This window comes from Flavobacterium sp. GW821-FHT11G01 (genome assembly GCF_058808175.1).
In genome coordinates this window covers 799,727-857,397 of the sequence record NZ_JBXARK010000001.1, presented here as the reverse complement: position 1 = coordinate 857,397, position 57,671 = coordinate 799,727, and the positions used below count along the sequence as shown (strand labels likewise).

General features: G+C 34.3%; 51 protein-coding genes and 1 pseudogene (2 of these 52 running past the window's edge). 33 read left to right on the top strand and 19 right to left on the bottom strand.

The genetic code is table 11. From position 1 onward, the window contains the following. The 5 genes from AC1RRN_RS03710 to AC1RRN_RS03690 form a co-directional block, all read right to left on the bottom strand. Positions 1-808: the 5' portion of an HlyD family secretion protein gene (locus AC1RRN_RS03710; protein WP_492966014.1), read on the bottom strand. 86 nt of this gene lie to the left of the window's left edge; the window shows 808 of its 894 coding nt (coding positions 1-808); its start codon is at positions 806-808; the stop codon falls past the left edge of the window. Between the two features lie 7 nt (positions 809-815). Continuing rightward, the gene (locus AC1RRN_RS03705; protein WP_492966013.1) at positions 816-2,081 is read right to left on the bottom strand and encodes a TolC family protein; all 1,266 of its coding nucleotides are present in this window, start codon (positions 2,079-2,081) and stop codon (positions 816-818) included. Positions 2,082-2,146: 65 nt separating this feature from the next. Continuing rightward, positions 2,147-2,749: a TetR/AcrR family transcriptional regulator gene (locus AC1RRN_RS03700; protein ID WP_492966012.1), complete on the bottom strand. Its 603-nt coding sequence runs from the start codon at positions 2,747-2,749 to the stop codon at positions 2,147-2,149. A gap of 82 nt (positions 2,750-2,831) precedes the next feature. After that, the gene (locus AC1RRN_RS03695) at positions 2,832-3,515 is read right to left on the bottom strand and encodes a hypothetical protein (protein WP_492966011.1); all 684 of its coding nucleotides are present in this window, start codon (positions 3,513-3,515) and stop codon (positions 2,832-2,834) included. 59 nt (positions 3,516-3,574) lie between these two features. After that, the gene (locus AC1RRN_RS03690; protein ID WP_492966010.1) at positions 3,575-3,814 is read right to left on the bottom strand and encodes a hypothetical protein; all 240 of its coding nucleotides are present in this window, start codon (positions 3,812-3,814) and stop codon (positions 3,575-3,577) included. 503 nt (positions 3,815-4,317) lie between these two features. On the opposite strand from AC1RRN_RS03690, the gene AC1RRN_RS03685 reads away from it, so the two are divergent. Both AC1RRN_RS03685 and AC1RRN_RS03680 read left to right on the top strand, forming a co-directional pair. Beyond that, positions 4,318-4,533, top strand: a complete 216-nt coding sequence (locus tag AC1RRN_RS03685) for a hypothetical protein (RefSeq protein WP_492966009.1) — start codon at positions 4,318-4,320, stop codon at positions 4,531-4,533. Between the two features lie 44 nt (positions 4,534-4,577). Next, a pseudogene (locus AC1RRN_RS03680) lies at positions 4,578-4,828 on the top strand (DUF7218 family protein). A 325-nt stretch (positions 4,829-5,153) separates the two neighbouring features. On the opposite strand, the gene AC1RRN_RS03675 reads toward AC1RRN_RS03680, so the two are convergent. Next, positions 5,154-5,747: a Crp/Fnr family transcriptional regulator gene (locus AC1RRN_RS03675; protein ID WP_492966008.1), complete on the bottom strand. Its 594-nt coding sequence runs from the start codon at positions 5,745-5,747 to the stop codon at positions 5,154-5,156. A gap of 182 nt (positions 5,748-5,929) precedes the next feature. Between AC1RRN_RS03675 and AC1RRN_RS03670 the strand changes: the two genes are divergently transcribed. The 25 genes from AC1RRN_RS03670 to AC1RRN_RS03550 all read left to right on the top strand — a co-directional run bounded on the left by AC1RRN_RS03670 (position 5,930) and on the right by AC1RRN_RS03550 (position 34,168). Continuing rightward, complete coding sequence (locus AC1RRN_RS03670) at positions 5,930-6,367, top strand: GlcG/HbpS family heme-binding protein (RefSeq protein ID WP_492966007.1); 438 nt, start codon at positions 5,930-5,932, stop codon at positions 6,365-6,367. A 98-nt stretch (positions 6,368-6,465) separates the two neighbouring features. Further along, entirely contained in the window at positions 6,466-7,461 is a 996-nt protein-coding gene (gene mgrA, locus AC1RRN_RS03665; RefSeq protein ID WP_492966006.1) for an L-glyceraldehyde 3-phosphate reductase, read from the top strand. A 24-nt stretch (positions 7,462-7,485) separates the two neighbouring features. Then, positions 7,486-8,949, top strand: coding sequence for a glycoside hydrolase family 30 protein (locus tag AC1RRN_RS03660; RefSeq protein ID WP_492966005.1), 1,464 nt, complete (start codon positions 7,486-7,488; stop codon positions 8,947-8,949). 1 nt (position 8,950) lies between these two features. After that, entirely contained in the window at positions 8,951-9,586 is a 636-nt protein-coding gene (locus AC1RRN_RS03655; RefSeq protein WP_492966004.1) for a hypothetical protein, read from the top strand. Positions 9,587-9,741: 155 nt separating this feature from the next. Beyond that, positions 9,742-10,332 (top strand): TetR/AcrR family transcriptional regulator, encoded by a 591-nt coding sequence (locus tag AC1RRN_RS03650; RefSeq protein ID WP_492966003.1) that lies wholly within the window; start codon positions 9,742-9,744, stop codon positions 10,330-10,332. Positions 10,333-10,586: 254 nt separating this feature from the next. Further along, positions 10,587-11,027, top strand: coding sequence for a PaaI family thioesterase (locus AC1RRN_RS03645; protein WP_492966002.1), 441 nt, complete (start codon positions 10,587-10,589; stop codon positions 11,025-11,027). 91 nt (positions 11,028-11,118) lie between these two features. After that, positions 11,119-12,669, top strand: a complete 1,551-nt coding sequence (locus AC1RRN_RS03640; RefSeq protein WP_492966001.1) for a DHA2 family efflux MFS transporter permease subunit — start codon at positions 11,119-11,121, stop codon at positions 12,667-12,669. Between the two features lie 272 nt (positions 12,670-12,941). After that, positions 12,942-13,574 (top strand): TetR/AcrR family transcriptional regulator, encoded by a 633-nt coding sequence (locus AC1RRN_RS03635; RefSeq protein WP_492966000.1) that lies wholly within the window; start codon positions 12,942-12,944, stop codon positions 13,572-13,574. Between the two features lie 160 nt (positions 13,575-13,734). Next, on the top strand, positions 13,735-14,544 hold the full coding sequence (locus AC1RRN_RS03630; protein WP_492965999.1) for an SDR family NAD(P)-dependent oxidoreductase: 810 nt from the start codon (positions 13,735-13,737) through the stop codon (positions 14,542-14,544). A gap of 483 nt (positions 14,545-15,027) precedes the next feature. Further along, positions 15,028-16,701, top strand: coding sequence for a circadian clock protein KaiC (gene kaiC / locus AC1RRN_RS03625; protein ID WP_492965998.1), 1,674 nt, complete (start codon positions 15,028-15,030; stop codon positions 16,699-16,701). A 7-nt stretch (positions 16,702-16,708) separates the two neighbouring features. Beyond that, a complete protein-coding gene (locus AC1RRN_RS03620; RefSeq protein WP_492965997.1) occupies positions 16,709-17,005 on the top strand; it encodes a circadian clock KaiB family protein in 297 nt (98 codons plus the stop codon). A 3-nt stretch (positions 17,006-17,008) separates the two neighbouring features. After that, positions 17,009-17,308 carry a circadian clock KaiB family protein gene (locus AC1RRN_RS03615; RefSeq protein WP_492965996.1) on the top strand — a complete coding sequence of 100 codons (300 nt, stop codon included), beginning with the start codon at positions 17,009-17,011 and terminating at the stop codon, positions 17,306-17,308. Between the two features lie 3 nt (positions 17,309-17,311). Next, positions 17,312-18,568: a sensor histidine kinase gene (locus AC1RRN_RS03610; protein ID WP_492965995.1), complete on the top strand. Its 1,257-nt coding sequence runs from the start codon at positions 17,312-17,314 to the stop codon at positions 18,566-18,568. Position 18,569: 1 nt separating this feature from the next. Continuing rightward, complete coding sequence (locus AC1RRN_RS03605) at positions 18,570-18,971, top strand: response regulator (protein WP_492965994.1); 402 nt, start codon at positions 18,570-18,572, stop codon at positions 18,969-18,971. 313 nt (positions 18,972-19,284) lie between these two features. Continuing rightward, positions 19,285-21,093: a type VI secretion system Vgr family protein gene (locus tag AC1RRN_RS03600; RefSeq protein WP_492965993.1), complete on the top strand. Its 1,809-nt coding sequence runs from the start codon at positions 19,285-19,287 to the stop codon at positions 21,091-21,093. A 2-nt stretch (positions 21,094-21,095) separates the two neighbouring features. Beyond that, on the top strand, positions 21,096-22,754 hold the full coding sequence (locus AC1RRN_RS03595) for a phospholipase effector Tle1 domain-containing protein (protein WP_492965992.1): 1,659 nt from the start codon (positions 21,096-21,098) through the stop codon (positions 22,752-22,754). 67 nt (positions 22,755-22,821) lie between these two features. Next, positions 22,822-23,805 carry a DUF2931 family protein gene (locus AC1RRN_RS03590; RefSeq protein WP_492965991.1) on the top strand — a complete coding sequence of 328 codons (984 nt, stop codon included), beginning with the start codon at positions 22,822-22,824 and terminating at the stop codon, positions 23,803-23,805. 46 nt (positions 23,806-23,851) lie between these two features. Next, complete coding sequence (locus AC1RRN_RS03585; RefSeq protein WP_492965990.1) at positions 23,852-24,571, top strand: hypothetical protein; 720 nt, start codon at positions 23,852-23,854, stop codon at positions 24,569-24,571. A gap of 716 nt (positions 24,572-25,287) precedes the next feature. Beyond that, the gene (locus AC1RRN_RS03580; RefSeq protein WP_492965989.1) at positions 25,288-25,833 is read left to right on the top strand and encodes a hypothetical protein; all 546 of its coding nucleotides are present in this window, start codon (positions 25,288-25,290) and stop codon (positions 25,831-25,833) included. 122 nt (positions 25,834-25,955) lie between these two features. Next, entirely contained in the window at positions 25,956-27,452 is a 1,497-nt protein-coding gene (locus tag AC1RRN_RS03575; RefSeq protein WP_492965988.1) for a DUF8370 family protein, read from the top strand. Positions 27,453-27,602: 150 nt separating this feature from the next. Further along, positions 27,603-27,941, top strand: a complete 339-nt coding sequence (locus AC1RRN_RS03570; protein WP_492965987.1) for a nucleotide pyrophosphohydrolase — start codon at positions 27,603-27,605, stop codon at positions 27,939-27,941. After that, positions 27,938-30,130, top strand: coding sequence for a DNA/RNA helicase domain-containing protein (locus tag AC1RRN_RS03565; RefSeq protein ID WP_492965986.1), 2,193 nt, complete (start codon positions 27,938-27,940; stop codon positions 30,128-30,130). Before AC1RRN_RS03570 ends, AC1RRN_RS03565 begins: the two co-directional genes overlap by 4 nt. A gap of 370 nt (positions 30,131-30,500) precedes the next feature. Beyond that, positions 30,501-30,788, top strand: a complete 288-nt coding sequence (locus AC1RRN_RS03560; protein ID WP_492965985.1) for a hypothetical protein — start codon at positions 30,501-30,503, stop codon at positions 30,786-30,788. Between the two features lie 31 nt (positions 30,789-30,819). Next, complete coding sequence (locus tag AC1RRN_RS03555) at positions 30,820-32,232, top strand: DUF262 domain-containing protein (RefSeq protein WP_492965984.1); 1,413 nt, start codon at positions 30,820-30,822, stop codon at positions 32,230-32,232. Then, the gene (locus AC1RRN_RS03550) at positions 32,219-34,168 is read left to right on the top strand and encodes a DUF262 domain-containing protein (protein ID WP_492965983.1); all 1,950 of its coding nucleotides are present in this window, start codon (positions 32,219-32,221) and stop codon (positions 34,166-34,168) included. The genes AC1RRN_RS03555 and AC1RRN_RS03550 overlap by 14 nt, the downstream gene beginning before the upstream one ends. A gap of 246 nt (positions 34,169-34,414) precedes the next feature. Here the strand turns inward: AC1RRN_RS03550 and metQ are convergent, their stop codons facing one another. The 3 genes from metQ to metN all read right to left on the bottom strand — a co-directional run bounded on the left by metQ (position 34,415) and on the right by metN (position 36,993). After that, a complete protein-coding gene (metQ, locus tag AC1RRN_RS03545; protein ID WP_492965982.1) occupies positions 34,415-35,233 on the bottom strand; it encodes a methionine ABC transporter substrate-binding lipoprotein MetQ in 819 nt (272 codons plus the stop codon). Between the two features lie 82 nt (positions 35,234-35,315). Continuing rightward, positions 35,316-35,969 (bottom strand): methionine ABC transporter permease MetI, encoded by a 654-nt coding sequence (locus AC1RRN_RS03540; RefSeq protein WP_492965981.1) that lies wholly within the window; start codon positions 35,967-35,969, stop codon positions 35,316-35,318. Next, the gene (gene metN / locus AC1RRN_RS03535) at positions 35,962-36,993 is read right to left on the bottom strand and encodes a methionine ABC transporter ATP-binding protein MetN (protein ID WP_492965980.1); all 1,032 of its coding nucleotides are present in this window, start codon (positions 36,991-36,993) and stop codon (positions 35,962-35,964) included. The genes AC1RRN_RS03540 and metN overlap by 8 nt, the downstream gene beginning before the upstream one ends. 534 nt (positions 36,994-37,527) lie before the next feature. Here metN and AC1RRN_RS03530 point away from each other — a divergent pair. Next, positions 37,528-37,944 carry an OsmC family protein gene (locus AC1RRN_RS03530; RefSeq protein ID WP_492965979.1) on the top strand — a complete coding sequence of 139 codons (417 nt, stop codon included), beginning with the start codon at positions 37,528-37,530 and terminating at the stop codon, positions 37,942-37,944. 238 nt (positions 37,945-38,182) lie between these two features. Beyond that, entirely contained in the window at positions 38,183-38,953 is a 771-nt protein-coding gene (locus tag AC1RRN_RS03525) for an alpha/beta hydrolase (protein ID WP_492965978.1), read from the top strand. A 214-nt stretch (positions 38,954-39,167) separates the two neighbouring features. Here the strand turns inward: AC1RRN_RS03525 and AC1RRN_RS03520 are convergent, their stop codons facing one another. From AC1RRN_RS03520 to AC1RRN_RS03495, 6 genes are all read right to left on the bottom strand, one after another. Then, positions 39,168-40,139 (bottom strand): hydrogen peroxide-inducible genes activator, encoded by a 972-nt coding sequence (locus tag AC1RRN_RS03520; protein ID WP_492965977.1) that lies wholly within the window; start codon positions 40,137-40,139, stop codon positions 39,168-39,170. 230 nt (positions 40,140-40,369) lie between these two features. Further along, on the bottom strand, positions 40,370-41,986 hold the full coding sequence (locus AC1RRN_RS03515) for a PAS domain-containing sensor histidine kinase (protein ID WP_492965976.1): 1,617 nt from the start codon (positions 41,984-41,986) through the stop codon (positions 40,370-40,372). A gap of 5 nt (positions 41,987-41,991) precedes the next feature. Next, positions 41,992-43,005: an ATP-binding protein gene (locus tag AC1RRN_RS03510; RefSeq protein WP_492965975.1), complete on the bottom strand. Its 1,014-nt coding sequence runs from the start codon at positions 43,003-43,005 to the stop codon at positions 41,992-41,994. Then, positions 42,998-43,414 carry an anti-sigma regulatory factor gene (locus AC1RRN_RS03505; protein WP_492965974.1) on the bottom strand — a complete coding sequence of 139 codons (417 nt, stop codon included), beginning with the start codon at positions 43,412-43,414 and terminating at the stop codon, positions 42,998-43,000. Before AC1RRN_RS03505 ends, AC1RRN_RS03510 begins: the two co-directional genes overlap by 8 nt. Beyond that, complete coding sequence (locus AC1RRN_RS03500; protein WP_492965973.1) at positions 43,395-43,769, bottom strand: STAS domain-containing protein; 375 nt, start codon at positions 43,767-43,769, stop codon at positions 43,395-43,397. Before AC1RRN_RS03500 ends, AC1RRN_RS03505 begins: the two co-directional genes overlap by 20 nt. Positions 43,770-43,808: 39 nt before the next feature. Further along, a complete protein-coding gene (locus AC1RRN_RS03495) occupies positions 43,809-44,645 on the bottom strand; it encodes an STAS domain-containing protein (protein ID WP_492965972.1) in 837 nt (278 codons plus the stop codon). Positions 44,646-45,786: 1,141 nt separating this feature from the next. Between AC1RRN_RS03495 and AC1RRN_RS03490 the strand changes: the two genes are divergently transcribed. From AC1RRN_RS03490 to AC1RRN_RS03475, 4 genes are read left to right on the top strand one after another with little or no spacing between them, the layout of a single operon-like run. Then, the gene (locus tag AC1RRN_RS03490) at positions 45,787-47,451 is read left to right on the top strand and encodes a phage tail-like protein (protein ID WP_492965971.1); all 1,665 of its coding nucleotides are present in this window, start codon (positions 45,787-45,789) and stop codon (positions 47,449-47,451) included. A gap of 11 nt (positions 47,452-47,462) precedes the next feature. Next, on the top strand, positions 47,463-48,356 hold the full coding sequence (locus AC1RRN_RS03485) for a hypothetical protein (RefSeq protein ID WP_492965970.1): 894 nt from the start codon (positions 47,463-47,465) through the stop codon (positions 48,354-48,356). Positions 48,357-48,362: 6 nt separating this feature from the next. After that, positions 48,363-50,885, top strand: a complete 2,523-nt coding sequence (locus AC1RRN_RS03480) for a DUF8696 domain-containing protein (RefSeq protein ID WP_492965969.1) — start codon at positions 48,363-48,365, stop codon at positions 50,883-50,885. 28 nt (positions 50,886-50,913) lie between these two features. Beyond that, complete coding sequence (locus tag AC1RRN_RS03475) at positions 50,914-52,155, top strand: T9SS type B sorting domain-containing protein (RefSeq protein WP_492965968.1); 1,242 nt, start codon at positions 50,914-50,916, stop codon at positions 52,153-52,155. A 20-nt stretch (positions 52,156-52,175) separates the two neighbouring features. Here AC1RRN_RS03475 and AC1RRN_RS03470 read toward each other — a convergent pair whose 3' ends face one another. The 4 genes from AC1RRN_RS03470 to AC1RRN_RS03455 all read right to left on the bottom strand — a co-directional run. Beyond that, complete coding sequence (locus AC1RRN_RS03470) at positions 52,176-53,804, bottom strand: GH35 family beta-galactosidase (protein WP_492965967.1); 1,629 nt, start codon at positions 53,802-53,804, stop codon at positions 52,176-52,178. Positions 53,805-53,972: 168 nt separating this feature from the next. After that, a complete protein-coding gene (locus AC1RRN_RS03465) occupies positions 53,973-56,177 on the bottom strand; it encodes an endo-1,4-beta-xylanase (protein ID WP_492965966.1) in 2,205 nt (734 codons plus the stop codon). A gap of 61 nt (positions 56,178-56,238) precedes the next feature. Next, on the bottom strand, positions 56,239-57,609 hold the full coding sequence (locus AC1RRN_RS03460) for a glycan-binding surface protein (RefSeq protein ID WP_492965965.1): 1,371 nt from the start codon (positions 57,607-57,609) through the stop codon (positions 56,239-56,241). 37 nt (positions 57,610-57,646) lie between these two features. Then, a protein-coding gene (locus AC1RRN_RS03455) for a RagB/SusD family nutrient uptake outer membrane protein (RefSeq protein ID WP_492965964.1) crosses the window boundary here: on the bottom strand, positions 57,647-57,671 show its 3' portion. Its footprint extends 1,607 nt past the window's final position; the window shows 25 of its 1,632 coding nt (coding positions 1,608-1,632); its start codon lies beyond the right edge, outside the window — the gene reads right to left on this strand; the stop codon is at positions 57,647-57,649.

Sequence of the window (57,671 nt, the reverse complement as noted above, 5' to 3'; positions counted from 1 at the left end):
TGGCGCGTTCGTCTTTGGTTTGGATTGTTTTGGGTGTAAACTCTGCTTTATCGCTTATCCATTCTAGAGCACCTTCATATTCTTTATAGGTTTTGTTGGTCGCATCCACAAAAACTTTCACTTTGTCATTCAGCTTTACGGCTGGTAATTGATCTCCGGTGATATAAACTCTCAATATGATCGTTGATAAATCGGCTATTTTATAAAGCGGTTTGCCAATGGTTGCCATTTCGCCGATTTCGGCATATTTTGTCAATACTGTTCCGTTGGTTTTATTGATAATTCGAGATTTTGCCAATTGATCCTTAATCTGGCTTACCTGTACTTTCAAAGTTTGGGTTTCGTCATCGATTCCGGTTGTGCTGATGTCCAATTGTTTTTGCAAAGCCATAATTTGTTTTTGTATTACAGCAACCCTGGTTGTTGCATCGTCCAATTGTTTTCTGGTTGCAGCGTCAGCTTTAACTAAATTTTGCATGCGTTGCTGATCGATTTTGGCTTGTCTTAATTCTTCGCGATAAACATCTAATTGCGAATTGATATCCGGTTTTTTACTTTGCGTTGCTTTTATTTGTGCCAATAATTGATCTCGCTTCAGCGAAAGTTGTATCGTATCGATATAACCAACGCTCTGACCTTCTTTTAAGACGTCTCCTTCCTCAATTTTTAATTCTTTAATAATTCCACCCGCTTCTGCAGGAATAATCGTTTCTACGGCTTCAAAAGTCCCCGTGGCGTCGAATTCATTTTTAGTATCAGAACAAGACATTGCCAATGCTGCTATAGTTATAAATATTAGTTTTTTCATCGTTTAGTTAATTACCGGTTATTAATTTTTGTCTGTATTTGGCTAAAAGCAAGTCTGTTTCATGAATGATTTTATTTTGCGTTGCGGTATTTTCTTCATTTACTTCACGCAAATAATCACTAGAATCGATTACACCGTTTTCTAATTGTGCCAAAGCGGCTTTTTTAACATTGTTTCTCAAGGTTATAATTTCGTTATCAGAAACCAGATATTCTTCCAGTTTTGTAATCTCAGCATTCTGTTGTTTTACAGACTGATTGGTATTGAAGAGGAAAACTTCTTTATCGACTTCCAATTGCTGTTTATTAATATCGATAATTTCCTTTTGCTTTTTGTCTGTATACCATCCGGTTAATGACCAATTCATTCTGATTCCGCCAATGTAATAGGCTTTCCATCCCAATTCCAGCATATTAAGTCCGGGGTTTCCTGCTCCGCCCTGCACGAAAAAATTGAATTTAGGCAGATTGGCAATTTCAATTGATTTTTTATTCAATTCCAGGCTTTCATTTCTGAAATTGAAAAGTTCGAGTTCAGGGCGCTTTATTTCTAATGAATTGACAATGTTTTCGGGAGTTTCTAATTGCGTATCCGGATGTAATTCTAAATTGATGAAAAGACCCAGCATATCGAGATAAGCTTTTTTGTAATTCCGAATTCCAATCGCAATCTGATCGGCTTTGAGATATTCTGCTTTAAGCAGATCCAGATTACTTCTGAAAGCAGTTCCGTTGACCAATTGTGCCTCAACTGTTTTCATTCCGATTTTAATATCATTTTTTAGTAAATCGTTTTGGCGAAGCTGTTCATCAAAAACAAGAATTCCGAAATAAAGTTCGGTAATACGCTGTTTTACTGCATATAAATCGACTTTAAGCTGTTGTTCTGAAACTTTGGTTTGTTTTTCGACGATTTCCTTCTGTTGTTTCAAATTTCCTCCATCATAAATAAGCTGATTCACTTCCGCGTAAGCGCGATATTGATCATTCTTTAAAATCGGAACTTCAATACCCGGCGGTCTGAAAGGCAATTGCGTAACATCTGATTGATAAGTCGCCTGACCAAAAACATCAAACCTCGGATAATATCCTTTCGAAATGTTATCAATTGTGTATTCACTGCTTTTGGTAATTAAATCCCTTTTTTTTGATAACGGATAGTTTTCTTCTGCCAATACATAACAATCTTCCAGTTTTAAAAACCGGCGTTCTTGCTGTGCATAAAAGGAAAATACAGGAAAAACAATCCATATAAAAACTAATAACCTTTTCATATTCAATTTTTTATTATTTAATATTTCGTTTTAATCATTTGATTAAATTCAGTCCAAAAAAATAGCTACGAATCTATCATAGCTTTAAACCATTTTACAATCAAGGTTCTTCTTTCTTCTGTAAAAGCATTTAATTGATCTGAAGTCATCACTCCGGCCGATTCAAAAACCGGTTTTGCAATAAAGGGGAAAATACACATTGATAAAACATTTATGATAAAATGCAACGGATGAACTTCTGGCTTTTTCTCTGATAATTGTTTCACAAAAAAAGATTCTGTTAGCAATTTTCCTGCCTGCATTCTGTTCCCAAAATGTTCCGGATTATTTCTAATTTCACTCAAAACAAATAATGGCAAACCCGGATTTTCGCTTAACATGGTAATATAAGCATCGGCAATTGAAGTTACTTTTTCGTCTAATGAAGTGCTGTCATTGTTTACTATTGGTGCAATTACGCCGAATAATTTTGCTACTTTCTCAGCCATAACCAATTCAAAAAGCTTCTCTTTACTCCTAAAGTAATAGTTTAACAAAGCAAGGTTAATTCCTGCTTCTTCAGCAATATCACGCGTACGTGTAGCCGAATATCCTTTTTGAGTAAATACAATACGAGCTGCTTCTTTTATTTTTTCTTCTGTACTTGCGTCTTTGCTTTTTGGTGCCATAATAATTTTAATGTTCGGCAAAGATATAAATAAATTAAACAAAAGATTTAATCAAATGATTAATTTTTATTAAATATCATTTTTATAAAACATACTGCGCTTTCGATTTAGCTTTTTTTATGAGCCAAACCGCCTTTAATCCAAACATAATGATGACCAGTGGAAGGTATAATTCGTTATTCAATAGCGTACTTATGCCTAATATATTTATGTGCAAATAAGAATCCAGCATTCGCAGAAGCAATCGGCAACTATTAATAATGAAAACGACTTTTATAAGATGATCAATTCCGGTAGATCTTCGATAAACTCCCACTAAAATTATACTCCCCAATAACTGAGAAAGTCCTAACGGAAAATAAAGCGCCCACCATACCTGCTGAATTGATGTGACCGTTTTAATAATGGCTGCACGATCGGTAGTATTTGCTGTCGCATAAGTATCTACCAAATAACCTTGTACGAAAAACAATTCGATCGAACGGATAAATAGTTCTAATAAACAAAAGATAAAAAATCCTGAAAATGCCAGGATCCGCCAGCCTTTTCGTTGGGTAAAATCATCAAAACAAATGGTGAAAAATAAAAACAAAAGGCCAAACATACTTAAAAGCATTAGCCAGGATCTGTAGATATTGAGCTTATTACCGCCATTCTGAAAATCAATAATTACGTTGCTGGTTTCGGGCACTTCCTCAAAGACCCACCATTGAAAGGTCTGGACTAGTATATAAATTAGGGCGACAATGGCGGCGGCCATTTTCATTCGCTTCGTGGTTATCATATTCATTTAGAAGTTAAATTAATCCGTATCTAACAACTCATTTATCCTTTTCGGATAAGATAAATCAATATTTCATCTTCCAGTTCTTTTGATAGATTCTCGCATTCCAGTTTATGTTGAAAATACTTTTCGAATTTTTTCCTAAACTTTTCCGCTTTCAACTTATTGGCACAATAATCATCGCAAACCATTTTAAAATTGTCGTCTACTAAATATAAAATCTTTAGTGATTCTATATAATCAGCGAATTTGGCATTATATAACTCTTTAGGAACAGCCATACTATCTAATTTTTAAATTGTTGAATTTAAGACTCCAAAAGCACCTTGATAAAAACAGAAATCAAATTCTTAAAATTAAGAACAGTATAAAGTTATGTCGGAATAGAATTTAAAAAAACAAATTGTAAATCAAGTCCGTTTCATATTATAAGTTGAAACCTGAAATTACTTAAATAGCGTAAAATGCATCATTTTTTGAAGAGAAAATATTACCTTTAAACAACAAACAAAATACCACAACATCCTGATAATAATATAATTAAAATTCAAAAAAGTATAATTATTACTTCTCATCCATATTTAAATTTGTAAATATTAATTTTTAAGAACATTGAGATGAATATTTCAAATCATAAAAGCAACGTTGAAAACAGTTCCAGAACATCTGCTAAAAAGACTGAAATCAAGTCAACTTCAGCCAGAAGTAATGAGAAGTCAAACATTGAGACCAGAAAATCTGTTCAAATGAATAAATAATTAATATTCCATAAAACCTTTAGATTATGCCACAAGAAATCAACGAAGATTTCGGTCTGGACGATCGCAATTTTCACCCGGAAGAACAATTAATCCATTCTGTCAGCAAGAAAAAGAGAAATAAAAAAGTAAAACAGGATATAGAACCTGAACTTGATAAAGATCTTGATGATGCGTTAGATGAAGAACTTAAAGATTATTCAGATGAAGATTTTGATAAAAAAGATAAATCTGATTCTTAGTGAGAACTTTAGTAAAAACAATTATAACTTTAAATTGAAACGTTATGCCAGGAAAAGATCCGGGTCCTCAAATTAAAGATAAGGACCAATACGAAGCACTGCGCGATAAAGGTTACAGTAAACAAAAATCTGCACGAATAGCCAATAGTCAGGGAGCCGAAAAAAGAGGTGGTAAAGCGGGTGACTATGAAGACAGAACAAAACAAGATCTTATCAGGAAGCCAAAAAAGTTGGAATTAAAGGCAGATCTAATATGACGAAACAGCAATTATCACATGCCTTGCGCAACAACTAATTTTGAAATTTATTTCATAAAAAAGCTCGATTAAAAAATCGGGCTTTTTTATATTTAATAGTATAATTTAACTTAAAAAATCAAGTTAATCTCAAAATTTTAATGTTTTAAAGTTCAAATTAAAAATTAATACTACAATCACTGCTACGCATCTTTTGTAAAATAATACTAAAACAAAAACTTTATATATATTAAAATAAAATACTGGTTATCAATAAATAAAGTAATTAACCAAAACTAATACTGACACTTAGTCAGTGTTAAAGAACAAGTTTAAGTAACGCTATTAAGGCTTTTTTTGAACGTTTTTTTACTGACGTTTTTTTTATTCTGCCGCTTTCCCTCCCTTTAAATGTTTTGCCCGCAATCTGCTTAAAAATTCTGGTGTAATTCCGAGATAAGAAGCGATGTATTGTTGTGAAACGCGTTGGGATATTGTTGGGTAACGTGTGATAAATTCTACATACTGTTCCATGGCTGTTGAAGAAACCGTTTTGAACAATCGTTTTTGTAATTTTGATAAATGTCTCTGAATCATCAAACGAAACATTCTTTCTAATTGGGGCACTTCGCTAATCAGATTTTCTTTCGCCTGACGGGTCAAAACCAAAAGCTCACAATCCTCTAAAGTTTCGATATACATATCACTCGGCACCTGATCTTCAAAACTCGTAATATCACTCACCCACCAATCTTCAATGGCGAACTGAAGCGTTAATTCGATTCCGTCGCGATCAACAAAATATTCCCTGATACAGCCTTTGTTGATGTATGCTTCAAAATTACAAACTTCACCGGCGCTCAATAAAATAGTTTTCTTGGGAATTTTTCTAAGCTCAAGATGTTGCTCAAAAATTTTCACTTCTTCCCTGGAAAGACGGGCAGATCTGGAAAGGTAATCGTGAATTTGTTGAAACATTTTCTTATTTGTTTATCAATTGTGGTTTTATCAAGAAGTAAATATAAGAGGTTTTATTTATAATTATTTCTTGATCTAGTTTAAGAAATGAATGAATTAAATAAATGAATTTTGTTTTTTGACTGTAAGCTTTAGACTTTAGGCTATAAGCCGAAAAACAATAAATAAACAACAAAATTAAGATGGAAGATACTCCTCATTCAAAAATTGCGCTGGCTTTATCAGCAATCGAAGCTTTAATTCCCGAATATCTTCAAATAGAAGAAGATAAACGAATTTCAAATGGTAATGTTGCCATTTGTATTATTGATGAAGAGGGCGCCGTTTATGGACGTATGTATGGCGATGATAAACCACGCCGAAGACAATCGTACAAAGTGGCCTGGACAAAAGCAAGTCAGGTTTGGTTAACAGGAGTTAAAACCGGAGAATATGAAAAAATGGTCTTCAACAATATCGTAGATGAAAATGCCAACGGAATTGAAGCTCCGGACCTCATTGGCTGGCAAGGTGGTCAACCTTTAACTTTAAAAGATGGAACAAAACTATCAATAGGTTTTAGCGGATTTAGAGGCACAACCGATTTAGAAATCGTCGTGAAAGCTTTTTTTTCGCTTTAAGCAATAAGCCGTAAGCTATAAGCCTTAAGCTATAAGCAATAAGTTATAGGCAATAATCCAAATAATTCACAATTCACAATTCATAATTCACAATTAAAATGTCTTACATACCAAACAAAAATCGTTACCAAAAAATGGAATACCGCCGTTGTGGCAATAGCGGACTAATGTTACCTGCTCTTTCTTTGGGCTTGTGGCACAACTTTGGCGGAATTGATAATATTGCCAATGCACGCGAAATTCTGCACACTGCTTTCGATAATGGCATTACCCATTTTGACCTTGCTAATAATTACGGGCCTCCTGCAGGTTCTGCAGAAACTACTTTTGGTGAATTATTCAAAAACGACTTTAAATCTTATCGAGACGAGCTTTTAATTTCTACCAAAGCTGGCTGGCCAATGTGGGACGGCCCGTACGGCGATTGGGGATCCAAAAAACATTTAATTGCGAGTCTCGATCAAAGTCTGAAACGTATGGGAATTCCGTATGTAGATATATTTTATCACCACAGACCAGATCCTAACACGCCTATGGAAGAAACCATGGCAGCATTAGATTTGATTGTACGTCAGGGAAAAGCGCTTTATGTGGGCGTTTCCAGCTATAGTCCGGCTGAAACTGAAAAGGCTTATTCGATATTAAAAAATTTAGGAACGCCTTGTGTCATTCATCAGCCAAAATATTCGATGTTTGAACGTTCTGTTGAAGATGGATTATTGGATGTTTTAGAGACAAACGGAATTGGCGGAATTGCCTTCTCCCCGCTTGCACAAGGACTTTTGACGAATAAATATTTAAACGGTATTCCGGAGAATTCAAGAGCAAACGCTCATCGTGGAAACGGCGCCATAGAAAAAGATGCGATTACACCTGAAAATATTGCCAAAGTCCGTCAGCTTAATAAAATGGCCGAAGAACGCGGTCAGACCTTAGCTCAAATGGCTTTGTCATGGGTTTTGAAAGACAAACGAATTTCATCTGTAATCATCGGCGCAAGCAAACCTGAACAAGTAATTGATTCTGTTGGCTGCCTTCAAAACAGTACTTTTTCTGAATATGAACTACAGCATATTGATCAGATTTTAAAATAAACTACTAACCAAAAAACCACATTTATGAATACATTCCATAACAAAACATGCCTGACCATCATGTTATCCGGACTTTTATCAGCCGGCGGATTCGCACAGAAAAAAGCATCCAAAACTTATGATTTCAAAACGGTAACCGTTTATGAAACCGTAAAAAATACAGATAAGAAACTAACCAAAACGGAAACACTTTCGTTTACTGCAAAACCACAACCAACAGAAAAAGAAGTTTCTGTTTTTGTAGATCCGTCTATGACTTTTCAGACGCTGTTGGGAATTGGCGGTGCATTGACAGACGCTTCCGCGGAAGTTTTCTACCAGCTTCCAAAAGACAAACAGCAGGAAATACTGACAGCTTATTACGATAAGGAAAAAGGAATCGGATATACCCTGGCACGTACAAACATGCAAAGCTGCGATTTCTCCAGCGATATTTACAGTTATATTCAGGAAGGCGATAAAGACTTAAAAACCTTTGATATTAGTCATGACAGAAAATACAGAATTCCGTTTATAAAGGAAGTTATCGCCAAGGCCGGAGGCAAAATCACTTTGTATGCTTCGCCATGGAGTCCGCCAGCGTGGATGAAAACCAACAATAATGTTTTGCAGGGCGGAACTTTAAAACCGGAATATCACCAAAGCTGGGCTAACTTTTTTGTGAAGTTTATAAACGAATATGAAAAAGAAGGTATTCCGATTTGGGGATATACCGTTCAGAACGAACCAATGGCAGTACAACGCTGGGAATCCTGCATTTTTACGGCAGAAGAAGAACGTGATTTTATCAAAAACTTTTTAGGACCAACCATGCAAAAAGCAGGGCTTTCTAAAAAGAAACTAATTATGTGGGATCACAACCGTGATTTAATGTATCAACGTGTGAGTACTGTTTTGGAAGATAAGGACGCAGCAAAATATGTTTGGGGTGTTGGCTATCACTGGTACGAAGACTGGATGAAAAACGGAATGAATTTCGAAGCCGAGCGCCGTGTCGCAGAAGCATTTCCTGATAAATCTTTAATTCTAACAGAAGGCTGTGCGGCTGATTTTGATCAAAAATTACTAACAGACTGGAGTTACGGTGAAAAATACGGAATGTCGATGATCAACGATTTTAATATCGGAACGGTAGCCTGGACAGACTGGAATGTTTTATTAGACGAAAAAGGTGGTCCAAATCACGTTCAGAACTTTTGCATGGCTCCTATTCACGCCGATCTTAAAACTGGAAATTTAATTTATACCAACGGATATTATTATTTGGGACATTTCTCTAAATTCATTCGTCCCGGAGCAAAACGTATTGCATGTTCTTCAAGCAGTAATAAACTTTTATCGACTGCTTTTGTCAATGAAAACAATAAACTGGAAGTTGTGGTGATGAATTCAGGTGAAACTGCTGTTGAATATTTTCTTTGGATAAAAGGAAATGCGACTAAAATTACCAGTGCGGCACATTCTATTGCAACTTTGGAAGTTCAATAATATGAAAGCGCTTATAACACTTTCTGTTATTATTTTGATAAGCTATTCTTGTATGGCACAAACTTCAAAAGCATTCAAACCGCAGCAAATTCCGGGAAAAATAGAATGCGAATGGTACGATCAGGGAGGCGAAGGCATTGCCTATCACGATACTGATGCTGTAAATAATGGAAGCGGGAAATTAAATCCCGTAAACGGAAATCCGCTTAATGAATTCAGAATAAACGAAGGTGTTGATATTTCGTATTCAAAAGCAGATGATATTGATAATAATCCGTACAACAAAGTACCAAGAAGCATTGGAAACCTTTATATCGGCTGGACTGTACCATCAGAATGGATTAATTATACTGTTGAAGTAACGAAATCCGGAACTTATAAAATTGGTTTGCTTTATACCGCAAATGGCGATGGCGAAATTGCTATTGATGTGAACGGAAAAGAAGCCACAGGAAAAATGAAAATTGCTTCGACTCATGATGACAAAGATCCAATTGATTGGAGACAATGGCATCATTGGAATAGTTCAGCATCCATCGGAACAATAAAACTTAAAAAAGGAAAGCAGGTTTTACGCTTGCATATTGTATCGAATGGAAACATGAATTTTGATTATCTGACCTTTACTGCCCAATAATTTATAATGCCAAAAACTCCCGTTCGCCGCCATGAATGGGAGTTTTTATTTTTAATCTATCTTTACTTTATGATTCTGTTTTCAAAATAATCAGCAAAAATCACAAATAATTATACCGATTGGTATATATTTGTAATCTTAAATCATATGAAATCATGAGTAAGGCAGAAAGAACCAAACAGTTTATCATAGAACAAACTGCTCCTATCTTTAATATGAAAGGTTATAGCGGTACTTCTATGAGTGATATTACAGATATTACCGGACTCACCAAAGGAAGCATTTATGGGAATTTTGAAAATAAAGATGAAGTCGCCATTGCCGCATTTAAGTATAATGTAAAGAAGCTTCAGGATATTTTTTCCAGAGAAATTGACAAGCAAACTACTTTTAAAGGCAAATTATTAGTGTATCCCCAACTCTATTCGGAATATACGAATATGAAAGTTACAAAAGGTGGTTGTCCTATTCTAAACACAGCAACAGAGTCTGATGACACCCATCCGGTTTTAAGAAAGTATGCCGAAAGAACCCTTATTTATTGGAAAGAAAAAATAATGTATTTCATCGACCAGGGAATTTTAGCCGGAGAATTCAAAGCCAAATCCATTGATACAGAAAGAACTGCGTTAACCATTTTAGCGTTGATTGAAGGCGGCGTTATGATCAGCAAACTAACTGGTCGTCTAAACGATTTATCAAATATCATGCACTCTGTTCGGAAAGTCATAGAAGAACTAGAGTAAAGCAATAATAAAGGATATTGCTTTTTTTTATCAAATAAAATATACCGATCAGTATAAAATAATTGTGGATTTTGAGTTATGAATTATGAATTGAAAAATTGCCAGACAAAACTCAAAACTCAAAACTCAAAACTCAAAACTCAAAACTCAAAACTCAAAACTCAAAACTCAAAACTCAAAACTCATAACTCATAACTCATAACTCAAAACTCAAAACTCATAACTCATAACTCATAACTCATAACTCAAATAAAATGACAAGACTACAAGTACTTCAAAATCACATTGACAGAGAATTTACCGCATCTCCATCGCCATTTATGCTTTGGATGCGACCAATAGTATTAGCAGCAGAAGATGGCAGCGTTACTTTTCAATATGTAGTAAGAGAAGAAATGTCAAATCCGACTAAATCACTTCATGGTGGAGTTATTGCAGCCATTGCCGATGATTGTATTGGTGCAACGATGTTTTCTCTAAACGAAGAAAATTTTTATACAACCATCAATCTCAATGTCGATTATTTTGCTCCGGCTCGTATTGGTGATATTATTATCGCAAGAACATCAATCATTAAAAAAGGAAGACAATTTGTAAATGCACAATGCGAAATTTGGAACGAAGCTCAAACGAGACTAATCGCAACCGCCTACTCTAATCTATTTAAAACGAATGTTGTGAAACAAGAACTTTAAAATACAAGTTTCAGGTTTTGAAAATTGTTACTTAGAAAATAATGCTCTCTTTTTTTAATTTAAAATATACCGATTGGTATAAAATAGTATTATGACATCTCTACAACGAAAATTACTCATCTTTACCGTAATCCTTGCCGCGATTATGGAACTTATTGATATTTCTATTGTCAATGTGGCGCTTTCGCATATGAGCGGAAATCTGGGCGCGACTCTCGAAGATACTTCTTGGGTTATTACCGCTTATGCCATTGCCAATGTGATTATTATTCCGATTACGAGTTTTTTGAGCGCCAATCTTGGACGTCGTAATTATTATATCGGATCGATTATTCTCTTTACATTTTGTTCCTTCATGTGCGGACATTCGTCTAATATATGGATGCTCGTATTTTTCAGATTTCTTCAGGGAATTGGTGGCGGTGCTTTATTGTCTATTTCTCAGGTAGTCGTTTTTGAACTTTTTCCGAAAGACAAACAATCAACTGCGGGTGCTTTATTTGGAGCCGGAATTTTCATCGGACCTACTATCGGGCCAACGCTTGGTGGGTATATAACCGAAAATTACGACTGGCCGTGGATCTTCCTCATTAATATTCCGATTGGAATTTTAGTTGCGATTTCCTGTTATTTTCTGCTGAAAGAACCGCCTGTAAAACCCGAAATCACAAAAGTCGACTGGACAGGAATTGCCTTATTAGCTATTGGTGTTGGCGCATTGCAAACCGTTCTGGAAAGAGGCGAAGTTGAAGATTGGTTCGAAACCCGTTATATTGTGGTTTTAACTGCGATTGCAACAGTCACTTTACTCGCTTTTATTTATTGGGAATTAAAAATCGATAAGCCCGTCGTGAATCTGCGTGTACTGAAAAGCAAATCATTAAGTATAGCGGCAATTCTAACATTCGTTACTGGTTTCGGAATGTTTATTTCGATTTACATTAGTCCCGTTGTGGCGCAGCGTCTTTTGAGTTTTTCGCCTTATCAAACGGGTTTGCTTTTGCTTCCGGGTGCTTTGTTTGCTCTTGTTGCCTTAAAACTCTGTGGCACTTTATTACAAAAAGGCGTTTCTCCGGTTATTATTATTGCAACAGGTTTTCTTTTGTTTATTTATTTTAATTGGAGAATGTCCGAAATATCATTAGACACCAGCGCTTTTGAAGTTGCCACGGCGCTTATTTTCCGGGCATTGGGATTGGCTTTATTAACCGTTCCGCTAACGATGTTGGCTGTTTCTTCTTTAGATGATAAAGATGTCGGACAAGGCGCGGCACTCAATAATATGATGCGACAATTAGGCGGTTCTTTTGGTGTGTCAATTATCAATACGTATATCGCGCATCGTTTCGCAGCCCACCGAAATGTTTTAATTTCAAATGTTACCCTGGATAATGTAAAAGCAATGGAAAGGATAAACGCCTACATTAATTATTTTCAACACAGAGGTTTTGCGTATAATGAAGCGAGAGCAAAAGCCTTAAAACTAATGGAAAACATCGTAACCAAACAATCTTCTTTATTAAGTTACAGAGATGCTTTCTTTCTGGTCGGTTTATTTTTTGCTATTACTTTGCCTCTATTATTGCTGGTAATGAACAAATCAAAAAAGCCAAAAAACAATATTATACTTTCAGATCATTAAATTTTTTGCCACAGATTTAAAAGATTATAATGATTAATCTGCGGAATCTGCGTAAAAAAAAATTAAACGCAAAGAAATTAATCCTTTAAATCCATATAGTGTCTGTGGCTAAAAAAATCTGCCTAAATCTGGGAAATCTGCGTGAAATAAATCTATACGCACAGAATAATTCCTTAATCTATAAAATCTGTGGCAAAAAAATCCGTGGAACCCGCCTAAATCCGCGTCATCCGTGTGCCATTTCACAAATAAATCATAAAAAATTTGCATACATGACCAATCGGTCATATATTTGTACTGTAAAAATGAAAGCTATCATGGCAAAGGGAGAAGAAACCAGACAATTCATCATCGATAAAGCAGCACCTATTTTTAATACAAAAGGGATCGCAGCAACATCTATGAGTGATATTATGGAAGCAACCAAATTGTCTAAAGGAAGCATGTACGTTCATTTTGAAAACAAAGAAGTCTTGGCCTGCGCTGCTGTAGATCATAATATGAAAGTATTGGGCGATAAATTAATGGCCAGAATCAGTAAAAGCAAAACGGCTAAAGAAGAGTTATTTACTTATATCGATTTCTTCAGTAATGCGGTAAATCCACCACTTACCGGTGGTTGTCCATTATTGAATTTCGGAACAGAAGCAGATGACACCAACCCTATTGTGAAAGAAAAAATAAACCAGGGTATAAAGTTCAATCAGCAATTATTAGAAAACAGCATCAAAAAAGGTATTGCCAACGGAGAATTTAAACCAGACTGGAATGCCGGAGATTTCGGAACCGTAATTTTTGCCATGATGGAAGGCGGTCATTTAATATCAAGAATGTCAGGCAATAACGAAAAGATGCAAATCATAGTCAAAACCCTCAAAAATACTATAGAGGAAAACAGCCTCTAATTTTTTTTTGTTTAAAAAATGACCTATCGGTCACTTTTCAAAGGTTCTGAGGCTCTAAGGTACTAAGATAAATAGTTAACAAGGAGGCATATAAACAGTTACACGATTAAACAAATACACAGTTAAACAATCAATAATTCACCATTTACAATTAACAATTATGAAAACAATCTTAATTTCAGGAGCGTCAAAAGGATTCGGAAGAGCCTGGACAGAAGCATTTTTAGCAAAAGGATACAAGGTAGCTGCAACAGCCAGAAATATCGATACCCTAGCCGACTTAAAAGCACAATACGGAGACGCTATTTTGCCTCTTAAACTAGACGTAAACAACCGCGCAGAATCGTTTGCTGTAGTAGAAAAAGTTCAACAACATTTCGGGGCAATAGATATCCTGATCAACAATGCGGGTTATGCTTTGAACGGTGCGGTTGAAGAAGCCAGCGAAAGCGAAGCAAGAGCACAATTCGAAACCAATTTCTTTGGTACACTTTGGTTAACTCAAGCGGTATTGCCTATTATGAGAAAACAACAAAGCGGTCATATTATACAAGTTTCTTCTATTTTAGGAATCGCAACTTTACCAATTATTGGTTTATATAATGCTTCTAAATTTGCTGTTGAAGGTCTTACTGAAACTTTGGCTTCAGAAGTAAAACAATTCGGAATCAATGTTACTTTGGTTGAACCAAACGGTTATGTTACTGATATTTGGGGTAACGGAATCATTAGTGAAAGCATCGAAGCTTATGACGGAATCAAAAAAGCAATTGCAGAAGGACATGATCCTGATACTTTCGGAAAAACAAGCGCTACAGTTCCGGCCATTATTAAATTGGTAGAAGCTGAAAACCCTCCTCTACGCCTATTTTTAGGAAAAGTAGCTTTACCATTTGCTAAACAAACCTACGAACAAAAACTAGCCACCTGGGAAGAATGGGCTGATGTTTCTGTCGCAGCACACGGATAATTTTTTTCTATTTTAAGTTGATGAAAACGAGATTGTTTCTTTTAGGAGAAATGGTCTCGTTTTTTGGTTGTTGTTTATTTTATTTCAGGTTTCAGGTTTCAAGTTTCAGGTTCGTTCTCAGTTTCTTTATTAGATTATTTCTTATACCCGTTATGAATCAAAATTACATTTGACATTTTCTTCTATTTTCTATGATCTTGCCTCTTTCATCTTGCTTCTTGCTTCTCGCTTCTCAAATCCAACACGAAAATTAAATAAATTCATAACGTTACATATTTCCACATGGATCTTATATATTTCCCATCTCAAACATCGTTAGTAATCTCATAAATTTAACCTCATTCCGTATTATAAAGCAATCAAAACCCTCTATTTCCCGTAATTATTCTCATTTTCTTTAAACAGCTGTTAAATCTTTAATAAATATTAATTGTTAATAATGTAAGAAAACGTATATTTGAGTAAACAGTATATTTAAATAAAGTGCAAGAAAAATCAAACTCACATAGTTTTATATTTCCCAAAACTCCAACCGGAGTAGACGGACTGGACGAGATTACGAATGGAGGTTTCCCAAAAGGGCGACCAACACTAATCTGCGGCGGTGCCGGCTGTGGAAAAACATTAATGTCAATGCAATTCCTAATTAGAGGAATTACGGAACATAACGAAACCGGGGTCTTCATGTCTTTTGAAGAGCCTTCGGACGATCTTACTTTAAATGTCAAGTCATTAGGTTTTGACATTGAAAAGCTTAAAGCAGAAAAAAAACTCGTTGTCGATCACGTTCGTGTAGAAAGATCAGAAATTGAAGAAGCCGGCGAATACGATCTTGATGGTTTGTTCATCAGATTAGGTTATGCTATAGATTCTGTAAAAGCAACACGAGTAGTTCTGGATACTATAGAATCTTTATTTGCAGGTCTGGATAATCAGGCGATTCTAAGAGCCGAACTCCGACGCTTATTTCATTGGCTTAAAGCCAAAGGTGTAACAGCACTTATTACCGGAGAACGCGGTGAAGCAACACTTACCCGTCAGGGATTGGAAGAATATGTTTCAGACTGTGTTATCGTTTTGGATCATCGTGTAATCGAACAGGTTTCGACCAGAAGACTCCGAATCGTCAAATACAGAGGTTCTACACATGGTACCAACGAATATCCTTTTCTAATTGATGAAGAAGGTATTTCGGTACTTCCTATTACATCTTTAAAACTGGATAACGAAGTTAGTTCTGATATCATTTCAACCGGAGTTCCGGGCTTAGACGAAATGTTTGACAGAGGAGGTTTCTATCGTGGCAGTAATATTTTAATTTCAGGAACAGCGGGAACAGCAAAAACGACCGTAGCCTGTTATTTTGCCAATGAGCAATGCGAAAAGAACGAAAAAACCATCTATTTTGCGTTTGAAGAATCCCCGCAACAATTGGTTCGAAATATGAAATCGATTGGTATTGACCTTCAAAAACATATTAAAAAAGGAACATTACAAATTCATTCTTCGCGTCCTTCTCTAAACGGATTAGAGCTGCATTTGCTTACGCTTAGAAAATTAATTAAAGAATTTGCGCCTACAACTATTATTATTGATCCAATAAGTAACTTAATCACAGTAGGAAGCGAACATGAAGTGCGTTCGATGTTGGTAAGGCTAATTGACATGCTGAAAGCTCATAATATTACGGCGCTTTTTACGTCTTTAAATAAACAAACCGACAATTTCAGGCCAGATCTTGCCGAAGAATCCGTATCTTCATTAGTCGATACCTGGGTTACGGTTCGCGATATGGAAGGAATTGGAGAAAGAAACCGCGGGATATTTATTATCAAAGCGAGAGGAATGGGCCATTCTAATCAGGTAAGGGAATTTGTAATTACCAGCCACGGAATTGAGTTGCTGGATGTAGAATTAGGTCCGCAGGGAATCCTCACCGGTGCTGCAAGACAATCGCATAAATTCAAAAAAACCATGTCAGATATTAAGCTTCAGAATGAAATCAACAGAAAAGACAGAGAAATTGAGCGTAAACGCAAAGTTCTTGAAGCCAATATTGAAGCCCTTAAAAATGAATTCGAGTCGGCAGAAGAAGAATTAAGTATTCTGAAAGCCACAGAAGAATTGCAGGAAAAGCTGGCTCCTAAGAAAAAATAGAATTAAAATGAAAAAAGAAGTTGTAGCCGAATGGCAGTTGCTGCTTTATATAGCAGGTCAAACGCCAAAATCTATAAAGGCGCTTGAAAATATAAAAAAATATGCCGAAGAACATCTGGCAGGGAAATACAGCATCGAAATTATCGATTTGCTGAAGAATCCCCAATTGGCCGAAGGTGATCAAATCTTGGCTGTACCCACATTAGTCAGAAAATTTCCAGAACCTATTCGCAAGATTATTGGCGATCTTTCTAATGAGGAAAGAGTACTTGTAGGGCTTAATATTAAACCCTTAAACTCGTAAAAAATGGATAATTCATCTGATGGAACAAGTACAACCAAACATAAGTTCATGCTTTTTGTTTCAGGTATGTCTGTTAAATCAGGACATGCTATAGAAAATTTACGCCGGATATGCGACAAATATCTTCCCGAAAACTACGAATTAGAAATCGTAGACATCAGCCGTGACACCGAGTTGGCCGTCGTACATCAAATTGTAGCGATACCAACCTTAATTAAAATACATCCCGCTCCAAGGAGAATCATTCTCGGGGATTTATCAGACAAGGAAAAAGTGTTGAGAGTACTTAATTTAAGTGAATAGAATTTGATAGTAGACGATAAAAATATAACCTTATTATTAGCAGAAATAGATTTTTTAAAGGAAAAACTTTATGAATCAAACAGCATTATTGATGCGATAAAAGAAGGCGATGTTGATGCATTGGTAGTCAACAACAACGGGAAACCGCAGCTTTATTCTCTTGAAACAGCCGATTATACCTATCGATTGCTGATTGAGAAATTTAGGCAGGGCGCCTTGAGTATTGCCAAAAATGGACTAATCTTATATTGCAATGATTATTTTGCAAAACTGGTCAATAGTCCCTCAGAACAAATCATTGGGAATTATATACATGAATATTTCGATAATGCATCGCAATTTGTAACGCTTATCGAAGCCTTAAAATACGGTCTTACCACGCATGAAATACTTTTTAAGACTCAGGGACTCCCTGCTACTTTTCCGGCTTATATATCACTGACAGATCTTGAACCTTCTGTTGATGCTATCGGAATTATAGTCATTGATCTGACCGAAAAGAAAAAGCACGAAGAAGCCTTATTGAAACATCAGCAGGAACTGGAGAAAAAAATCAACGAGCTCAACAGAATCAACAGCAATCTCGAAGAATTCATTCACGTTATATCGCACGATTTAAAAGAACCGTTGCGTAAAATCGTAATGCATAACGGAAAAATTGACGGATCTTACTTAACCGGAATTGATGCCCGATCGATGGATATCATAAAATTATCTGTTTTGCGACTGAATTCCCTGGTTGATGATTTGGTTAAATATTCGTCACATACCGCACAGGAAGAACGTACAGAAATCAATTTGGCTTCTGTCATATCAGAAGTAATTGAGGATCTGGAAGTAATTATCACCGATAAAAACGCTGAAATAAAAACTGGAAAATTACCAGTCATTAAAGCTTCACGCGTGCAAATGCGCCAGCTTTTCGCCAATTTAATTTCAAATGCCATTAAATATTGCAAGGCAGACAGGCCTCCTGTTATTCAAATTTATCAGGATGAAAATTTAGACGTTGAAATGCCAAATCAAAATAGTAAATTTGTAAAAATTCAGATCAAAGACAACGGTATTGGAATGGAGTCCAGCCATCTTCTTAAGATTTTTACGATTTTTCAGCGCCTGCATGCCAGAAACGAATATTCCGGAAACGGTATTGGCCTCGCAATTTGTAAAAAGATTATGGAAAACCACTCCGGAAACATTACTGTCGAAAGTACACTGAACGAAGGGACAACATTTAATATTTACTTTCCAATCGTATAAAATGCCACAAAAGAACTTACATATCATAATTGCCGAAGATGATAATGACGATGCAGATGTAATCTGCGAAACCTTTACAAATAACCCCAACTTTAGCAAAGTAAGCCTCGTGGCAAATGGCGAAGAACTTTTAAATTTCCTAAAAAACACGACAAACGAAAGTCCCGATGTGATTCTGACCGATATTAACATGCCCATACTCAACGGCATTGAAGCGCTGCAGGAAATTTTAAACCATAACGAACTTAAAAACATTCCCTGCTTTGTCTACTCCACCAGCATAAATCCTTCGTACAAACAAAAATGCGATGTACTGGGCGTAAAAGGCTATCTCATAAAACCCTACTCTTTTGAGGCTTTCGCCGAAATCCCTAAGACGATTTTGAGTATTATTGAGGATTAAAAATCATAAAAAACGAGATTTTCTTAGAGGGTCTCGTTTTTTTTTTTGGAGCTGATTCCCGCTTTCGGCTATATCTTTTTATCGGCTAAAAAGCCTCAAAAAAGGATACCGCCTCTATCGGGGCTAGGGGACTTGGTTTCAAAAGAACCTTTTTTGTATCAAAAACTAAAAGAAATCTTATTCTATTGTTTTTAAAATTTATAAAGACTGCTCATTAAAAATCACTGTCATAATTTCACTGCTATATCAAATTAGCAACCCGTATTACGTCAAAGTTGCTATATCGACTTTCATTAACAAATACGTTAAAATTATGGCACATTTTTCAGACCAGGTCCACATTACTATCGGAGGTTTTACCCAAAACATTATTTATTATGACTTAAAGCTGTCGCAGAAAATGGCAGACCATCATCATTTTTCATTTGTCTGGCAATATACTAGCAAGGCAGTTATAAAACCCGAAGATCAGGCCAAAGCGATGATGAAATATAATGGCAATGAAGTCATTTTCACCTTCAAAAGCTTAACCGGAATCAGGTTGATGAGCAAAGGCATTATAACCGAATTAACTTCCGTAGATCAAAACGGGAGTGCTGTTGGTTTGCATATAAGCGGAATAAGCCACAGTATTGTACTGGATGACATGCCGAAATCCAGAACATACCTGGAAAGAGGAATGGATGATATTGTTCTGGATATTTTATCAGAAGGTCCAACGGAATTTTATCAGAGAGATGCCATAAGATCGACCTATATGAAAGAATTCAATTATATAGCGCAGTACAACGAAACCAGTTTTGAATTTCTGAAAAGACTGGCCCAGCGTTACGGACAGTGGTTTTATTTTGACGGAATGCGCATGCAGTTCGGACAGACCAAAACTTCAAAAATAAAACTCATCAACGGCGCTTCTCTGCACAGTTTTAAGATTCAGGTTAACATGACCGCGCATAAAATTTCGCTGGCAGGTTACGATTATAACAAGGCAGACTGCATTAGAAATTCTTCAAATAGAACAACATCAGGAAGCAAAGACAGTTTTGCATCAAATGTGGGATTTAATCAGGGAACTGTCACCCAGCCTGAACTGAGTGTTGGTGCCTATACCAACAATGCGCAGAACAAAGACGAAATTGACGAAATGGTAACCCTGCAAACCGCAGGAAGCGATGCCAACAGTGTGTACTACAGCGGAATCTCCTATTTTCCTTTGAGACTGGGTCAGATTTTTACGATTATAAACCAAACCGTTGAACACCAGCTTATTTGCATAGAAGCCACACACCACTCCCAGGTACACGGCAATTATTCCTGCGAATTCAAAGCCATTCCTGCCGATGTTTCAGCACCACATTATACCGATACAAAAGTTTTCGCCAAAGCAGAAACCCAGCCTGCAAAAATAAAAGTCAACAACGATCCTGAAGGACTCGGACGAGTACGAGTAGAATTCTACTGGGCATCTGGAAGCAAATCAAGCCAATGGATCAGAATGATTCAGCCACATACCGGAGCCGGAAAAGGTTTTTATTTTATTCCGGAAATTGATGAGGAAGTATTGGTTGGTTTTGAAGGCGGCAATGCACAGTGTCCTTATGTTATGGGGGCGCATTATAATGGACAGGAATCATCAGGTTATAATACTTCAAAAAATGACATTAAAGCAATACGCACACGTTCCGGAATAAAAATCATTATGAATGATTCAGAAGGAAGTGTTTTAATTGAAGATCCAAGCGGCAACAAATATTTTATGGACGGAGATGGAAATACGACTTGCGATGCTCCAAAAAACATGACTTTTAATGCAGGCGAAAATATAAATATAAATGCGGGTCAAAATATGACCACAACCGTAGGTCTTAATAAAACAAATACTGTTGGCGGAGATTATACTGAAACTATTGCAGGCTCAAAGTATCTTACTATCGGAATTAACTTTATACTAAACGTTACAAGCAATATGTTCGAATGGATAAAAGGAAACAAAGAAACGGAGAGTAAAGACATTAAAGAAATGGCTCACGAAGTTCTTTTAAATAGTACCGAAAAAAGTATAAACTTAAGAGGTTCTAAAGATATAAACAGCCATAGTGGTGAAAATTCAAGAAACTACTAAACATGAGTATTACAAGAATTATTGGCGGAAAACTCACAAAGAACGCCACAGGAAATATAGATATTCACGCGACAAATGGTAATGTCAATCTTGCTGCTGCTACACATAATAATTGGCATGGAGAGGAAAATGGAATTATACATCATAATTATGAAGCTCCTCACCCTGTCGATTCATTAGAAACCTCGATTGACATTACACTGAACGTTTTCTTTGATGGTACCCAAAACAATAAAACCAATACACTAGAGGGCAAAGATTATAAACAATCAAATCATAAAGATGACAGTTACACCAATGATTTTACCAATGTAGCACGTGGTTATGATGCGATAAGTACAGAAACTAAAAATCAGGAAAAAATTTATATAGAAGGAATAGGAACAGAGAACAAAGAAAGTGATAATATCTTTCCTGATGTAGCAATGGGTATGGGGCATCGTGGTGTAAAAGCCAAGGTTACCAAAGCTTGTGTAGAGGCTGGCAAAATTTTGTCACAGGATAAATACAGCAGAAAAAAAATCGATAAGCTCATTATAAATGTTTTTGGTTTTAGCCGTGGTGCGGCAGCAGCCCGTCATTTTTTGCATGTTGCCAATAGTCCTGCCATTGTATTTAGTAAAGATGACAAAAACAATATGATAATAATGGCGCCAGACAGCTACCAAGGCATGGAAACGGAAGATTTTAGAATCAATATCACGTACAAACCTATTCTGGACAAACACGGTTATTTTGCGGCCTGCCTGCTAAAAAACAATATTAATCCTGAAAAAATCAAATTTAATTTTGTTGGCTTATATGATACTGTTGCTTCTTATGGTGTCTATCATGGTAATGATGTTAATGATTTACAATTGGATGCCATAAAAAAAGCTCATTTTGTTTTTCAACTATCGGCAGATGATGAATACCGCGAGAATTTTGATCTCATAGATATTACCAGTGCAGGTCTAAATGGATTAGAATATACCCTGCCCGGTGTGCATTGCGATATTGGCGGTGCTTACAAAGATATGGACGACGAAAAATCTGTTTTATATTATAAAAGAGAATCGCTTTACAACCAAATGATACATAGTACCGATCAGGAAATTCAAAAATTCAAGGATATTGTAATTAAGGACGGCTGGTACAAACCACATCAAATTACGGCAGATATATCACATGATTCAGATTTGGACGATGAAGTAAAAAAAGGGAGTGTCGATGATTCCGAAACATTTTATACCGTTGTAGGAATAAGAAAAGGGATGCGCAATATCTATGACAAAATACCGCTCAAGAAAATGTTTTATTATTCTGCACAATTTGGAGTGAAATATGATGATGTAATTATTAAAAATAAACACGAAATAACAAACCCCTTTTTGCTGCAAGTTTACTATCACCTATTGGATTATATGGTAGCCTGCAATGACTTAAGGAACAAATATGTGAGAGAAAAATCGACAGATTCTCAGAGTTATTTAAACGAATTACGCCAGATATCTTATCTCGATTATATAAACGAGCAAGATTTAAAAACATTGCGAAACGAATATTTGCACTGGTCTGTAAAAGCCAACAAATTTGGGTTGGATACCCGCGAAAGCCAAGCTCCCACCAAAGAGGGAGCATTAGACCAAAAATATAGAAAAAGAGAGATACACCATGGCTAACACAAAAAAAATACTACTGCATTATTTACTGATTACCGTTTTATTTACAAACTTAACAAGCTGCCAAATGAAAAAAGACTTACCGCAATTTCATGTAGAAATGTGCCATCCGAAGGATAAGTATAGAATAGAACCTGTTTATGATAGTATAAGAACCCTAGAGGGAGTCTCTGCCTCATTTCCCTTCGGGGGATCTTCTGGTGAATGGGGATATGCCCATGCGCGATGGACAGAACAGTATGGTACCCCAATAGGGGCTGATATTACCTATTATGCTAACTACGAAGACACATTTTATCATTTGAATGTCGATTTTCCTGTAGAAACAATGAAAGACCTGACAAAAAGGTTTTATGCTACGAATGAAGATTTAAACAATGAAGAACCGTTAAAGGAATATGTTTATGAGCGAAAAGACAACCAATATGGCGCCTATACAGAGTTTAGGGATCTCGTTTTTGGCTTTGCGCCAAAAGGCATGGTGGTGGTCTGGCTACGCTATGGCGCTTCGCAAAAAGAGCTGGGGCGCTATCAGGCAAAAGTGGTGAAAGACGATAAAGCATTGGAAGAGAAATTGTTTGCTTCTTGGTCTGCGAATCGAAAAGAAATAAGAGAAACGAGATTAATTCCTGATGCCAGCCCCGAAAAATGGGATAATTACCGTATAAAATACGTTTGGAAACCAGCAATAAGTTCTAAAAACCCAAAATTCAAGCTTTTTGATGTTTTGACAGAATATTTTAATGCGGAGTTCGAAAATGCGGTTCGACCAATATCATTGCATCCTGTAACAAGAGAAAGAGCGATACCACGATTGATCACTTTTTTCTGGGAAACCGGCACAGGCGAAAAATACGAAGGAAGGGCTTTTTTTGATTGGCAAAAAACCAATGAAAACTTTAAAAATGAAGATAACGGCGATAATCAAATTCAGATAAAAATTGATGCTGATAATAATGATTTTGATGTTTTATTGAATGGAAAACATATCGAAATAATTAATAAAAGGGTTTTCAGAAGTGAGTGGGTTTTTAAAGAATCTTATAAATAAAGTTTATTAGCTAGGTAATAAGTGTAAACAACATATTTTTAAAATCATGAATAATAAAGCCCTGTTTTTAATCTTACTTGTAAGTTCTATTTGTGTTTATTCACAAGGGAATAATACTTCTGTAGAAAAAATATATAAACGTTTACATGAGAAAAAAGTAAAATATATTCAATTCTCTGATTCATTGCTACTAACACAAGGTAGTCAACGAAAAAGACAACAGGAGTCAGATTTTTTGTTACTGGAAATCTCAAAATTTAATACGCTAAAATTTAAAAGATTTACTTATAATAATCCAATGCCACCTTTTTATTTTAGAGATAGTATTTTTTTATTTGATAAAAAATACTGTATAGACAATCTATTTTATAATAAGGAAACACTAAAAAATGAAGAGCCATTACGATTAAATTATGCATCTGGTTATAGCTTTTCATTAAACTCAAAAAACTATATTTCACTCTTTTTTTGGGATTCAACTATACCCACATCAAATTTGACATATTATATTATTCTATTTGATGTAAGTAATAAAAGGAATATTAAACCCTATTTTTTTGATGAACAAATGTCATTTACTCCCGATTGTTTTGGAGATTTTAATAACGATGGTAAATTGGATTATATAAATTGGGCTTACGGAAAAAATATAAAATGCTACACTTTAATTAGAAACAAGTTCAAAAAAATAAAAAATAAATCTATCGTAATTGAAGAAAAATCAGAGAACGTATTTTCAATTAATTGGATTAAAAGTAAATGGTAGAAAAACAATTAATTCCTAAATAACTAATTTATTAAAAATTAAGTTCCATCTAGTTTATAGCATTTTTTTCTATTACACAGATACATGCAAATTAAAATTCTAATGAGAAAAATAATATCTATAACATTTTTAATGTTTTTTATCCATTCATTTATATTGGAATTTTTAGTTCTTAGATAAAAGCAATATTAGATCAGCAAATTCCCTGCTTTGTCTACTCTACCAGCATAAACCCGTCGTACAAACAAAAATGCGATGTACTAGGCGTAAAAGGTTATCTCATAAAACCTTACTCTTTTGAGGCTTTCGCCGAAATCCCGAAGACGATTCTGAGTATTATTGAAGATTAAAAAATTATAAAAAACGAGATTTTCTTTAGAGAGGGTCTCGTTTTTTTTAGGAGCTGTTTCCCGCTGTTCCTTCCAAACGAAGTTCACTGAACTCCGATTAAAATAAACTTATAGTGAAGTAATCTTTTGTTGTGAACCCCAACACAAAAGGATTTTCTCTCCCATCGGGGCTAGAGAACTCTTTTTCATAGTAGTTTTATTCGTTATTCATTTTAATAAACACGTATAAATACGCATTGTCTCTTTTTTATTTATTGTTACACTTGTTAAGAATAAATTTTAGTCAGTTATGGTTTTCCGTAAATGGTTGATTATTAATTGATAACATTTGTTTCTAATAAAAATTTTAGAAAACAATTCTCAATCATGAAAAACTTACTTACAATTACATTAATTCTATTCTCTATAATTTCGCATTCACAAAAAGAAAATGTGGAATCTACAACAAGATTATTTATTGATAAAGCTCAATTTACTAGAATTAATAAAGATTGGAATACCACCGCTGAATTTAAATCTGGAATCGGAGAATCTGTTAATTTTTATCCTAAAGAAGTAATTGATTTAAAAGCAGGGACCAAAGTAAATGCTTTACAAATAGATATGTATATTAAAAATCCTGAGGTCTACAAAACTGCTTGGATTGGAATCGAAGAAATTGAAGAGTTTATAAATTTTGTAGAAGATAATGTTATCCCAAACCTTGACTTAAAACTTAAAGACAAATCTTCAGAATTTATTTTTAAGGCAAAAGAAATGACAATGTATTATTTTGTTAATGAAAAAACCAGAAGAATTAGTATAAAATTAAATAGTTATGATAATGACAAAATTTTAAACTATACTTTTTGGACTGAAACGCAAGTTGATAAAATTCCAAAATTATTAACTGTATTAAAGAAAATAAAATAAACTTAAGAAAAATTCTTAATCTCATGATTTTTTAATCATTGCTTAAAGGCATCTAGACAGATTTGATCTTGAAAATACTCTAACTAGAAAAATAATTCAATAATTGCAAAAACAAAGATCTTATGATATATTTTACAGACTTCTTTAATGTAAGCGAAGAAACATTAGACTCTTACGGAGCTCTAAATATTTCATTAATTAATGATCTTCCATTATTCATTGATCCTTTTCTTTTATTTAGTAGTAAAGATGAAAAGTATATTGAATTACACGAAGGTATTTTAAAGTATTTGACATTTCTAAAAAATAAATCTGAGCGTGGGAATATCACTCCGGCACAGCGAAAATCTTGGTACAAATTTTCAGAGGTCAAGCAAAATTGGTTAGGCTATAGTGTAACTGGAAATGGAGGAAGTGGTCTTGGCGAAAAATTTGCTTTAGCGATGTCAGAAAACATGCATAATGTTTACAGTGATTTAAATAATGAAACAGTAACAAATTCCACTCATATAGAAAAAGTGTGTTTATTTGAACTAGGAGTTGGCAGCGACAATATAAGTGACTTTACCTGTAATCTTATTAAATCTTTTTTATTGGAATATTCTCAAACTTTCGCAAATAAATTTCTTGATAAATCACAAACAAAAGTAATAAATGTCAATAAAGTATACTTCGATTACAAATTAGAAAAATGGATGTCTAAACAGTTTAACTTACCGTTCCATAATAATGATTTTGTTATATTATCACCAATAGATTTACTTTCAAAAGATGATAACTGGATCAATATACATGATTTAAGAGGGAAATTCGTTCATATATGTAGCACAATTCCCAATGATCAATTACGAAGTGAAATAGATAGTTATTTTAAATCAAAGCTTCCCGCTCCAATAATTACCGGAAAGGGCAAAAATCAACAATTAAAAGCACCAAATCAAAAAGAAATCTTTGAAGCCGTTGACAAGACCATTTCAGAATTCCCTGACATACTAAATTACTATATCAAAATTAAGGAACAAAATAAAGAAGGGGCTAAAGAAATTTCTAAAGAAAAAGTTTTAGACGTTATACAAGTATTCAAAGAAAACGTAACGCAACTTATCTCTCAACTTATACAACAAACCGAGTTTTATAAAATAGAACCTGAATCTTCATACATAGAATCTTTAAAAAGAGTTATGTTCATGAAAGATGTAATAGAAAACAAGGATGGCTATAGATTATTTTATCACAAAGGAATGCCTTTAAAAAGAGAATCCGACATACAAGTAATATATAGACTCACTTGGTTTTCATCCCCTTACGATGTCAATCGTGAAGTAAATAATGGAAGAGGTCCTGTTGACTTTGCTGTATCAAAAGGATCTAAAAATAAAACTTTAATAGAGTTTAAATTAGCGACAAATTCAAAATTAAAAATGAATCTTCGAAATCAAGTTGAAATTTACGAAAAAGCAAATAATAGTAAAAAGAGTATCAAAGTAATATTATACTTTGATAATCCAGAACTTATGAGAGTAAATAAAATTCTAGACGAGCTAAACTTAGCTAAACAAGATAATATTATATTAATTGATGCTGGCACCAACAAACTTTCCGCCTCCAATGTTAAATAAGTTTATTTATATGACAAAATCACATTAGATAAATAACATAATCACAAAAAAGATTTTTTAGACAAAAAAGTTGGCAGGAAATTACCTAAAATAGTATTAATGCTTTGATTAATGATTATTTTTTAATTAATTTGATACAAAACAAATGTTATGGATAAGTACAACAAAATCATCAAAGAATTAATTCAATTTAGAAATGATAGAGACTGGGAACAATTTCATGACTCAAAAAATTTAGCGTTGGCTATTTCACTTGAAGCAGCTGAATTAAATGAACTTTTTTTATGGAAAAAAGATGATGAAGTAGAAAATATCAATAAAGAACGCCTAAAAGAAGAAATTGCTGACATACTTTCCTTTACTTTCTTACTTGCCGAAAAACATAATTTAGATGTTTTTGATATCGTTTCAGAGAAGATTAAAAAGAATGATCAAAAATATCCAGTTGATAAGGCTAAAGGGACAGCGAAGAAATATAACGAACTATGAGTTTATCATTTGGACTGTCAATTGAGGTTTCTGAACAATATGATTTTAATAAAAATTCCTTATCTAGAATAGAACAAAATCCATGGGTAAAAAACCAATGGCCATTAGTATATTTTATTCAAAACGAAACACAACGTATTGCTTATGTGGGTGAATCTACCAATGCATACAGCAGAATTAAAAATCATCTCAGCAATCCACAAAAGTCTAGTGTTCTAAATAAAATTTCGATTATCGGGAGTGACAAATTCAATAAATCTGCAACTTTAGATATCGAATCTAATTTAATACAATACATAACTTCTGAAGGTACCTATCAGCTTCAAAATGGAAATTACGGATTAATCAACCACAACTACTACCAACAAGATTTATACAAGGATCTTTTCAAAGAAATATGGAATAAACTAATTGAAAAGAAAATTGTAAGCAAATCTCTCGCTGAAATTGAAAATTCTGAACTTTTTAAATATTCACCATATAAAGCTTTAAATGAAGATCAATACAATTCAGTGCTTGAAATTTTAAATGGTTTATGCATAAAAGAATCGAATAGAATTTTTATCAAAGGAAGTGCAGGAACAGGTAAAACTATACTTGCTACTTACTTAATAAAGTTGTTGTATTCTGATGTTTCGGAATCAGGTTTGGAGGAATTCAATGATGATGAATTAAGAGAAATAAACTACATAAGATCTTTTCAATCAAAATATCCAAATGCTAAAATCGGTTTGGTTATCGCAATGACTTCTTTAAGAGAATCATTAAAAAATGTTTTCAGAAAAATACCTGGCTTGAAACCTTCTATGATTATTAATCCATCTGAAACATTTAATTTAAAAGAAAAATATGATTTGTTGATCGTGGACGAAGCCCATCGATTGAGACAATACAAGAATATTGGTTGGATGGGAGCTTTTAAAAAGAATAATCAAAAACTAGGCTTAGATGATACAGGAAATGAATTGGACTGGATATTAGCTAATAGTAAAAACCAAATTTTCTTTTATGATTCCGCACAATCAGTAAAACCTTCTGACATTGACGAAAATCATTTTGACAGGCTTTTGAATGATGTTAATACTCTAAATCTTCAATTGATTTCACAGATGCGAGTTAAGGGAGGAAATAACTACATTTCTTTCGTAGACGAATTACTTCATACTAAAAGAAAAACGACTGATTTTTTTAAAATTGAAAATTATGAATTAATAAATTTTGATTCATTAAATGACTTGTATGCTGAACTTGGCAAAAGAGAAAAGGCTCATGGTTTGAGTCGATTGGTAGCTGGATACTCGTGGCCATGGACATCAAAAACTGATAAGAAAGCTATAGATATTGAAATTGATGGTTTACAATTTCAGTGGAATCAGACTGAAAAAGATTGGGTAAATTCACCTAATGCTTTCAATGAAGTTGGTTCCATTCATACTGTTCAAGGCTATGATTTGAATTATACCGGAGTAATATTTGGAAGGGAAATTGACTATGATAAAAAAACAGGCGAAATAGTTATTGATCGAAGTAAGTACTTCGACAAAAACGGTAAAAATGGAATAAGTAATAAAGAAGATTTAAGAGCTTACATTATCAATATTTACAAAACAATAATGTACAGAGGAATTAAAGGAACATTTATTTATGCTTGCAACGAAGGTCTAAGAAATTATTTAAAGGATAATATTGAAACTTTTAAAAATGAAATCCCTTTTAGAATACTACCATTTGCAGAAGTAAAGCCTTATGTTAATTCTGTTCCTTTAGTTGACATTACCGCTGCCGCAGGTAACTTCAGTGATTTACAAATACACTCTGATTTTGACTGGATTGAATTGCCTTTCGATATTGCAGTAAAAGAAGGATATTTTGTATGCAAAATTGAAGGTGAATCCATGAATAAAATAATCCCCAACGGCTCCTACTGTTTGTTTAAAAAAGATTTTGGCGGTTCAAGAAATGGAAAAATAGTGTTAGTAGAAAGTACGAATATTCAAGATGCTGATTTTGGTTCAGGCTATACGGTGAAAGAATATCACAGTACAAAAAATATTGCAAATGATGAGTGGAGTCATCAATCAATTACTTTAAAACCTCTTTCTTTTAATATTGAATACAATGATATTGAATTGGTGGATGATGAACTTGAAAATTTGAAAGTTATTGGGATATTTGAATGTGTTTTGTAATAGCTACAATACCTTAATGAAGGATTTGAGATTGATTTTTACAATTAAGCATAATACGAGACATTAAAAATAAAAAACCTCTTAACACTACATGAGGCAATTGTTATTGCTTTAATAAACATTGATAACGAAAATTTCACAGCTACTTTTGAGAAAATTGCCGAATATATCGAAAAAAGAAAGTTGTATCCAGATCGAAAAGGAGGAATTGATTTAGCAAAACAAGTAATGCTAAGATCAACTAAATCAAAAGGGAAGTATGCATATCTTTTTGAACAAATTGAAGACAACACAATCAGATTGACAAAATAATTATAATCCAGTTATAATAAGATATAGTAGAAGCAACAAATTAAAAAACTGACAAATTATGGAACTAATAACATATTTTCAACTTACCAACGAGGATGATGTTTTAAAATATAAACTAAACAATCAAGCCATAGTATATGCTCTTACTAATGTAAGTACACACGTGGGTGATGAAATCTATAAATTAAATAAAACCAAAAAAGATTTTGTAAATAATAAATTTAAAGTGCAATACTCTGGAAATAAAAGTTCAATTATTGATAATATTGAACATCAGATTGCTCATTATATTTTATTGCAAAAAAAAAGAGAATTCAAGATATTTAATCTCTATAGATTCATTTAATCAGCTATTTATTATTTCAGAATAAAATTCAATGAATAATAAAATTAAAACCAACATTCTATCCATAGATAAGCTATTGTTTTCAATGGACTTGTCTATTCCCGAATATCAAAGACCTTACAAATGGACTCCCAAAAATGTACATCAACTTATTGATGATATTTTGTTACACAAAAACAAATCTTCCTATAGAATAGGCACCATTGTATTACATCAGGATAATAATAGCCTTGATATTGTTGATGGACAGCAAAGAATGTTAACGCTAACGTTAATAAGCTACGCGTTATTTAAAAACAAGGAAGAACTTACAACTAAATATTTTGCAGGGAATAAAAAAATAAACAATGTGGAGCAATTATCATTACTTAAATTAGAATTTGAAAATGATATTTCGAAACACAACTTATCTGCTAACTACAAAGAAATTGTTCGAAGAGTGGATTCTTTTGGTCAAAAAGAAATAGATTTTTTCTTTACAAAATGTCAAATGGTGAGCATTACCCTTTATGATATATCAGAAGCATTTCAATTTTTTGACTCTCAAAATGCAAGAGGAAAAGATTTAGATCCTCATGATCTTTTAAAGGCTTTTCATTTAAGAGAAATGGCAACAGCAACAGAAGCAGAAAAAATGGCAACAGTAGCAGAATGGGAAAATCTGGATGCCGAAAAATTAGCCCACTTGTTTGATAATTATTTATTTAGAATTCGCAATTGGTCTAAAGGGAAAAGTGCAAGGTATTTTACAAAAAACGAGGTAAACCTTTTCAAAGGAATTAGTTTTGACCATACCGAAAATTTCCCTTTTGAATATGCCTATAGAATCAATCACTTTTACACAGAAAAATACAATTCTAATTTGGAACGTAATATTGATTTACAAAAAAGAGAATATCCTTTTCAGTTAGACCAAATAATTGTTAACGGTAAACGTTTTTTTGAAATGGTAATTCATTACCACAAAATAGTCAAAAAAATAGAAGCATTACATTGGCTGTATAATAAAACTGAAAAAGAAAGAATTCAAAGTATTTCGTTTCTTTTAGATTATGACGACTATGCAAACAATAATTTGTTAATTACACTGGGCACTTATGACGGTAAAGGAAGAGTCGGAAATCAATACATCCGTAATTTATTTGATTGTTGTTTATTGTATTATTTGGATCGTTTTGGAACTTATAACATAGATAAAGCTTTGATTAAGTTTTTCATATGGTCATATTCCATTCGTTTAGAACTTCAGGCGGTTCAATTAGCTTCTGTAGATAATAAAGCTATAATGCCAAATTTCAATTTCTTCAAGAAAATTAGAGAGGCAGTTCACCCAGCAGAAGTTTACAACAAGGAACTCAGAATGGTAGATAAATTGGCCTTTAAAAATGATCCCATTATTATTGATTTGTTTAAAAAATACAAATATTTAGATGAGCGAAACTAACGAATTAACCACTTTAAATATTAAAACGTTATTTAGTGGCGATAAATATACAATCCCAATTTACCAAAGGAATTATGCTTGGCAAGAAGACCAAGTTACCCAATTGATTCAGGATATCTGGGATTTTGCAATTAAAAATAAAGGCAGCAATTATTATATAGGAACTTTAGTAGTTTTTAAACGAAAAACTGAGGAAGGTCATATCTATGAGACTATTGATGGTCAACAAAGACTTACCACTTTAAATATATTGTTGAGCACATTAAAATATGAATTTGGACAAGATATCAAACTGGATTTAGAGTCTTGGGTTAAACTTAATTTACAGTTTGACAGCAGACCTGTTTCTGATAATACACTTAAGGCTATTTTTAATAACAATAAAAACAACTATGACTCCTATAACACGTCAATTGGGCATGCTTATAACTACTGCAAAAAAAAGCTAAATCATTTATTAAAAGATAAATCCGAATTATCGATTCATGAGTTTTGTAATTACCTATACCAATATGTTACTATTTTAAGAGTTGCTGTTCCAGAAGACACTAATTTGAATCATTATTTTGAAATAATGAACAGTCGTGGTGAACAACTTGAAAAACATGAAGTTCTCAAAGCAAATTGCTTAAGTGAACTAAAAAATGATGATGAAGGCAAATTGGCTTTTAATATGATTTGGGAAGCTTGCTCCAATATGGAAAAATATGTTCAATACAGTTTACGTATTGAAGAAAGAAATGAAATATTTGGTAAGGAAGACTGGAATGATTTAACAGTAAATGCATTTGACTCTTTTTCTGAAAAAATTAATAAAGTTAGAAATGATAGAAATGCAAAGGCTAATTCAACACAAGAATCAAATAATTCTTTATTATTAGAGGATATTATTAATGACAAAAAAAAATATGTATATAAAGATGAGTTTACCGATGATAGTCCAGATAGATTTAATTCGGTAATTAATTTTTCTAACTTTTTATTACATGTGTTAAGAGTTCAATTATATAGTGATGATAACTTTGATGACAATCTAAAACTTGACATTCCTTTAGATGACAAAAGATTATTAAAGACTTTTGAAGTCGTAATGAATAGTCAAACAAATAAAGCACAATTTGTAAAAGACTTTGGATTCAATTTGCTTAAATGCCGTTTTCTTTTTGATAAATTCATTTTAAAAAGGGCATTTGTAAAAGAAACGGATGGTTGGAGTTTAAAAAGATTGAAATGGAATTCTGAAAATAGAGGTTCTTATGTAAATAGTTTTGGTGAAGAAGAAAATTCTACAGTCAATAAAAAAACTTTAATGCTTTTAGCTATGTTCCATGTTTCCGCACCAACTTTAGTTTATAAATATTGGCTAAATGCGGCATTAAATTATCTATTTGTCAATTATAACTCTATAAGTGCCAGCAGTTATATCTCTTATTTAGAAAAGTTGAGTGATGCATATTATTTTGACAGATTTATAGCAGAAATACCTATTGATTATGACGAAATAATATTTAAAAACGGTGGTAAATCTAGTAATTCAATAGTGAATAAAAACAAGCTTCATCAAGGAACAGAAGTTGAAAACTTTGTCTTTAACAGATTAGACTATTTGTTATGGCTACAAAAATATGATGGTGATGATAAATTTGAATTTGCATTTCGTAGTTCAGTAGAACATTATTATCCTCAAAATCCATTAGACGGTCAAATTAGATTAACCGAAAATATTTTAAATAATTTTGGCAATTTATGCCTTATTAGTAGAAGTAAAAATTCCAAGTTGAGCAACAATTTACCAACAGCTAAAAAAGAACACTATAAATATTCTATCGATAGTTTGAAACAAAAAGCAATGATGAATTATAATTTATGGTTTGAAGATGAAATACTAAAACATGGGGCCGAAATGATTACCATTTTAGACAAAATATCAAATTAGGAAATGTAAAAGATAAAAAAACTGCTCTTCTAAGTGTTCTTTTTGATCCCTATGCAAAAGTCTATTGACTTTAAGCCAAATTTGAAAACAAAAACTCATCAAAATCTCAACTTTAAACTAAGTTTTACTTAAAACCAATCAAAAGCAAACCCTTAAAAGACAATACTCTAAAGTACCGTCTTTTAAGGTTTTGTTTTATATATAAATCGAGTAAACTTTTCAGAACGACTTTCAAAAAATCTACAACTACCAACCCTTTACAGCCCCTCCTTTAAACTCGCGAATCGCTGCCTGCTCAACTTCCGCAGATTGAAAGGCCTGAAGAAACTGTTTTACCTTTTCCTCATTTTTATTGTCTTCACGGCTTACTACCAGATTTACGTATGGAGAATCTTTATCTTCTACAAACAAGGCATCACGCGCCGGAACCAAACCCGCCTGAGAAGCAAAAGTGTTGTTGATAATCGCAATCGAAACATTTTGATCGTCTAAAGCACGAGGCAATTGAGGCGCTTCTAATTCTAATATTTTTAGGTTTTTAGGATTACTTATAATATCTGTTACCTTAGGCAACAAACCTACTCCGGCACGCAGTTTCAATAAACCGTTTTTTTCTAAAAGTAGTAACGAACGTCCTCCGTTTGTTGGATCATTCGGAATAATGATCGTGCTTTCGTTTTTCAATTCAGAAAGGCTTTTTATTTTTTTAGAATAGGCCGCAATCGGATAAACAAATGTTTTTCCAATAATGGCTAATTTGTAACCGCGTTGTTTCGACTGCTCGTCCAAATAAGGTTTGTGCTGAAAAGCATTGGCATCGATATCGCCCTGACTCAAAGCCTCGTTTGGAATTACATAATCGTTAAAAGAAACCAACTCTACTTCAAGTCCGTATTTTTCTTTGGCTACTTTTTTAGCAGCTTCTGCCACTTTTAATTCCGGCCCTGAAGCTACACCCACTTTAATGTAGTGTGGATCATTGTTTTTACTTTTTCCGCAATTGGCTACAACAAGTGATAAGGCAATAATTCCGGCAGTTTTTAGAAAATTTATTTTATTCTTCATTCTAATATTTTTTATTAATTTTTGACTTTCGACTTTCGACTTTCGACTTTCCGACTTTCTGACTTTCTGACTTTCGACTAAACTACCTGTGGTCAAATCGTTTTGATAAAGTGTCGCCGGCAAACTGAATAAGGAATACCAGAATCACCAATAAAGCTAATACCGAATTCATGGTTACAGCATCATAACCAATATAACCGTACTGATAGCCCACTTGTCCTAAACCGCCTGCTCCTACTGCTCCACCCATTGCAGAGTAACCCACAAGTGTAATTAAAGTAATGGATGCTGCATTGATCAAAGAAGGCAAAGCTTCCGGCAATAATACTTTATACACAATTTGAAACGGTGTTGCGCCTAAAGCTCTTGCGGCTTCAATTAATCCTGAAGGCAAGCTTAAAAGGCTATTTTCTACCAATCGTGCAATAAACGGTGCTGCCCCAATACTTAACGGAACCAATGCTGCACTAACACCAATAGAGGTTCCGACAATCGCACGCGTAAACGGAATCATCCAGACGATTAATATAATGAAGGGTATAGAACGGAAAATATTCACCAAAACAGATAAAATTCTGTTTAAAACGGGTTGTTCTAATATTTGATTTTTTCGGGTAAGGAAAAGCAAAATACCTGTTGGAAGTCCTAGCAGAAAACCAAAAAAGCCAGACAAAAATGTCATGATGATCGTTTCCCAGGTTCCTTTTAATAATAATTCAATAATGGATTCAGACATAACCTATGATTTCTGTTTTAATATGTTTTGATATAAAAAATTCAATTGCAGCTTTGTAGTTTTCTCGTTTACCGGATAACTCGATCAGCATAATTCCAAAATTAACATCGCCAGCCTGATCCATTTGGGCACTAATTATTTTAAAATTAGTATCAAATAATCGAGAAACTTCTGATATTACGGGCTCATTTACGGACTTTCCTGTCATTTCAAGTCTTAATAGCGGATTTAAATTTTCGCTCTCTTCCTTTTGTAATCTTTCCAGATAAACGGCAGGAATATCCAAATGCAAAGAAGAGGCAATAAATTCCCTTGTCAGTTCGTGTTTTGGATCGGCAAAAATTTCGCCTACACTTCCCTGCTCTATTAATTTTCCGTGACTAATTACGGCTACTTCATCACAAATTGATTTAACCACTTCCATCTGGTGTGTAATCAATAAAATCGTAATGTTAAGTCGGCGGTTGATATCTTTCAGTAAATTCAGAATCGATCTTGTCGTTGCGGGATCAAGCGCGCTTGTTGCTTCGTCACACAATAAAACTTTTGGATTATTGGCCAAGGTTCTGGCAATGGCCACTCTTTGTTTTTGTCCGCCCGAAAGACTTGCCGGATAATCATATGCTTTTTCAGTTAAACCAACCAATTGAAGCAATTCTAAAACTCTTTCTTTAATTGTTGCTTTTGAAGTTCCGGCTAATTCCAACGGAAAAGCGACATTATCAAATACGGTTCTCGAAGAAAGTAAATTAAAATGCTGAAAAATCATTCCTATTTGTCTTCTTTCAATAGCCAACTGGGCATTTGATAATTGTCTCAGGGATTTTCCATTCACAATAATCTCTCCCGAGGTTGGTCTTTCCAGTAAATTAACGCATCTGATTAAAGTACTTTTTCCTGCTCCCGAAGTTCCAATTACACCAAAAATTTTCCCTGGCGGAACCTTAAGCGAAACATCGGATAAAGCCGTAACAATTCGGTCTTTCTGATGAAAAGTTTTGCTAACGTTTTTTAATTCAATCATTCTTTAATTTTAGTTTAAAAACAAAAAAGCCTTTCAAATATTCATGAAAGGCTTTTCGAAAAAATAGTATTATTTTATATAGAAGCCCATACAATCATTATAGTATTACAGCACATCATTTTATTGCTGTTATAATAATTCTTCATATTCTGGCTCTTATTTCTCATTGTGGTTGCAAATTTAAAGAGTTATTTTTGATTTCACCTCATAAATCATCAAAACTTTTATTAACCTATCAAAATAGTAGATTAAATCTTTTTATGAGTTATGGGTTATGAGTTATGAGTTATTGGTTATTAGTATATGATAATTATTCCTTATTCTAACTTCTATATTCTATATTCTATTCTACTCTTGTAAATTTTTTTAAATCCGTTTCATCGATTATTCCCTTTAAATCCAATCATTATAAATCAATTTAATGATATTCAAAAATTATTAATTTGATTAATAACAACTATCGCCATAAATTTGTCTCATCAAAATCAAACAATTGATTTGAAATAATTAAAACAACTTTAAAAAATAGAAATCATGAAATTTACAAGAAGAGCAAACGCAAATTGGAAAGGTACAGGAATGGAAGGAAAAGGAACCATCAGTACACAAAGCACCACTTTAGACAATGCACAATTATCATTCAAAACTCGTTTTGAGCAAGGTGTTGGAACTAATCCTGAAGAATTAATCGCAGCGGCACATTCAGGCTGTTTCACCATGCAATTGAGCTTTTTACTTTCTGAAGCAGGATTTGTTCCGGAAGATTTAGATACAGTAGCAAAAGTTACTTTCGAAGACGGAACAATAACTTTAATTCAATTAGAATTGACCGGAAAAGTTCCTGGGATTTCTGCAGAAGATTTTCAACAGACAGCTCAAAAAGCAAAAGAAATTTGTCCAATTTCTAAGTTACTGAATACTGAGATTACTTTGGCTGTAACGTTAAACTAATTTCTAATAACAAAATTCCAGGGGTTATCTTGTCATTTCGACGGAGGAGACTCGAGCGATAGCGAACAGACGAAGTAAATCACACAAGAAACTCCGCACAGAATGTCGCCAATCTTTGTCGAATTACGCGTGTGATTTCTCCTCCGTCGAAATGACAAAATTGCGGACAATTGGAATTTACAATAAGAACATCAAAACAACACAACAATCTAAAATTTAAAATTTAAAATATACAATTATGAAAACAATATATAAAAGCTTTTTAGCATTCGCAGTATTAATTCTAAGCTTAGCATTTACAACAACAGTAAACGCACAAACCACTCCAAAAATTAAAAACGTAGTCTTAGTACACGGCGCTTTCGCAGACGGTTCAGGATGGCAGGGTTTATATCAAATTTTGACTAAAAAAGGATATAACGTAACGATTGTTCAAAATCCATTAAGCTCTTTGCAAGACGATGTTAACGCTACAAACTTAGCTTTAGACAAACAAGACGGACCAACTGTTTTAGTTGGACATTCATGGGGCGGAACTGTAATTACAGAAGCCGGAAATCACCCAAAAGTAGCAGCATTAGTTTACGTAGCGGCTTTACAACCTGATAATGGTGAAAACTCTATTCAATGGCTACAAACTGCACCTCCTGCTCCTGAAAATGGTGTATTGCCTCCAGATGATAAAGGAATCGCTTATTATGATAAAGCTAAATTTCATGCTGGTTTTGCAGGAGACTTAAGCAAAGAACAAGCTGATTTTATGTTTGCTTCTCAAGGTGCTTTCCACGCACAAGGTTTCGGAACACCAATCACAAAAGCGGCCTGGAGAGACAAACCTTCTTACGGAATCGTAGCAACAGAAGACAAAAGCATCAATCCTGATATTGAGCGTGCGATGTACAAACGTTCTAACACCAAAATCACAGAGATAAAAGGAAGCCATGTGGTTTTTATTTCTCAACCAGCAAAAGTTGCAAATGTGATTATTGAAGCAGCTAGTAAATTGTAAATTATTAATTGTAAATTGTTAATTACATCTCTTTAATAGGAAAGCCTGACTTTACAGTCGGACTTTTTTATTTTAAATTTATACAGTTTTGTCATTCCTCGTTCCTCGGAATGACAATATTGCGGTTAATCTAACACAATGCTTATGTTTGTTAAAACAAGTGAAACGCCTTTATTCACAAAGAAAAACTATGTCTCTATGTGTTTAAAAAAATCTACATAAACTTACTCACCTCTTTCACAAAATAAGGCGAATCGTTCCAACGGATTTTTCGATAAGCGAAGTCTTTTTTAAGCGAATCCGGAAGGCAATTCCAGATAGCTTCGTTCATTTTCTCTAAAATTAATTTCTTTGAAAACGAATCTGAAACTACCAGACTAATTTCTCTTACCGGAATGGGTTCTTTAAAAGGTTTAAAAAGTCCCGTTGCGGCTTCATTCAGAATAGAAAGTTGTGGAATAATCGCGAATCCTAATTGTGCACGCACTAAATTTTTTAAGGTTTCAATCGAACTAATATCATATGTAAATTGTTCTTTTATTTTATCTGAATTTTTCAAACCGCAGATATCCAAAAGCTGTGCATTGTAGCAAAACTCGTGATGCAACAGCAATAATTCGGTTTTATCGCCGGGCTGTAATTCATAAAAAGCTTCAGCAGCCATGGGATGTAGTTCGTTTAAATAGGCTACAAAAGGTTCTTTGAAAATAGGATGTTCGATTAAATTAGCATTTCCGGTAGGCGTTGCCATAATAGCGACATCAATCGTTCCCGTTTCTACATCTTTCATCAATTGACCGGTATTCGATTCTCTGATAATAAAATGCACTTTTGGAGTAGCTTCTTTCATCGCTTTTATAAACAAAGGAATCAGATAAGGCGATAAAGTGGAAATAATACCCACTTTGATCTCCCCTTCCAGGAGATTTTTTTCATTCACAACAAAATCCCGAATGTCATCGGCTTCGCGAAGAATTTTTTTTGCGCGATTGATAATCTCGGTTCCTAATATAGTAGGCGTCAATGGCACTTTATTGCGATCAAAAATCTTTATTCCGATTTCCTCTTCCAGATTTTTTAACTGAATCGTGAGTCCGGGTTGTGTTACCATACAAACTTCGGCCGCTCTTGCAAAATGGCGTTCTTCGTCTAAGGCTACAATATATTTTAATTGCTGAATGGTCATTGATTATAATTTTATTTTATAAAGATAGAAAAATATCAATTTTGATTATGAAAAAAATTAACCGCAAAGTTGATTTTAAAACTGTAAAAAATTAACCCACAAAGTGCACGAAGGAATTTTACCTAGGTTTGCTCTGTAAAAACACAAAGTTCACAAAGCTTTGTGAAAATAGCTTTGTGAACTTTGCGTAAATCTTTGCGAACTTTGCGGTTAAAATTTCAAAGGTGCTTTTATTTTGGTAAATAAATCCAGAAAATAGTTCCTTCGCCGGGTTTACTGGTAAAATTGATAATTCCGTTATGGTTTTCAATAATACGTCGGCATAAGGCAAGTCCTATTCCGTTGCCACCATATTGGTCTCTTTCGTGTAAACGCTGAAACATGTCGAATATACGCCCGGAGTATTGACTTTCTATTCCGATTCCATTATCTGCAATGGAAATAATATGATAATTACCCGATAAAACCAGTTCGTTGTTCTCTTCAGGTTTATTTTTTGCTGAAATGGTTACTGAAGGAAGCGAAGTATTAAACTTTAAGGCATTGTTTACCAAATTGTAAAACAATTGACGCAGTTGTGTACTTAGTCCTAAAACCTGCGGCAGTGGTTCTACATTTATTACAGCATTTTTTTCTTCGATGATCATGCTTAAATCACCTAAAATTTCAGCAATAATTTCATTCAGGTCTACTTCTTCAAAAATTTGCTTTTTATTGTCTATTCTCGAATAATTGAGAACATCAGTAATTAGATCTGATAATCGTGTAGCCGATAATGTAATTCGGTCAAAATAATAGTTCTTTTTTTGCTCTTCAGATAAATGCTGACCCGCTCGTGAAAGCATAATCATAATTTTACGAAGCGGCTCCTGAAGATCATGACTGGCAATATAGGCAAACTGCTCCAGCTCTTTATTTTTAAATACTAATTTGGAATTGGCACTTTCTAATTCACTCTGAATCTTTTTTAACGCTGAATTGTCTTTCAGTGTTTCAACAATCAGTTTTTGTGCATTGATATCAACAAAATAAACGAGCCAGCTGTTAAAAGTACCGTCTTCTGATTTATTTGGAATCATGGTAACAAGGTGCCAAACGTAGGCAGAATCGTTCTTAATTCTGATTTCTCCGGAAAAAGAAGATCGGTTTGCTTTTGCTTTGTTCCAGCCTTCTAAAATTACTTCAATATCTTCAGGATGAACAAAATGCATCAAATTATTTTTTTCAAAAACCGAGGGTGGTTCTTTTAAATAATTCACTACAGATTCATTATAAAGAAGTACTTTATTACGTTCATTGACTTCACAAATTAAAATCGGAATCGTATTGGCTAATTTTCTGTATCGGTTTTCGCTTTCTGTCAACTTCTCAGAAAGAGCAATCAATTCAATATTTTTCTTCCTGATTTCATCGTAGGGAGACAAAGGAGGCTCATATTTAAAATAATCTATAAGCGATTTTATCTTCGTTTCTGAAAGAAGTCCCGGCGACGCCACCGGCTGACTTATTCTTGTAGTAGATTGATTATCATAAAAACTATACTCAATATTACCAGAGATTTTCGAAGCATAGTTAAAAGCTTCCGGGTTGCAGCTTTTTAAGTCTACCGTATCTGTAATAATAGCTACAATTTCTTTTTGCGTGGCTTTGATACTATTAATACAAAGCACCAGCACAGAATCCTTGCCTTTTGCAATAGAACATCTCGCTATTTCAGATACTGCCGTTGAAAATCTTGTCTGGAACGAAGAAGGCATGCCGCACATTTCGGCAATTTTCATGCTTCGCTTATGGGCTAGTATTAAGTCCATTTCGTTATCAAGATTTATTTTTATGATCTTTTTCATTGGCCTTACATTATTTTACCTACCAGAATTGATGCATCGTCAGTTCCACGAATATTCTCCTTATAAATAGAAGATGCAATTACGCCGGAATGTTGCTTCATAATAGAGCTCATATCATTTAGATTCCATCTGGTTCGTAATCCATCACTGTGCATTACAATAATTTGATGCTTTTTATAAGGAACAATAGTGCTATTTAAAGTTCTTGGAATATTATGACCTATAATTCCGTTATACGGTGTATACGTTTTATTTTCTAAGCCTTCGTATATGCGGGTACTAATATTACCAATACCACAAACACTCCACACTTCAGACTTGTAATCTACAGATGCTATTGTCGCCACCAGTCCCCTACTCTTTTTTACTTTTGAATGCATATCTCTGAGAATTTCTGTCGGCTCCCATTCTATAGATTGCTTAAAAGCTTTAATAGCCAATTGCACGGCTTCATTTGCATTTTCTCCATGGCCTAAACCATCGCCTAAAAATATTTGAAAACCTCTTTTTGAATGTTTAATATGAAAACCATCACCGCAAAATTTTTCGCCAGGATAGTTAACCGCAATAGCAGCATAATTTAAACCACTTTGCAAAGCAGAATAACTGAACTCGGGTTTATCACATATTTTAATATACTGTACACATCCCCAGTTTTTGATGGAATAGATATGAAAATCGTTACTCAGCCTTTTAATGGAACCTAATCCGTGCCCAAGTGTATTGGAAGACGAATAACCGTCATTCATTATTTTGGATAAATTTTCAAATCCTACTCCTTTATCAAGGCAGTATATTTCAATTAGATTTTGTCCTTCTTCTACATTGGCTCTGTAAAGCAGCTCTCCTCCATTTGCATATTTTATGAGGTTAGAAGTTAACTCTGCTACAATGATATCTGTTTCAGCAGCTCTGTGTGGTGTAAAACCTATTTTAAGTGCCAGGTTGTGTATTTCTCTTTTTATAAAAGCAATCAGACTTCGATCGTCAATTTTATAGCTGGAAAACGTATTATCCATTTTTCCATTTTGTTATAGTAACGGTTGTCCCGTTTCCGATTTCTGTTTTAATATCAAATTCATTGACAAGTCTTTTAGTACCCGGAAGTCCTAAGCCTAAGCTTTTTCCGGTGCTGTATCCGTCTTTCATAGCCAATGATATATCAGCTATTCCTGGACCGTTATCGATAAAAGTAACGCGTACGCCATGATCACGGCCATTACTGACCGATTCTATGATGACTTTGCCTCCGCCGCCATATTTTAGGAGATTACGAACAAGTTCGCTTGTAGCAGTAATTAATTTGGTTTGATTCAAAATGCTCATGCCAATTTTTACGCCATACTCCTTTACACGGTTGCGTAAAGGCACCACATCTTGTTCTTTTACAATTAGGGCTTCTTCTTTACTATTCGTTATCGTCGTCATAATCCTGCTCTTCATTATCGCTGGTGTGCATTTTTGAGTGCAGTAGATCCATGCCTTTTTCAACATTAAGGGCACTTATAACTCCGTTTAAGGATAATCCGAGTTCAACAAGTGTAATAGCAACCGCAGGCTGCATTCCTACAACAACTGTTTGTGCATCCATAATTTTAGACATTACTGCTATATTTCCTAAAATACGTCCCATAAAGGAATCGATTATAGAAACTGCTGAAATATCAATTAATACACCTTTTGAACTGTGTTTACTTATGGTGTTAATTAAATCTGATTCAAGATTTTCTGCCAGTTGGTCGTACAAATCTACTTGTATCGTAACTAACAAAAAATCTCCCATTTTTAGTATAGGAATTCTTTCCATATCAATAATAAAATCTTAAACTAATTTTCTTTTAACCACAGTAAGTTGTAACATATCAAATGCGGTTTTAAGCGCACTTGCCAGAGATGCTTTCGTAATAATTCCAGTAAGATCGATTCCTAAATGCACAACAGTTTGAGCAATTTCAGGACGAATACCGCTAATGATACATTCAGCTCCCATTAATCGGGTGGCACTTACTGTTTTAATAAGGTGTTGTGCTACAAGTGAATCTACTGCAGGAACTCCGGAAATATCCAAAATAGCGATAGAACTTCCTGTATCTACAATTTGTTGTAGCAAATTCTCCATTACAATTTGTGTTCTTGAACTGTCTAACGTTCCAATAATTGGCAACGCCACAATACCATCCCAAACAGTAATAACAGGAGTCGAAATTTCGCTGATTTCATCTACTTGTCTCGATATTACATCTTCTCTTCCTTTCATATAGGCTTCGAAAGTCATAATGGTCATATTGTCCAAAATTTCGTTCAACTTCAAGTTGGCCTGATATAATTGTTCAGAATCCTTTATCATTTCAGAAAGAATTTGCGAAGATGCTTGCTTGAAAGTAGTAAGATATTGGGCATTTTCTCTTGGTGAAAAACCACGTTTTCCGCGTGAAGAAGAAATTCCCACAATTAAATCCTCTACTTTTTCAAATTCAGAAGAATTTTGGAAATTAGTATCTGATGAAGCTAATGCACTTAAAAAAAGAGAAGCAAATTCTTTTGACTCTTCTTCTTCTACTGCTCCATCATCAGATCCGCTTTCTGTAAGAAGTTGAGACCATATCGTTAATAATTTGTTTTCGTGCTCTTTTAAGCCACTTAAGAAGTTGTTTTGCATGAGATCTAAATTTGTAATTTTCTTTAACAAATATAACATTTAAAAGGTCTAAAACTGAGAAAACATTTGTTAAAATAGTTAAACACAAAACATAGTCATATATAACTGATAATCAATTAGATAAAATAAAATTTAACTTTTTTTTCCTTACTCCCTTTTTTTTGTAAACATAAGATTTTCAAGAACATACATAAATAACATGGGAATTTTGTAACATTTTTTTTAAATTATATAAAATTTAACAAAACCAAAACCTCAAATTGTGCGTAAGTATCAATAAACGGTACTCTGGAATGGCTTAAATTCAAATGGAAAAGTTTTTGGAGCATCTTGAGTTTAATGGCCTTCCGGGGATATCGTTAATTAGTAATTTTTAAGAGAGCAATAAGGTTGGAAGAAATACAGATTCAGAGATTAAAAAAGAGTTTGCAATATTTGGAAAGCAAACAGCGCGAATTAAATAAACAACAAGAAAATGATACTCGTAGTATTGAATCAATTATTAAATATTTAAAAAAGGATCTGATTCATCAGTTTAAACTAACGGATTATAATCCTTTAATCAAACAAGAAATTAAAAATACAGATGCTTTTATTATCCATGTAAAATATATTATAGAAAACAACTTTTCAAATACAATTTGAGAAAACAAATTCTTTATTCCCAAAATAAAAAGTACCTAATAATTAGGTACTTTTTTTATTCCTTTCATTTGAGTAGTTATTGATTATAAAAAGCTTAGAATTAATTCAATAAATTTTCAGAGCTCTGTTTCAGAAAAATGTTTTGATCAAGGTTAGTTTTTAACTTCAAAAAAAAATAAACACCTGATAAACAATAATTTAATTCAAAAAAGATGTTTCATTTTATAAAATGAAACACATAGTCGATTTAATTTAACGCTCTGCCGCTTAAATTTTGCCTTACTTTGCTAAAATTAAAGAATTTTCGTATTCTTTTCCCTCCTGCTATAAGCCTTATAGTTACCGTAAAAACAATAAATTTAAATCGATTGATACTTTCAATTGAATAAAATCTACAAACCTTCATTATCCTCTTTATTTTATATCAAAGCCTAAGACTTAATTACTTCTAAGTAAACTAATCAATTACAAACCGTGTTATTAAATTCTAATTGATATGAAAAAAACAATACTTTCATTCAGCTTATTATTTCTATGTTTTATGACCGTGCATGCACAAGTCGGAATAGGAATATCAACTCCAAATCCATCCTCACAATTAGACATTGTTGCTACCAATAAGGGGATTTTAATTCCGAGAGTAGCATTAACCAGCACAACAGATGCAACCACAATTTCAAATGGTAATATAAATAGCCTTTTGGTCTTTAATACTCAAACTGCGGCAGATATTGTACCAGGTTACTACTATTGGTATATAAATAAATGGATTCGGTTGGGTGTTACAGGAAATGTAACGAATTTAATAGATAATGGAGATGGAACTATTACCTATACTAATGAATTAAATATTAAAGAGACCGTTAATATTGCTCAAATTGTTCGTACTTATGAAACTTTAACCTCAGCTACTTTTAATTCGGTGACGGGAATTTTGACTTATATTGATGAGCATAATGTTTCTACAACTCTGAATCTCTCCACCATGATTCCAAATTTCGAGACTTTGACATCAATTTCTCAAAATGTTACAGCCGGAACAATTATGTATGTTGATGAAAAAGGTGTTTCGACTGTTTTGAATATTGCCGCATTAATTAAGCAACATGAAACCCTGACTTCGGCGACTTTCGATAATACAACGGGAATTTTGACTTATATTGATGAGCATAATGTTTCTACAACACTGAATCTCTCCACCATGATTCCGAATTTCGAAACTTTGACTTCAATTTCTCAAAATGTTACAGCCGGAACCATTACTTACGTTGATGAAAAAGGTGTTTCGACTATTTTGAATATTGCCGCATTAATTAAGCAACACGAAACCCTGACTTCGGCGACTTTCGATAATATAACAGGAATTTTGACTTATAATGATGAAGATGGAACAGCAAATACATTGAATTTATCTACCATGATTCCGAATTTTGAAACTTTGACATCAATTTCTCAAGATGTTACTGCCGGAACCATTACGTATGTTGATGAAGATGGAGCTTCAACAGTTTTAAATATTGCGACGTTGATTAAGCAACATGAAACCCTGACTTCGGCTACTTTTGATAATACAACGGGAATTTTGACTTATAACGACGAAGATGGAACAGCTAATACATTGAATTTGTCTAGCATGATTCCGAATTTTGAGACTTTGACATCAATTTCTCAGGATGTTACGGCAGGAACCATTGCGTATGTTGATGAAGATGGAGCTTCAACAGTTTTAGATATTGTGACGTTGATTAAACAACATGAAACCCTGACTTCGGCCACTTTTGATAATACAACGGGAATTTTGACTTATAATGATGAAGATGGAACAGCTAATACATTGAATTTGTCTAGCATGATTCCGAATTTTGAGACTTTGACATCAATTTCTCAAGATGTTACTGCCGGAACGATTACTTATGTTGATGAAAAAGGAGTTTCGACTGTTTTGAATATTGCCGCATTAATTAAGCAACATGAAACATTGACTTCGGCGACTTTCGATAATACAACAGGAATTTTGATTTATAACGACGAAGATGGAACAGCTAATACATTGAATTTGTCTAGCATGATTCCGAATTTTGAGACTTTGACATCAATTTCTCAAGATGTTACTGCCGGAACCATTACGTATGTTGATGAAGATGGAGTTCGACAGTTTTAGATATTTTGACGTTGATTAAACAACATGAAACCCTGACTTCGGCAACTTTTGATAATACAACGGGAATTCTGACTTACAACGACGAAGATGGAACAGCTAATACGTTGAATTTGTCTACCATGATTCCGAATTTTGAGACTTTGACATCAATTTCTCAAGATGTTACCGCCGGAACCATTACGTATGTTGATGAAGATGGAGCTTCAACAGTTTTAGATATTACCGCGTTAATTAATGCTCATACCACAGTTGCAAATACATCATTAATCAATACAGCAACTGTAACAGTAAATGGTGTTACCAGTATTGGTGCACCAATCGTTAATTCAAATACTTTAACTGCTGTAAATGGTAATCTTATTTCTACAGTAAATGGAGTTGCATCAACTCCCGTTATACCCATTTTAACTACAGCAGATAATGGCTTAACGGCAACAAATGGTAATGTTCAATTAGGAGGAGCTTTGATAATACCAACAACTATTACCACTAGTGCTACTAATACACTGGCAGTAACAGGTTTACAAACCGGAGCACTTACAGACAGAGTAGTTGTTACTGATGTAAATGGTGTTTTAAAGAATAGTTCGGGTGCAGGCGTGATGCCTAAATTCTTTTATATGCCGGCCATTACATTTGATACTAGCGTAATCACAACAGGATTAACCAAGAATTTATATCAGGAATATGTCGATCAGTTTGTGAATGTAACGGTAAGAAGTGCTGGTGCTCCTGCTGATATTCCGTATATGCCTGCTAGTACAGATCTTTATTATTATGTCACTTATTTTGATACAACTGTTTTTGCAAATCTAAGCATAGATGCCAGCGGTATTTTAACTTATGATGTTATAGGTTCTGGTACTCCTACCTCTTATCTGAATATCGTATTTGTACTAAAATAGAACATTATGAGAGTCAATTCAACATATCATAAAAAACATCCTTTTAAGAAGTTTGCTTTATTTGCTTTGCTTTCATTACTATCGATGCATCAGGCAAAAGCGCAATTTACTTTTAAAGATGATTTTAAAAAGAATACCGCTCCAGACGTTATTATTGGTGGTATTGGCGGAGTAAATGGTACTGCATACCTTACTTCGGGTATCGACGATCCGTTAGGTGCCGGTTGGTTGCGTCTTACAAAAGCTACAACAAATCAGGGTGGTTACGCTTATGTCAACAAATCATTTCCTTCTACTTTGGGAGTTGTTATGGATTTTGAATATAAAATGTGGAGAAATGTTGCAGATCCTACCTATAATGGTGCAGATGGTATAGGTGTATTTTTATTTGATGCTGCAGATGTCGAAGCTAACGGATTCAGGCTTGGAGCATATGGAGGTGCTTTAGGATATACATCTAATACAGACGAAGGGATTACATATGGATTGAGAGGAGGTTACATTGGTATTGGCTTTGATGCTTTAGGGAATTACGCCAATACTATTTTTGGACCTAAAAATGGTGGTGTAGGAATTCGCCCAAATGCTGTTTCACTTCGTGGTCCTACCAATGATATTGATTTGACACAATCGAACGTTTTTTTAACTGGTGTAACCATTTTAGGCGGACATACTGTTGTACCAATTACTACTCAGGGAAATTGGACAGACAATGAATTAGACTATAATACTACTGTGAGTACAAGACCTGAAGACAATACGTTTTATAGAAGAATTCAAATTGAAATGCAGCCTTCAGGTGGTGGCTATCATATTACAGTACGCTGGAAAACAGATCTGAATAGTGATTTTGTTCAATTAATTGATTATACGACAACATTACCTCCGCCAGATTTGCTTTCTGTAGGTTTTGCTGCTTCTACAGGTGCGGGTGTTAATTTACATGAAGTGCGTAATTTAACGTTGACAACTCCCGGAAATCTAAGAATTACCAAACAAGCAGACAAAAGTTATTTACGAGCTGTTACCTCATCAGGATTGAATCAAATTACCTACTATATTGACGTTGTAAATGACACTCCGGCAGCTTTGCAAAATGTTGATTTTACAGATCTATTAACTGATGGTAACGGAACTCAAATTACACCGTCTATGTTTACTATTACCAATATTTCGCATACCGGTTTTTTGGTTGGGACAAATTTGCCCACAACTTCTGCCGTAAATCAATTTACGGGAACTTTGAATATGGCAGCCAATAGTACAGGCCGAATCATAATTACCGGTGAGTTAGGGGTAAATCAAATTCCGGCTGGAAATTTAATTACAAATAAAGCAACCGTATCTCCAACAGATATAACAGATGAAGATCTGGGAAATAATACAGCCGAAGTTACTGTTCCTGTTCTTGCTGAAGACGTTGACTTAATTCCCGTTGAGGAATCAAACAATTTATGTGTTACCGGAGCCAATCAATTTAAGCTTCGTGTTGCTAATATTGGAACAACATCCGCAACTTACAGAAGAATAGGAACAACAGGACGCCGCATTGTAGTTACAAAAGTTATTCCGGTAGGATTTACTTATGATGACAGTGCAACTCCCGGTGGTTTTGATAACACAGGAGTATCTACTACAGCAAGATGGTCAAGATTTGAAACTCTTAATTCTCCTTCCATAGGTCAGACTACTTATACTTATGTAGCGAGATTTCCTATTGCAGACAGCGATCAGACATTAGCTGGCTTGGGAACTATCTACGAAACAGATTATCCCATCACCTACTCGATTACGCCACCTATTGGCACAACGTCATATGTAAACTCAGCTACCGTTTCTTATAATGACGTTTGTGCTGTAAATCCTGATGATTGTTATACGGGTGCTAATCTTGAACTTTTAACGCCAACAGATAATACTGTCAACAATACAATTTCAGAAACATTACATACTGTTCCTGTTGCTCCTTCGGCCACAACAACACTTGAGTATTGTCAGGATGCACCGGCTGTACCATTAACGGCTACAGCAGAACCTGGGAATACTTTGTTATGGTACACGGCTTTAAATGGATCTTCCTCTACAATAGCCCCAGTTCCTTTAACAGATCAACCAGGAACTTTTGAATATTATGTAAGTCAGGAAAATGGATCGTGCGAAAGCCCAAAAACACAAATTACCGTTACAATATTAGAGCTACCAACAAGTGGAGGAATTACAGCTTCTCAAACCGTTTGTAATGGCCAATTGCCTGGTCTGATAAATTCTGCTTCGGCAGGTACAGGAGTAAATGTAACTTATAGATGGGAATCTTCGCTAGATGGACTTAGCTGGACAACAATTGCAGGAGCTGCTAATTCCTTTTATCAGCCGCCGGCACAAACTGAAACACATCAATACCGTCGTATATCACAGTCTAATTATCCGGGAGGTAAAATTTGCGAATCTGTTCCAACTAATGTTTCTGTAGTGACAGCAAAAAGATGCGAGGTAGTTTCAAACCCAATGGTTCGTCAACGAGTTAAGTGAGAATAATTAATTCAGAAAAGAAATAAAAATGAAAACGAAGATTCTTATATTGCTATTTCTGCTTTTGATTAAAATGTCATTTGCACAAAATGCCCAAACCGTAAATGAAGGTTTACTACATGTAAATCCGAATACCCTGGTAAGTGTGGAATGGAATTTTGACAATAAAAATACCGGTGATTATGAAAATAATGGTGAAGTAATTTTTAAAGGGAATTACAACAATGATGGTATTACTACTTTTGATCCACAATTTCAGGGATTTACCCGTTTTGAAGGCTTTCAGAATCAAGAAATTAAAGGAACTAAACCATCTGATTTTTTTGATGTACTTTTTAATAATGTAAATCCACAACCTGCTTTTCGATTATACAGTGCTATTTATATCAGTGGTGATGCTGATTTTAATCGGGGCATTGTACAGTCTGATGATTTTGGAGGAAGTATGACTTTTGAAAGAAACGCTACACATACTCACACTTCAAATACCAGTCATGTTGATGGTGAAGTAACTAAAAACGGTAACGAAGGTTTTCTGTATCCAATTGGAGATAAAGGCTTTTTTAGATATGCTGCCATTTCTCCTTCTGGTGATAATAATAGCAGTTTTAATGGACATTATCTTTTTGAAAATTCTAATAGCATTTATCCTCACGATAAAAAAGATGCTACAATCATAGATATTATTGATGATAAAGAATATTGGACCCTCAACAAAAATAGCAGTACAACCGATATTCTTCTGACCCTAAGCTGGAATGAAGCTACTACGCCGGCCGCGATTATTGCATCTCCGCAAGATGTTATTCATATTGTACGATGGGATACTACCAAACAATTATGGGTAGATGAGGGTGGTGTTGTGAATGCCAATGAAAAAACGGTTACTTCTATTACTTCTGTTTCCGGTTATGGCGTATTTACATTAGCACGGGTAAAAAGTAATGCCGATGATGATGTCGAAATCTTTGATGCAATTAGTCCAAACGATGATGATAAAAATGATTATTTCTATATTAAAAACATCACAAAATATCCGGATAACAGGGTTCAGATTTTTAATCGTTGGGGTATAAAAGTTTTTGATACTTCCAATTATGATTCAAATGGAAATGTCTTTAGAGGTTATTCTGATGGAAGAGCGACTATAAGCCCTGACAATTTACTTCCAAACGGAACATACTTTTACATTGTGCAATACACAAAAACAACAAACGAAATATCCAATACCATTAAAAAAGCCGGCTATTTATATTTAAGTAGAAATTAATACTGTCATAAAATTTAAAATCATTCATAAGTATACAACTGAACTTTCTGAATTTCATAATCATCAACTGCAATTCTCACATGCCTTCCCTGATGTGTCTGGTCGCCATTGAAATGACGGAAAATTTTCCAGCTATTATTTTCAAAAGTTCCCTGATCGACTTTTAAGATTCCGGCGTTAAGCGACTTATTTCTTAAAGGTTTAAATGTGACTACAATTCCGGAACCGGCAATATAGAATTCGTTTGGCGCAATTTCAATTATAATAGCGCTTGTCATGGGCCATGTTTCTTCTTTGGCGCCATCAGACCAGTTTAACGTATAATCGTGTTTAAATGTAAATTCGTAATCGCCTAACTGAATAATTTGTGACGGATTTTCTTTGTCTAATAAAACACCATCCATTTTTCCTAATCCTTTATTGGCTTCTATAACAGGAGTTAATTGTCTGACCAAATCATATATTTTTCCAAGAGGTTCTTTTTTCGCATCTGCAACTGATTCAATAGAAAAAGGAGAAAAGCCAATCGCTTCATAATGACCAATCGAATATAATCCCTTAAATGGAGCTGTTGCATCGAATTTATGTTCCGGAATAAACAACGGATCGCCCTGACGTGTAAATAAATCGTTCCAATGTTTAAATAACGGATTATAAAAATCTGGCGAAAGAAAATCAACAGTATTTCCGGCGGCTTTCCAGACATCCATAATGTGAGGCAAAGGTCCGGCACTCGGATATTCTCCCGGCTTTTTTTCTGGAGCATTCAAAGCTGCATTTACAAACATCGGAATGGCATATTTTTCTTTTCCAGACTGTGCTACTTTGTTGGTGAATTTTGCAAAATACCATGACATAAAAATTTCATCAGTTTGAAGACTTTTTCCAAAAATTGTTTCCCAATTTCCTTTTGTTTTAAAGCCATTTTTCTTCCATACTTCTAAAAATTCAGGAACTAATTTTTCTTTATTCTTTTGCATGTATTGCACTAATTCTACAGGCACATCTTTATTGAAAGCCTCATTTGCCAACGGACCATAATCTCTCGCAGTAGGCAACATTCCGATTTCATTTTCAACCTGAATCATAATTACAGTTTGCTCCTTTTGATCAAAATCTCTAATGTGAGCCATCAGTTTCTGAAAAGCATTCAAATCAGCCTGAAGATTATTTTCACTAAAAGGTGTTAGTATTTCATGGCTTTTATTTTTATCGTCTTTTACCCAGGGATATTTCTTCTGATTTAATTTTACCCAGGCCGGCGCATGACTTGACATACTGTTTTTCCAGGATCCAAACCAAAGAAAAACTATTTTTAAATCCTCTTTTCGGGCACGCAGGATTAAATCATCTACTAAAGAAAAATCAAATTTGCCTTCCTCCTTTTCAATCAATTCCCAATAAATTGGCGTTAAGACTGTATTGAGATTCATGTCCTTTAGTTTAGGCCAAATATGCTCCATGCTTTCCATAGTCGTCGCTGAAGAATTTCCTAATTCTCCACCCAAAACAAGAAACGGTTGTTCGTTCACCATCAATTGGGTCTTATTTCCTTTTTTTTGAAGATGTGGTATTTTTTCCTGGCTGAAGCCGAATTGCGTTACCATTATTACCAGTAAAAAAAATCTCGTTTTTAGAAAATCAAACATGTTTTTTTATTTTTAATATTAAAATAAATTTAAACCACTAATTGCACAAATTAGCACGAATTGATTTGTGCTAATTTGTGCAATTAGTGGCAAAAAAATAAGAAATAAATAATCCATATTATAAAACCAAAGCTGGCTTTATAATATGGATTAAGGCAAAAAGGGTTTTTATTTTTTCACTAATTCGCCTGAAAAATCTTTACTAACATCTTTACCTGCAAGACCGTCAGCAGCTCCTTTGTAAGCATGTTTACGAACATAATTAGCATCCCAAAGGTTTGGAGATTCGTTTGGAAGCCAGTTTTCATGTTCTTTCACACTATCAGAAAGCCCCCAAATGGTTATTCCGTATTGTTGTGCTGCCGGAATATGTTTTTTATACATATCGATCACATACTGATACATTTCTGCCTGAGAAGCTTGTTGTGCTACTGTTGGCGCATTTGTTCCTAATCTGATATCCAATTCAGAAATTTTAATCAATTTTCCGCTGGCAGCTAATTTTTGGAACATCTGAACAATTTTATCTTTATCAGTAGTCAATGAAATGTGCATTTGAGTTCCGATACCATCAATAGTAGCGCCTTTGCTTTCAATGTATTTCACATATTCGATTAAACCATCACACTTGTCTAATCTTGACTCCAGATTATAGTCATTTATGAAAAGTTTGTCTGTTGTATTTCCGTATTGACGCGCTAATTTAAAAGCTGTTACAGCATAATCTTTTCCAAGATATTTTGCCCATGAAAAATAATCTGTTGCTGTATCACCTTCGTTTCCGTTTCTTAATGTTCCGTCTTCTTTCATTGGTTCATTAACCACATCCCACGCAAAAACACTTGTTTTATAATGTGTCATCATTTTAGAAATCCAATCCTGCATTGCATTACCAATAATAACTGTTTTTTCAGCATCTGTTTTATCAATATTCACCGGAGGAGTTGCGCCACCACTTGACGTTCCATCAGAAACCACCACATTATCAATATAATATGTTCCTGCAGCGCCGCCCAAGTCAAAATTTAAACCCGTTTCAGTGCCATTTCCTTTAAACTTCCATTCTACTAATTTCCATGTTGGAGAAGTAGCCTGATCTCCCTGATAATGTGCTGTTGCTCCGGTTGTAGAACAACGAACAGATCCTGCTGCCTCTGAACGAATCATATATGAAATCGTATAATCTTTATCTAAAGTCATTACACTTGTAAAATCGGCATGAATTTGTGTTTTCCATTGGTTCGCAGCATCACTTGTTGCATTCACTACTTTCATTGCGCCGTTTCCTTCATAAGCATTTGCCGCCCCGGCAAGACTCAAAACGCTAGGTCCGGAAGGATTGTATTGGGCCCATCCTGTAAGATCTGTGTTAAATTTACCATTAGCAACCAAATTACTAACTCCTACAGGCGCATCCAGATCAACAACAGCAAAGGTATTCACATCAATTAAATACGTCACATTTGGTAAATAACCTAAATCAAGATTAAACTGAAAATTAGTACTTCCGGCTTTAAAATCACCTGGAGCCAATTTAATTTTCACTTGTTGCCATTGTGAAGTAGTTGCAAAAGCTTCAACCCATGATCCTCCGGTATTGTACCAATCTTTATATGGATATTGGTTCGTTAATGTTGAACCAAAAGAAAGACGTCCCTTACCTGCTACATCAGATTTGATATAAAATGAAATTTCATAATTGTGATTAGCAACAATAGGAACGTTTGGTGATGTCAACTGCAAATTATAAGGTTGCGATGAAGTGGTGCTTGAAGCTAACTGAATTGCTTGTGATGTACTGGTCAAGCCAGCGTTTGCCACAACAGCAATCCCTTTTCCAGGATTATTTCTAGACCAGTTTGCGAATGTTCCCGCTTTTAAACCGGCAATATCAAGTGTATTTGTTCCGCTTGAACCCGGAATTACTGTTGGAGCAATAATACTATTCAAATAACTTGCGTTTTGGTTGGAATGCCAAACCAAAGTATGACCGAAAACTTTTAAACCACCTGATTTTGTTGCGGCAATAAAAGCATCCATCGTAGTAAAGTTGATTTCACCTTTCGAATTTACCATTGCACCATGTTTCATGTGATATCCAGGCGTTACTTCGTCAAAGTTTTCGTTAACTAATTTTCGATAAGCAGCATCGCTCATGTATAAATCAGCTCCAATTCCGTTTCCTAAAACAAAATTTGTATAGGTTTTTAATGGTTCATATCGGCCAATTTTTTCAACCAGTTCTAAAGGCAATTCTGCTCCGGTTATGGCACCATGTTCCGGATCTTTTTCCCATTCCATTAAATTATCATCGCATGATGACAAAATCATTAATGAGGAAGCAATTATTGGAATTATATATTTGTATTTCATTTTGTTCTATTTTTTAAATTATATGATTATCACTCTTATATGAATCTATTTCAGATCGATATTAGTTAGGGAAATCATTATAAGTTGGTGTATTTAATGAAACGATTCTCCAGTTATCCGTATAAACTTTTACAGAAGTTGCTTTTGAAGGAAACTCCACAGCACTGTCAGTTCCTGTGACATCCTTCAATTTAATATCTGAGTTTTCAAAATAAATACCAAAATTCTGGTAGGTTGCAGCTTCGCGATAGGCCAAAACAGTTTCGAATGTAAAAGCTTCTTTAGACCATGCATAAAATTTATTTAACGGAATCGTAACTGTTGTCCATCCGGTAGTTTGAAAAGCAACTGATTTTCCGTCTACAATCCAAGGCACGAAATTATAAACTGCACCTGCCCATTCTCCACCATTAAAATTATTGATGGTACATATTTTTAAGAATCCTGAATCTTTCCAGGCATCTGGTACATAAATATCAAACTGAAATGCTACTTTATCCAATGGCGTATTTGCCGGAATATAAGGTGTTAATTGTGCTCTCCAGTTGTCAACGCCATTTCCTGCTGTCCAAACTTCAGTACAACGATTTTTGGCAGCATCAAAAGAAGCGATACGAGCCGGGCGATGCGGAACATATTTTCCTTGTGAAATAGTACCGGTTCCGATTGCTGTTGTCTGTAGATCTTCTGGCTGAATCATACTTGTCGAAGTTCCCCAATAACCGTGAGATCCGCTTCCGTCAAAATTCAATAAAAGACCTTTTTTAAAGTTAAAGTAAGCCGGAGAATAAGCACCTCCGTTTGAACCCTCAACAAATAAAGAACCTCCAATATCTGAAACTCCGTTTGGCATTACAACGGTAAAAAATTCTCCGTCAGGATCTGATGTAATTCCGCTTGTTACTTGTACATTTCCAGGGAAAACTACTTTTGCAATTTCAGTCAAACCAGTACCGACAACTGTAAATCTTTCACCCGGATTAGGCATTGTGTTCGACATACCGCTAATAGTTGGTCTTGAAGCACGAATCTGGAAAGGAAATACCGTTTCAGTATTATCATTTACAAAACGAATTGTATTTCTCTCAGCCGGATCTGCTTCTATTGTTGGTGTATCACCAGAAATAGTCAGTATGATCGAATTATCAGATACAAAAACGAGATTAATATAAGTTGAATAACCGTTGATGTACACTTTTTTAAGTCCGGTAAATCCAGAACCTTCAATTCTAATCGTTTGTCCTAATCGTACAAAACTAACCTCTCTGTCCTGGACAGTTGAATTTACATCTTCCAGAAATACTTTGCTTATTACTATTGATTTACTTGCCGAATCACTATTATCGCAAGAGGTAAACAGCAATGCGCAGCACATCATACCCAGAAATGCTATGGGTGCCCAATATTTTTTATTTAATATATATTGCTTCATATTGATCAATCTTTTTAAATTATTATTTTTCATAATATTAGAACAAGTCTTTTATTTTTTCC

Excerpts from the sequence above, each read along its gene's own strand:
- AC1RRN_RS03705 (WP_492966013.1), bottom strand. The coding sequence starts at position 2,081 with ATGAAAAGGTTATTAGTTTTTATATGGATTGTTTTTCCTGTATTTTCC.
- AC1RRN_RS03700 (WP_492966012.1), bottom strand. The coding sequence starts at position 2,749 with ATGGCACCAAAAAGCAAAGACGCAAGTACAGAAGAAAAAATAAAAGAA.
- AC1RRN_RS03695 (WP_492966011.1), bottom strand. The coding sequence starts at position 3,515 with ATGAAAATGGCCGCCGCCATTGTCGCCCTAATTTATATACTAGTCCAG.
- AC1RRN_RS03690 (WP_492966010.1), bottom strand. The coding sequence starts at position 3,814 with ATGGCTGTTCCTAAAGAGTTATATAATGCCAAATTCGCTGATTATATA.
- AC1RRN_RS03685 (WP_492966009.1), top strand. The coding sequence starts at position 4,318 with ATGCCACAAGAAATCAACGAAGATTTCGGTCTGGACGATCGCAATTTT.
- AC1RRN_RS03675 (WP_492966008.1), bottom strand. The coding sequence starts at position 5,747 with ATGTTTCAACAAATTCACGATTACCTTTCCAGATCTGCCCGTCTTTCC.
- AC1RRN_RS03670 (WP_492966007.1), top strand. The coding sequence starts at position 5,930 with ATGGAAGATACTCCTCATTCAAAAATTGCGCTGGCTTTATCAGCAATC.
- mgrA (WP_492966006.1), top strand. The coding sequence starts at position 6,466 with ATGTCTTACATACCAAACAAAAATCGTTACCAAAAAATGGAATACCGC.
- AC1RRN_RS03660 (WP_492966005.1), top strand. The coding sequence starts at position 7,486 with ATGAATACATTCCATAACAAAACATGCCTGACCATCATGTTATCCGGA.
- AC1RRN_RS03655 (WP_492966004.1), top strand. The coding sequence starts at position 8,951 with ATGAAAGCGCTTATAACACTTTCTGTTATTATTTTGATAAGCTATTCT.
- AC1RRN_RS03650 (WP_492966003.1), top strand. The coding sequence starts at position 9,742 with ATGAGTAAGGCAGAAAGAACCAAACAGTTTATCATAGAACAAACTGCT.
- AC1RRN_RS03645 (WP_492966002.1), top strand. The coding sequence starts at position 10,587 with ATGACAAGACTACAAGTACTTCAAAATCACATTGACAGAGAATTTACC.
- AC1RRN_RS03640 (WP_492966001.1), top strand. The coding sequence starts at position 11,119 with ATGACATCTCTACAACGAAAATTACTCATCTTTACCGTAATCCTTGCC.
- AC1RRN_RS03635 (WP_492966000.1), top strand. The coding sequence starts at position 12,942 with ATGACCAATCGGTCATATATTTGTACTGTAAAAATGAAAGCTATCATG.
- AC1RRN_RS03630 (WP_492965999.1), top strand. The coding sequence starts at position 13,735 with ATGAAAACAATCTTAATTTCAGGAGCGTCAAAAGGATTCGGAAGAGCC.
- AC1RRN_RS03620 (WP_492965997.1), top strand. The coding sequence starts at position 16,709 with ATGAAAAAAGAAGTTGTAGCCGAATGGCAGTTGCTGCTTTATATAGCA.
- AC1RRN_RS03615 (WP_492965996.1), top strand. The coding sequence starts at position 17,009 with ATGGATAATTCATCTGATGGAACAAGTACAACCAAACATAAGTTCATG.
- AC1RRN_RS03605 (WP_492965994.1), top strand. The coding sequence starts at position 18,570 with ATGCCACAAAAGAACTTACATATCATAATTGCCGAAGATGATAATGAC.
- AC1RRN_RS03600 (WP_492965993.1), top strand. The coding sequence starts at position 19,285 with ATGGCACATTTTTCAGACCAGGTCCACATTACTATCGGAGGTTTTACC.
- AC1RRN_RS03595 (WP_492965992.1), top strand. The coding sequence starts at position 21,096 with ATGAGTATTACAAGAATTATTGGCGGAAAACTCACAAAGAACGCCACA.
- AC1RRN_RS03590 (WP_492965991.1), top strand. The coding sequence starts at position 22,822 with ATGAAAAAAGACTTACCGCAATTTCATGTAGAAATGTGCCATCCGAAG.
- AC1RRN_RS03585 (WP_492965990.1), top strand. The coding sequence starts at position 23,852 with ATGAATAATAAAGCCCTGTTTTTAATCTTACTTGTAAGTTCTATTTGT.
- AC1RRN_RS03580 (WP_492965989.1), top strand. The coding sequence starts at position 25,288 with ATGAAAAACTTACTTACAATTACATTAATTCTATTCTCTATAATTTCG.
- AC1RRN_RS03575 (WP_492965988.1), top strand. The coding sequence starts at position 25,956 with ATGATATATTTTACAGACTTCTTTAATGTAAGCGAAGAAACATTAGAC.
- AC1RRN_RS03570 (WP_492965987.1), top strand. The coding sequence starts at position 27,603 with ATGGATAAGTACAACAAAATCATCAAAGAATTAATTCAATTTAGAAAT.
- AC1RRN_RS03565 (WP_492965986.1), top strand. The coding sequence starts at position 27,938 with ATGAGTTTATCATTTGGACTGTCAATTGAGGTTTCTGAACAATATGAT.
- AC1RRN_RS03560 (WP_492965985.1), top strand. The coding sequence starts at position 30,501 with ATGGAACTAATAACATATTTTCAACTTACCAACGAGGATGATGTTTTA.
- AC1RRN_RS03555 (WP_492965984.1), top strand. The coding sequence starts at position 30,820 with ATGAATAATAAAATTAAAACCAACATTCTATCCATAGATAAGCTATTG.
- AC1RRN_RS03550 (WP_492965983.1), top strand. The coding sequence starts at position 32,219 with ATGAGCGAAACTAACGAATTAACCACTTTAAATATTAAAACGTTATTT.
- metQ (WP_492965982.1), bottom strand. The coding sequence starts at position 35,233 with ATGAAGAATAAAATAAATTTTCTAAAAACTGCCGGAATTATTGCCTTA.
- AC1RRN_RS03540 (WP_492965981.1), bottom strand. The coding sequence starts at position 35,969 with ATGTCTGAATCCATTATTGAATTATTATTAAAAGGAACCTGGGAAACG.
- metN (WP_492965980.1), bottom strand. The coding sequence starts at position 36,993 with ATGATTGAATTAAAAAACGTTAGCAAAACTTTTCATCAGAAAGACCGA.
- AC1RRN_RS03530 (WP_492965979.1), top strand. The coding sequence starts at position 37,528 with ATGAAATTTACAAGAAGAGCAAACGCAAATTGGAAAGGTACAGGAATG.
- AC1RRN_RS03525 (WP_492965978.1), top strand. The coding sequence starts at position 38,183 with ATGAAAACAATATATAAAAGCTTTTTAGCATTCGCAGTATTAATTCTA.
- AC1RRN_RS03520 (WP_492965977.1), bottom strand. The coding sequence starts at position 40,139 with ATGACCATTCAGCAATTAAAATATATTGTAGCCTTAGACGAAGAACGC.
- AC1RRN_RS03515 (WP_492965976.1), bottom strand. The coding sequence starts at position 41,986 with ATGAAAAAGATCATAAAAATAAATCTTGATAACGAAATGGACTTAATA.
- AC1RRN_RS03510 (WP_492965975.1), bottom strand. The coding sequence starts at position 43,005 with ATGGATAATACGTTTTCCAGCTATAAAATTGACGATCGAAGTCTGATT.
- AC1RRN_RS03505 (WP_492965974.1), bottom strand. The coding sequence starts at position 43,414 with ATGACGACGATAACGAATAGTAAAGAAGAAGCCCTAATTGTAAAAGAA.
- AC1RRN_RS03500 (WP_492965973.1), bottom strand. The coding sequence starts at position 43,769 with ATGGGAGATTTTTTGTTAGTTACGATACAAGTAGATTTGTACGACCAA.
- AC1RRN_RS03495 (WP_492965972.1), bottom strand. The coding sequence starts at position 44,645 with ATGCAAAACAACTTCTTAAGTGGCTTAAAAGAGCACGAAAACAAATTA.
- AC1RRN_RS03490 (WP_492965971.1), top strand. The coding sequence starts at position 45,787 with ATGAAAAAAACAATACTTTCATTCAGCTTATTATTTCTATGTTTTATG.
- AC1RRN_RS03480 (WP_492965969.1), top strand. The coding sequence starts at position 48,363 with ATGAGAGTCAATTCAACATATCATAAAAAACATCCTTTTAAGAAGTTT.
- AC1RRN_RS03475 (WP_492965968.1), top strand. The coding sequence starts at position 50,914 with ATGAAAACGAAGATTCTTATATTGCTATTTCTGCTTTTGATTAAAATG.
- AC1RRN_RS03470 (WP_492965967.1), bottom strand. The coding sequence starts at position 53,804 with ATGTTTGATTTTCTAAAAACGAGATTTTTTTTACTGGTAATAATGGTA.
- AC1RRN_RS03465 (WP_492965966.1), bottom strand. The coding sequence starts at position 56,177 with ATGAAATACAAATATATAATTCCAATAATTGCTTCCTCATTAATGATT.
- AC1RRN_RS03460 (WP_492965965.1), bottom strand. The coding sequence starts at position 57,609 with ATGAAGCAATATATATTAAATAAAAAATATTGGGCACCCATAGCATTT.